The 57,671-nt window shown below is 36.5% G+C and carries 48 protein-coding genes and 1 other RNA gene (2 of these 49 running past the window's edge); 33 read left to right on the top strand and 16 right to left on the bottom strand.

Annotation, left to right across the window (positions count from 1 at the left end; all coding sequences use genetic code 11):
• The 5 genes from lon to DK861_RS03735 form a co-directional block, all read left to right on the top strand.
• Positions 1–400, top strand: the 3' portion of a protein-coding gene (gene lon / locus DK861_RS03755; protein ID WP_072063666.1) for an endopeptidase La. It extends 1,961 nt beyond the left edge of the window; 400 of the gene's 2,361 nt are visible here — the last part of the coding sequence; its start codon lies off the left edge, out of view; its stop codon occupies positions 398–400.
• A 214-nt stretch (positions 401–614) separates the two neighbouring features.
• A complete protein-coding gene (gene hupB / locus DK861_RS03750) occupies positions 615–890 on the top strand; it encodes a nucleoid-associated protein HU-beta (RefSeq protein WP_036911695.1) in 276 nt (91 codons plus the stop codon).
• 473 nt (positions 891–1,363) lie between these two features.
• Positions 1,364–3,241, top strand: a complete 1,878-nt coding sequence (gene ppiD / locus DK861_RS03745) for a peptidylprolyl isomerase (RefSeq protein WP_109399289.1) — start codon at positions 1,364–1,366, stop codon at positions 3,239–3,241.
• Positions 3,242–3,532: 291 nt separating this feature from the next.
• A complete protein-coding gene (locus DK861_RS03740) occupies positions 3,533–3,904 on the top strand; it encodes a ComEA family DNA-binding protein (RefSeq protein WP_239452128.1) in 372 nt (123 codons plus the stop codon).
• Between the two features lie 246 nt (positions 3,905–4,150).
• Positions 4,151–4,555 (top strand): thioesterase family protein, encoded by a 405-nt coding sequence (locus DK861_RS03735; protein WP_072063664.1) that lies wholly within the window; start codon positions 4,151–4,153, stop codon positions 4,553–4,555.
• A 147-nt stretch (positions 4,556–4,702) separates the two neighbouring features.
• On the opposite strand, the gene queC is transcribed toward DK861_RS03735, so the two are convergent.
• Positions 4,703–5,401 carry a 7-cyano-7-deazaguanine synthase QueC gene (gene queC, locus DK861_RS03730; RefSeq protein WP_072063663.1) on the bottom strand — a complete coding sequence of 233 codons (699 nt, stop codon included), beginning with the start codon at positions 5,399–5,401 and terminating at the stop codon, positions 4,703–4,705.
• Between the two features lie 158 nt (positions 5,402–5,559).
• Here queC and DK861_RS03725 point away from each other — a divergent pair, with 158 nt between their 5' ends.
• The 5 genes from DK861_RS03725 to amtB all read left to right on the top strand — a co-directional run bounded on the left by DK861_RS03725 (position 5,560) and on the right by amtB (position 11,485).
• Entirely contained in the window at positions 5,560–6,021 is a 462-nt protein-coding gene (locus DK861_RS03725; RefSeq protein ID WP_072063662.1) for an Lrp/AsnC family transcriptional regulator, read from the top strand.
• Between the two features lie 57 nt (positions 6,022–6,078).
• Complete coding sequence (locus DK861_RS03720) at positions 6,079–7,824, top strand: SmdA family multidrug ABC transporter permease/ATP-binding protein (RefSeq protein WP_109399288.1); 1,746 nt, start codon at positions 6,079–6,081, stop codon at positions 7,822–7,824.
• Positions 7,811–9,598: a SmdB family multidrug efflux ABC transporter permease/ATP-binding protein gene (locus DK861_RS03715; protein WP_109399287.1), complete on the top strand. Its 1,788-nt coding sequence runs from the start codon at positions 7,811–7,813 to the stop codon at positions 9,596–9,598. Before DK861_RS03720 ends, DK861_RS03715 begins: the two co-directional genes overlap by 14 nt.
• A gap of 243 nt (positions 9,599–9,841) precedes the next feature.
• Positions 9,842–10,180, top strand: a complete 339-nt coding sequence (gene glnK / locus DK861_RS03710) for a P-II family nitrogen regulator (RefSeq protein WP_072063659.1) — start codon at positions 9,842–9,844, stop codon at positions 10,178–10,180.
• A 12-nt stretch (positions 10,181–10,192) separates the two neighbouring features.
• Positions 10,193–11,485 carry an ammonium transporter AmtB gene (gene amtB, locus DK861_RS03705; protein WP_109399286.1) on the top strand — a complete coding sequence of 431 codons (1,293 nt, stop codon included), beginning with the start codon at positions 10,193–10,195 and terminating at the stop codon, positions 11,483–11,485.
• Positions 11,486–11,527: 42 nt separating this feature from the next.
• Here amtB and tesB read toward each other — a convergent pair whose 3' ends face one another.
• Positions 11,528–12,403 (bottom strand): acyl-CoA thioesterase II, encoded by an 876-nt coding sequence (gene tesB / locus DK861_RS03700; protein WP_109399285.1) that lies wholly within the window; start codon positions 12,401–12,403, stop codon positions 11,528–11,530.
• Between the two features lie 309 nt (positions 12,404–12,712).
• On the opposite strand from tesB, the gene ffs reads away from it, so the two are divergent.
• An RNA gene (gene ffs / locus DK861_RS03695) (signal recognition particle sRNA small type) lies at positions 12,713–12,809 on the top strand.
• 406 nt (positions 12,810–13,215) lie between these two features.
• On the opposite strand, the gene DK861_RS03690 is transcribed toward ffs, so the two are convergent.
• The 4 genes from DK861_RS03690 to DK861_RS03675 all read right to left on the bottom strand — a co-directional run bounded on the left by DK861_RS03690 (position 13,216) and on the right by DK861_RS03675 (position 18,821).
• The gene (locus DK861_RS03690; RefSeq protein ID WP_006535062.1) at positions 13,216–13,419 is read right to left on the bottom strand and encodes an HHA domain-containing protein; all 204 of its coding nucleotides are present in this window, start codon (positions 13,417–13,419) and stop codon (positions 13,216–13,218) included.
• Between the two features lie 45 nt (positions 13,420–13,464).
• A complete protein-coding gene (gene tomB, locus DK861_RS03685; protein ID WP_109399284.1) occupies positions 13,465–13,827 on the bottom strand; it encodes an Hha toxicity modulator TomB in 363 nt (120 codons plus the stop codon).
• 636 nt (positions 13,828–14,463) lie between these two features.
• The gene (locus DK861_RS03680; RefSeq protein WP_109399283.1) at positions 14,464–17,613 is read right to left on the bottom strand and encodes an efflux RND transporter permease subunit; all 3,150 of its coding nucleotides are present in this window, start codon (positions 17,611–17,613) and stop codon (positions 14,464–14,466) included.
• Positions 17,614–17,627: 14 nt separating this feature from the next.
• Positions 17,628–18,821 carry an efflux RND transporter periplasmic adaptor subunit gene (locus DK861_RS03675; protein WP_109399282.1) on the bottom strand — a complete coding sequence of 398 codons (1,194 nt, stop codon included), beginning with the start codon at positions 18,819–18,821 and terminating at the stop codon, positions 17,628–17,630.
• A 124-nt stretch (positions 18,822–18,945) separates the two neighbouring features.
• On the opposite strand from DK861_RS03675, the gene acrR reads away from it, so the two are divergent.
• The 3 genes from acrR to mscK all read left to right on the top strand — a co-directional run bounded on the left by acrR (position 18,946) and on the right by mscK (position 23,521).
• Complete coding sequence (gene acrR / locus DK861_RS03670; protein ID WP_006535057.1) at positions 18,946–19,590, top strand: multidrug efflux transporter transcriptional repressor AcrR; 645 nt, start codon at positions 18,946–18,948, stop codon at positions 19,588–19,590.
• Positions 19,591–19,618: 28 nt separating this feature from the next.
• Entirely contained in the window at positions 19,619–19,972 is a 354-nt protein-coding gene (locus DK861_RS03665; RefSeq protein ID WP_109399281.1) for a DsrE/DsrF/TusD sulfur relay family protein, read from the top strand.
• Between the two features lie 126 nt (positions 19,973–20,098).
• Positions 20,099–23,521: a mechanosensitive channel MscK gene (gene mscK / locus DK861_RS03660; RefSeq protein WP_109399280.1), complete on the top strand. Its 3,423-nt coding sequence runs from the start codon at positions 20,099–20,101 to the stop codon at positions 23,519–23,521.
• Here mscK and rsmS read toward each other — a convergent pair whose 3' ends face one another.
• Positions 23,522–23,686, bottom strand: a complete 165-nt coding sequence (rsmS, locus tag DK861_RS03655; protein ID WP_072063650.1) for a pleiotropic regulatory protein RsmS — start codon at positions 23,684–23,686, stop codon at positions 23,522–23,524.
• 11 nt (positions 23,687–23,697) lie between these two features.
• On the bottom strand, positions 23,698–24,240 hold the full coding sequence (locus DK861_RS03650; protein ID WP_072063649.1) for a primosomal replication protein: 543 nt from the start codon (positions 24,238–24,240) through the stop codon (positions 23,698–23,700).
• Between the two features lie 137 nt (positions 24,241–24,377).
• On the opposite strand from DK861_RS03650, the gene apt reads away from it, so the two are divergent.
• From apt to yjiA, 11 genes are all read left to right on the top strand, one after another.
• Entirely contained in the window at positions 24,378–24,929 is a 552-nt protein-coding gene (gene apt / locus DK861_RS03645; protein ID WP_109399279.1) for an adenine phosphoribosyltransferase, read from the top strand.
• A gap of 254 nt (positions 24,930–25,183) precedes the next feature.
• Entirely contained in the window at positions 25,184–27,157 is a 1,974-nt protein-coding gene (gene dnaX / locus DK861_RS03640) for a DNA polymerase III subunit gamma/tau (protein WP_072063647.1), read from the top strand.
• Between the two features lie 54 nt (positions 27,158–27,211).
• Positions 27,212–27,541 (top strand): YbaB/EbfC family nucleoid-associated protein, encoded by a 330-nt coding sequence (locus DK861_RS03635; RefSeq protein ID WP_023580840.1) that lies wholly within the window; start codon positions 27,212–27,214, stop codon positions 27,539–27,541.
• Positions 27,541–28,146 carry a recombination mediator RecR gene (gene recR, locus DK861_RS03630; RefSeq protein WP_069368552.1) on the top strand — a complete coding sequence of 202 codons (606 nt, stop codon included), beginning with the start codon at positions 27,541–27,543 and terminating at the stop codon, positions 28,144–28,146. Before DK861_RS03635 ends, recR begins: the two co-directional genes overlap by 1 nt.
• A 244-nt stretch (positions 28,147–28,390) precedes the next feature.
• The gene (locus DK861_RS03625) at positions 28,391–29,059 is read left to right on the top strand and encodes a VWA domain-containing protein (protein WP_196543904.1); all 669 of its coding nucleotides are present in this window, start codon (positions 28,391–28,393) and stop codon (positions 29,057–29,059) included.
• Positions 29,059–29,814 carry a PP2C family serine/threonine-protein phosphatase gene (locus tag DK861_RS03620; protein WP_109399278.1) on the top strand — a complete coding sequence of 252 codons (756 nt, stop codon included), beginning with the start codon at positions 29,059–29,061 and terminating at the stop codon, positions 29,812–29,814. Before DK861_RS03625 ends, DK861_RS03620 begins: the two co-directional genes overlap by 1 nt.
• Positions 29,808–31,283: a DNA-binding protein gene (locus DK861_RS03615; RefSeq protein ID WP_109399277.1), complete on the top strand. Its 1,476-nt coding sequence runs from the start codon at positions 29,808–29,810 to the stop codon at positions 31,281–31,283. The genes DK861_RS03620 and DK861_RS03615 overlap by 7 nt, the downstream gene beginning before the upstream one ends.
• A 15-nt stretch (positions 31,284–31,298) precedes the next feature.
• Complete coding sequence (locus DK861_RS03610; protein ID WP_109399276.1) at positions 31,299–33,806, top strand: TonB family protein; 2,508 nt, start codon at positions 31,299–31,301, stop codon at positions 33,804–33,806.
• A 338-nt stretch (positions 33,807–34,144) separates the two neighbouring features.
• Positions 34,145–36,295: a carbon starvation CstA family protein gene (locus DK861_RS03605; RefSeq protein WP_006535035.1), complete on the top strand. Its 2,151-nt coding sequence runs from the start codon at positions 34,145–34,147 to the stop codon at positions 36,293–36,295.
• 60 nt (positions 36,296–36,355) lie between these two features.
• Positions 36,356–36,562 carry a YbdD/YjiX family protein gene (locus tag DK861_RS03600; RefSeq protein WP_004245057.1) on the top strand — a complete coding sequence of 69 codons (207 nt, stop codon included), beginning with the start codon at positions 36,356–36,358 and terminating at the stop codon, positions 36,560–36,562.
• 22 nt (positions 36,563–36,584) lie between these two features.
• A complete protein-coding gene (gene yjiA / locus DK861_RS03595) occupies positions 36,585–37,565 on the top strand; it encodes a GTPase (RefSeq protein ID WP_109399275.1) in 981 nt (326 codons plus the stop codon).
• Between the two features lie 185 nt (positions 37,566–37,750).
• Here yjiA and DK861_RS03590 read toward each other — a convergent pair whose 3' ends face one another.
• The 3 genes from DK861_RS03590 to pepT all read right to left on the bottom strand — a co-directional run bounded on the left by DK861_RS03590 (position 37,751) and on the right by pepT (position 42,369).
• Positions 37,751–39,073 (bottom strand): L-serine ammonia-lyase, iron-sulfur-dependent, subunit alpha, encoded by a 1,323-nt coding sequence (locus DK861_RS03590; RefSeq protein WP_109399274.1) that lies wholly within the window; start codon positions 39,071–39,073, stop codon positions 37,751–37,753.
• 678 nt (positions 39,074–39,751) lie between these two features.
• Entirely contained in the window at positions 39,752–41,119 is a 1,368-nt protein-coding gene (gene dcuC / locus DK861_RS03585) for a C4-dicarboxylate transporter DcuC (RefSeq protein ID WP_109399273.1), read from the bottom strand.
• Positions 41,116–42,369 carry a peptidase T gene (gene pepT, locus DK861_RS03580; protein ID WP_109399272.1) on the bottom strand — a complete coding sequence of 418 codons (1,254 nt, stop codon included), beginning with the start codon at positions 42,367–42,369 and terminating at the stop codon, positions 41,116–41,118. Before pepT ends, dcuC begins: the two co-directional genes overlap by 4 nt.
• A 439-nt stretch (positions 42,370–42,808) precedes the next feature.
• Between pepT and DK861_RS03575 the strand changes: the two genes are divergently transcribed.
• Positions 42,809–43,903, top strand: a complete 1,095-nt coding sequence (locus DK861_RS03575; RefSeq protein WP_109399271.1) for a hypothetical protein — start codon at positions 42,809–42,811, stop codon at positions 43,901–43,903.
• 244 nt (positions 43,904–44,147) lie between these two features.
• Here DK861_RS03575 and DK861_RS03570 read toward each other — a convergent pair whose 3' ends face one another.
• A complete protein-coding gene (locus DK861_RS03570; RefSeq protein ID WP_109399270.1) occupies positions 44,148–45,488 on the bottom strand; it encodes an MATE family efflux transporter in 1,341 nt (446 codons plus the stop codon).
• Positions 45,489–45,689: 201 nt separating this feature from the next.
• Here DK861_RS03570 and DK861_RS03565 point away from each other — a divergent pair, with 201 nt between their 5' ends.
• Positions 45,690–46,589 (top strand): diaminopimelate dehydrogenase, encoded by a 900-nt coding sequence (locus tag DK861_RS03565; RefSeq protein ID WP_109399269.1) that lies wholly within the window; start codon positions 45,690–45,692, stop codon positions 46,587–46,589.
• Positions 46,590–46,675: 86 nt separating this feature from the next.
• Here the strand turns inward: DK861_RS03565 and DK861_RS03560 are convergent, their stop codons facing one another.
• Complete coding sequence (locus DK861_RS03560) at positions 46,676–47,503, bottom strand: phosphoenolpyruvate hydrolase family protein (RefSeq protein ID WP_099659953.1); 828 nt, start codon at positions 47,501–47,503, stop codon at positions 46,676–46,678.
• 16 nt (positions 47,504–47,519) lie between these two features.
• Positions 47,520–48,731 carry a Tm-1-like ATP-binding domain-containing protein gene (locus DK861_RS03555; RefSeq protein WP_109399268.1) on the bottom strand — a complete coding sequence of 404 codons (1,212 nt, stop codon included), beginning with the start codon at positions 48,729–48,731 and terminating at the stop codon, positions 47,520–47,522.
• 232 nt (positions 48,732–48,963) lie between these two features.
• Between DK861_RS03555 and DK861_RS03550 the strand changes: the two genes are divergently transcribed.
• From DK861_RS03550 to DK861_RS03535, 4 genes are all read left to right on the top strand, one after another.
• Positions 48,964–49,596 carry a TetR/AcrR family transcriptional regulator gene (locus tag DK861_RS03550; protein ID WP_072063633.1) on the top strand — a complete coding sequence of 211 codons (633 nt, stop codon included), beginning with the start codon at positions 48,964–48,966 and terminating at the stop codon, positions 49,594–49,596.
• A gap of 64 nt (positions 49,597–49,660) precedes the next feature.
• Positions 49,661–50,293, top strand: a complete 633-nt coding sequence (locus DK861_RS03545; protein WP_006535016.1) for a PAS domain-containing protein — start codon at positions 49,661–49,663, stop codon at positions 50,291–50,293.
• A gap of 224 nt (positions 50,294–50,517) precedes the next feature.
• Positions 50,518–52,212: a hypothetical protein gene (locus DK861_RS03540; RefSeq protein ID WP_109399267.1), complete on the top strand. Its 1,695-nt coding sequence runs from the start codon at positions 50,518–50,520 to the stop codon at positions 52,210–52,212.
• A gap of 74 nt (positions 52,213–52,286) precedes the next feature.
• Positions 52,287–55,367, top strand: a complete 3,081-nt coding sequence (locus DK861_RS03535) for a hypothetical protein (protein ID WP_109399266.1) — start codon at positions 52,287–52,289, stop codon at positions 55,365–55,367.
• Between the two features lie 23 nt (positions 55,368–55,390).
• On the opposite strand, the gene DK861_RS03530 is transcribed toward DK861_RS03535, so the two are convergent.
• Complete coding sequence (locus DK861_RS03530) at positions 55,391–55,801, bottom strand: GNAT family N-acetyltransferase (protein WP_109399265.1); 411 nt, start codon at positions 55,799–55,801, stop codon at positions 55,391–55,393.
• A 113-nt stretch (positions 55,802–55,914) separates the two neighbouring features.
• On the opposite strand from DK861_RS03530, the gene DK861_RS03525 reads away from it, so the two are divergent.
• On the top strand, positions 55,915–56,952 hold the full coding sequence (locus tag DK861_RS03525) for an AbrB family transcriptional regulator (protein WP_109399416.1): 1,038 nt from the start codon (positions 55,915–55,917) through the stop codon (positions 56,950–56,952).
• 115 nt (positions 56,953–57,067) lie between these two features.
• Here the strand turns inward: DK861_RS03525 and DK861_RS03520 are convergent, their stop codons facing one another.
• On the bottom strand, positions 57,068–57,418 hold the full coding sequence (locus DK861_RS03520; RefSeq protein ID WP_072063629.1) for a YacC family pilotin-like protein: 351 nt from the start codon (positions 57,416–57,418) through the stop codon (positions 57,068–57,070).
• A gap of 213 nt (positions 57,419–57,631) precedes the next feature.
• On the opposite strand from DK861_RS03520, the gene cueO reads away from it, so the two are divergent.
• Positions 57,632–57,671 carry the 5' portion of a multicopper oxidase CueO gene (cueO, locus tag DK861_RS03515; RefSeq protein WP_109399264.1) on the top strand. 1,541 nt of this gene lie beyond the right edge of the window, so 40 of the gene's 1,581 nt are visible here — the first part of the coding sequence; it begins with the start codon at positions 57,632–57,634; the stop codon falls past the right edge of the window.

Raw genomic sequence — 57,671 nt, 5'->3', positions numbered from 1 at the left:
TAATAGCGATTTCTATGAAAAACGTGATATGCACGTACACGTTCCTGAAGGGGCAACACCAAAAGATGGTCCAAGTGCTGGTATCGCAATGTGTACTGCGTTGGTATCAAGCCTAACAGGTAATCCTGTACGTTCTGATGTTGCAATGACGGGCGAAATTACGTTACGCGGACAAGTATTGCCAATTGGCGGACTAAAAGAAAAGTTACTTGCTGCACATCGCGGTGGAATTAAGACAGTTCTTATCCCTGATGAAAATAAACGTGATTTAGAAGAAATTCCTGAAAATATTGTTGCTGATCTGGATATTCATCCGGTGAAAACAATAGAGGAAGTTTTAACGCTAGCCCTGCAAAACTCACCGTTTGGCATGGAAGTTGTTACTGATAAATCACACTAAAGAGTGATATTAGTCATAAATTATAGCTAAAAAAAAGGCTGGATAAGTAATAAAAGCTTGCCAGCCTTTTTTTGTGTCGCTAATTTAATGGCGATTTTAATTAAAAATGCTGTTTTATCGGTCTTGCTATATCTAAAAAGGCTTGATATAACGACGTTTGCAAAATTTGCCATTAATGGTGAAAAATAACGCATAAAATTATGGGGATGAAAGCGTGAATAAAACTCAACTGATCGACAAAATTGCTGCAAATGCAGATATCTCAAAAGCGGCAGCAGGTCGTGTTGTAGATGCTCTGGTTGCTTCTATCACTGAATCTTTACAAAAAGGTGATGATGTAGCATTAGTAGGTTTCGGTACTTTTACTGTACGTGATCGTGCAGCTCGTACTGGCCGTAACCCACAAACTGGTAAAGAAATTCAAATTGAAGCTGCAAAAGTTCCTGCATTCCGTGCTGGTAAAGGCTTAAAAGACGCAGTTAATCAATAATAGTTGAATGAACTTTCTGCCAAAGAGTTATTAACTTAACGTTATGGGTAAACAGAAAACAACTCAATTAAAAAATGAAGCGCATCTTTTGGAGATGCGCTTTTCTTTTTTGATTATAAATCACGATTAAACCTTGTATTCTCTGGCGATAAAACGTGAAACTGAAGTGGTCATTTGATAGAATGCCCCGTTGTTCTATAACTAAAATAGACAACAATGAATGATTCAGTGATGAGTTAACTGCTATCGTAATCAATGAATCAAATAATGCTGTTTAGTTTTTTCTTAGTTATAGAAAGTGCGTGTTAAGACTGTGCATTAATATGGGACTGGCTGTTTTTAATGATTGTCGTGTGTCGCGACATTTTGATATTTAGCCAGCATGAGCATATTATCTTTTCGCTGTGCTCAAAATAGTCGTGTAGCACCCATAAAAATAATTTTTATTTCACCAAACGGAGCCTCGTCTCGTTATGATGGACAACATTCGTTCCACTGCTAATAATCCATTTATAAAAATATTATTAGCTGTGATCATCCTCTCCTTCGTCCTAACTGGTGTGGGCGGATATCTCTTTAGTTCAGGCGTCAATGATGCAGCTGAAGTTAACGGGTATAAAATTAGCCGTTCTCAATTAGAGCAAGCTTATCAACAACGTCGAGCTCAATTACAACAAGATATGGGTGAAAATTTTGCTGCTCTTGCTTCCTCAGAAGAAGGTCAGAAACTTATTCGCCAACAAGCGCTTGATTTATTGATCAACCAAGCATTACTTGATCAATTTGCACAAAAGCTGGGTATCTCAGCCGGTGATCAGCAAATTAGAGATGCTATTTTTGCACTTCCTTACTTTCAAACTAACGGCAAATTTGACAATAAAAAATATGTCGATTTATTGAAAGGCAATAATATTGATGCGGATGCCTTCGCAGAAGGCATTCGTCAAAACCTAATTAACCAGCAATTAAAATTTTCTATCCAAGGCACTGATTTTGCCTTAGATAGCGAAGTTAAAGAATTTGCTGGATTAATGCTACAAAGCCGTAATGTACGCTTAGCATCATTAGACATTCAGCCATTCCTCGAAAAAGAAACGGCATCTGATGAAGAAGTGAAAGCGTTCTATGAGCAAAATAACCGAATGTTCATCGCGCCAGAGCAATTTAAAATTAGCTATATCCAATTAAATGCTCAAAAAGATTTTAATAATATCAACATTACTGATGAAGAAGCGAAAGCTTATTACGATAGTAATATTGATGAGTTCACTACGGCAGGGCAGAAACAGTACAGTATCTTAGTATTAGCTGATGAAGCTTCGGCTAAAGAAGCAGAAGACGAGCTGAAAAAAGGCGCTGATTTTGTTTCGTTAGTGAAAGAAAAATCTATTGATAGTTTCTCTAAAAAACAAAATGGTTCTTTAGGTTGGATAACTATCGGGCAAGAGTTACCCGAGCTGGCTAATGCAAGTTTGACAGAAAAAGGCCAAATCTCTGAACCTGTTAAAATCAGTAATGGCTACGCAATTTTCCGTCTTGATGATGTCAAACCCTCTGTTGTAAAACCATTTGATGACGTGAAAACAGATTTATTGGCAAAAATGCGTGAAAACAAAGCGATTGATGATTTCTTCGCATTACAACAAAAGGTGAGCCAAGCTGCATCTAATGACAACGACACATTAGCTCCCGCCGCTAAAGCGGGCAACGTGACGGTGGTTAATACTGATTGGTTTGATGAAAATAACGTTCCTGCACCATTAAATAATGAAAAACTCACCCAGTTAATTTTTGGGGGTTCATTGGTGGATGAAAATGGCCCAACTGGCATGAATTCAGACATGGTGACGTTAGGTAATGACAGTGCATTTATCGTGCGTGTAGAAGGTTATAAGCCTTCAGCAAGCCAACCATTAGACAAAGTGCGTGATCAGGTCGTTATGCTGGTTAAACAGCAAAAAGCATCACAAGCCATGAATGCGGAAGCCCAAAAACTTTTAGCTGCATTGAAAGAAGGTAAAGGCGAAGAAGCACTGAAAGCTGCTAATGTTTCGTTTGGTAGTGAAGAAAGCATCGTTCACTCATCTGCAACAGATGTCGTACAAACTGCTATTTTCTCTATGCCAAAACCTGCTGAAGGTAAAAAAGAGTATGGTATGACTAATGTACCTGGTACTAAAGTTGTCCTTATTCAATTAGATAGCGTAACAGATGGTAAACCAACATCTGAACAACTTGAGTTTATGACTAATCTCTATCGTGCTCAGATGGGCGAAGAAGCGTTACAACTCATGTTACGTGACTTAAGAGATAACGCTAAAATTGAAATCTTTGATAAAGATTATCAATAATCGAATTTGAGTTATTACATTGAAAACCCAGCATAAAGCTGGGTTTTTTTATACCGATTCACTTTGGTAACTTAAACCAATAACTCCGTCTCTCAAAAAAAATCATATTTGAGAGCAAGCTAGACAACTTTTTGTAATGCTTCTTTTTTTCATTTTTATTTTTCCTACTCTCTCGTAGTTTTATTTTTATACAATTGCTTGGTTATCAATATGTTGTCATTATTTTCCTGCATTCAGAACCCTTTGTTTGCGATTAAATTTAAAATTATTGAATAAAAGGAAATTATGATTATGAAGATGGATAAAAAAATGTTGTCAGGTTTTATGACTTCTATCTGCCTAGCTTTAGGATTAGGGCTTTCTCCTCTCTCTTATGCAGAAGAAACACCTGCCTCAACCCCAATGATTTCTATTGAAACTCACTCATCTGTTGAGCGTGATGCTAAGGAAAATAAAGCCAGTACAGAAGGTAAAGTTAATTTAAATACGGCAACAGTAGATGAATTAATGGGATTAAAAGGGATCGGAAAAGCAAAAGCGCAAGCCATTATTGATTATCGCGAACAGCTAGGGCGCTTTACCACTATTGATGAACTTGAAAAAGTCTTTGGAATTGGTATGAAGTTAGTTGATCAAAATCGTGATTTTATTGTTATTAATTAATGTATTCATTTTTATACGATATTGAGTATAAGTAATAGCAGAAACGTGAATATTGATTAAAAACTCCGTGTTTCTCTTTGATTTTTTTGATAAGAGAAACACGTTTTCTTAGTGTTTTCTTGGTTAAAAGAAAATGAAATAAACCTATATCAGAAATTACTAAATTTATTTTTTTGGCTATATTTATGGTATTGCAAAAAAATCTATAAGAACTTTATTAGAATAATCAAGAGGTAATAAATTGATATGAGTACATTAATTAAAGTTTATGGTTTTCATTTAGATGTTTTTGAACATGTGAATAATGCACGTTACCTTGAATTTTTAGAGCAAGCTCGATGGGATTGGATTGAGCAACATTTAGATTTTGATTGGTTTAAGCGCAATGGCTTGGCATTAGTGGTTGCTAATATCAATATTAATTACCGCTTACCTGCAAGTTTAGGTGATGAGTTACTCATTGATTGTGATATTGCTGAAGTGGGGGTTAAAAGTGGTGTGCTTTCTCAAAAGATTGTCAGAAAAAAAGATGGTGCACTTATTTCTGATGCATTAATTACTTTTGTTCTTGTTGATATCAATACAAAAAAAGCGCTGACATTAACAGAACAGTTAAGAGAGAAGCTTGAATATGTACGTCAATCATCCTAATACATAGAGAGTATTAAAAATTTATCACTAAATATGCCTAGGCTAATCTAAGATGATTTAATGCAGTGATAATGTTTGATGAATTATCACTGCATAAGTGAATAGAATGGCAGATAGCAGTGATAATAAGTAAGGTAATTATGATAATTATTTAAGACCTACTTTCTGTTTCATTGTTTGCATAATGAGTGTTTTATCAGCTAAGTAAGTGTTTAATCCGCGTTGCCTTAAATGACAAGCCGCACATTCACCACAGCCATCACCTTGAATACCGTTATAACAAGTTAACGTTTTATGACGAACGAAATCTAACTTTTTATAGTAATCAGCAAGCGCCCACGTTTCGGCTTTATCTAGCCACATTAATGGTGTGATAAATTTAATATCACGTGCAATACCTAAGTTGACAGCATGATTCAGTGCTTTTACAAATTCATCGCGACAATCAGGGTAACCCGAGAAATCTGTCTCACAAACGCCAGTGATAACACTCTCAGCGCCAATTTGATAAGCATAAATTGCTGCTAAAGTAAGGAATAGAATATTTCTACCCGGTACAAAGGTACTAGGAATATCACTTTCTTCACTTTCTTTGAAATCAGGAACAGGAATATTGTCGCGAGTTAAGCTACTAATAGCGAGTTCATTGAGTAAACTTACATCTAAAACTTTATGCGCAGTTGCCCCCAGTAATTGACTTACTTTTTGTGCTACCTCAATTTCTTCTTTATGGCGTTGCCCATAATTAAACGTAATGCAATGTACTTCATCGTACTTTTCCAATGCTTGAATAAGGCAGGTTGTCGAATCTTGCCCACCACTAAAGACAACGACCGTTTTTTTCATCAGAATACTCCTGAATATTGAAATTTTATAAGGATTAGTACGCATAAAAGTACAGATATTATGGCAATTTATTACCGATTTATCATTAGATGATTACTCTTATAGTAAGGGGCAGATTATCATTATTTTTTGTAGGGGCATATTTTGAAGGAGTATCTATGTTAGATAAGATTGACCGTAAACTATTAGCGCTGTTACAGGAAGATTCAAGCCTCTCACTGAATACTTTGTCTGAGGCTGTTAACCTAACTTCAACGCCTTGCTGGAAACGATTGAAAAGACTAGAGGATGAAGGGTATATTCGTAAGCGCGTTGCTCTGCTTGATAGTGAAAAAATCGGGCTAGGTCTAACAGTTATTGTTATGATTAGAACACAGCAGCATAATAGCGAATGGTACGAACAGTTTGTTTCATTTGTTAAGCAAATGCCAGAAGTACTGACATTCTATCGAATGGCGGGTGAGTGTGATTATCTAATGCATGTTGAAGTAGTCGACATGAAAAGTTACGACCTATTTTATAAGCGTATGGTAAATGGCGTACCGGGTCTTATTGATGTGACTTCTAACTTCGCAATGGAAAAAATTAAATACACAACGGCAATGCCGATACCTGAATAAGGTTCATCTTTACCAACTGGCACTTTTATTTTTTTGTATAACCTTAGGATTTAAGGCGTGGCTCTATTTTCACAGCTCAGTTGGTATTTTCTCAGTGAATGGCGTCGTTATGTCGGTGCTATTTTCTTATTGATGGTTATCGCAGTATTACAGGTGATCCCGCCAAAGATTGTTGGGATCATTGTAGATGGTGTTGATAACCATAGTCTGACGTTTAGCCAAGTGATGAATTGGATTGGTGTGATGGTATTAATTGCCCTCGCAGTTTATCTTTTACGTTATTTTTGGCGTCTTTGGTTATTTGGTGCATCTTATCAATTAGCAATAAAACTGCGGATGCAAATTTATCAACAACTTAATCAACAATCTTCCTCATTTTATCATCGCTATCGTACAGGCGATTTAATTGCACGGACCACTAATGATGTTGATAAAGTGGTTTTCGCAGCTGGTGAAGGTGTACTAACCTTAGTGGATTCTATGGTTATGGGGCTTGCGGTACTCGTCATGATGAGTATCCAGTTAAGTTGGGAACTGACACTGATTTCATTATTACCGATGCCACTCATGGCGATTTTGATTAAGCGTTATGGTGATAAGCTACATAGTCGCTTTAAAACCGCACAAGCACTTTTCTCTTCACTTAATAATCAAGCACAGGAAAGTTTGAGTAGTATTCGTATGATCAAATCATTCGGACTAGAGCAACAGCATGCATCCCGTTTTGATGATGTGGCAAAAGAAACTGGACGCCAAAATATGCGTGTTGCAAGAATTGATGCGCTCTTTGATCCTACTATTTTTATGGCTATTGGGTTTGCTAATTTACTCGCGGTTGCTGGTGGGAGTTATTTGGTACTCAATGACAAAATGACATTAGGTGAATTAACCAGTTTTGTTATGTATTTAGGTCAAATGATTTGGCCAATGCTGGCTTTAGCATGGATGTTCAATATTGTTGAGCGTGGCAGTGCAGCCTATAGCCGAATCAATAGCTTATTGAATGAAAAACTCGATATGATTGATGGTGATTTATCACCAAAACAAGGTCGAGGGATATTGTCTGTTGATATCGACCGCTTTCAGTATCCTGAACAAAAAACGGATGTGCTTAAGAATATTCATTTCACCTTATCTCCCGGTGATATGTTGGGAATTTGCGGAATGACTGGAAGTGGAAAAAGTACACTACTCACCGTTATTCAACGACTTTACGATGTAACTGAAGGTGAAATTTGTTTTCAATCTATACCCATTTATCAATTGAAGCTTGATGAATGGCGAGCACGATTGGCTGTTGTTAATCAAACCCCCTTCCTATTTTCAGATACTATCGCAGGAAATATTGCATTAGGGCGCCCTAATGCAACTAAAGACGAAATTGAAGCAGTCGCTAAACTGGCCAATATTCATGACGATATTCTGCGTTTACCTGAAGGGTATCAAACACAGGTAGGCGAAAAAGGTGTGATGTTATCCGGTGGACAAAAACAGCGTATTTCTATTGCGCGAGCGCTACTCTTAGATGCGGAAATTTTGTTATTAGATGACGCATTATCTGCCGTTGATGGACAAACTGAATATCAAATTTTACAAAATTTGTCGAAATGGCGAAAAGATAGAACGTTGATTATCAGTGCTCATCGTTTATCTGCATTGGTTGGTGCTACGAATATTTTAGTTTTAAAACAAGGTGAGATTATAGAGCAGGGTACACATCAGCAGTTAATTTCAATACCAGGTTGGTATCAAGATATGTACCATTATCAGCAATTAGAGGCCGCGCTGGATGACGATGAATAAAAATAAATCCGTTAAAGCGCTACTGCCTGCATTAAAGCGTCTTTTGACTTATGGTAAAGCTTATCGTAAACCTATGACATGGGGTGTCATTATGTTGTGGGTAGCCGCTGTTGCAGAAGTGGGGGGCCCATTAATTGTAGGTTATTTTATTGATGCAAAAGTTGCCACGAATAATGTGGAATTAATGTCATCATTAGGCCTAGCATTGGCTTTTATTCTTTTGCAAGTAATTGCTGCCACACTTCACTATTATCAAGCCATTGTGTTTAATCATGCTGCTGTTGGGGTGGTACAACAATTACGTACTGATGTAATGAGTGCGGCACTAAAACAGCCATTAAGTGCTTTTGATAATCAGCCCGTGGGGCAGTTAATCTCTCGTGTAACGAATGATACCGAAACAATTAAAGATTTGTTTGTTAATGTCTTACCGACATTATTTCGAGCGATTGCGTTAGTGGTTGTTATGTTAATTGCCATGTTCTTATTAGAGTGGCAAATGGCATTGGTAGCGATGACTATCTTCCCAGCAGTTATTGGTGTGATGATGCTTTATCAGCGACTGAGCACGCCGATTGTACGCAATGTACGTCATTTTCTTGCCAATATAAATGATGGTTTCCACGAAGTTATCAATGGAATGTCAGTTATTCAACAATTTAGGCAACAAGCTCGATTTGGTGAAAGAATGTCAGATGACAGCTGGCAGCATTACCAAGCGCGTATGAAAGCGTTAAAACTTGATGGTCTGTTATTACGCCCTTTATTAAGCATGCTCTCTGCGTTAGTTCTGTGTGGCTTATTGATGCTATTTGGCTATCAAGGTAGTGCGGTTATTGGAGTTGGGGTGATTTATGCATTCATTAGTTATTTAGGTCGATTAAATGAACCCTTGATCACATTGACATCACAGCAATCGATTCTACAACAGGCGGTTGTCTCTGGTGAGCGTGTTTTTGAACTGATGGATGCACCTTTACAGCATTACGGTTCATCAACTCATTCTATTACTCAAGGTAATATCGAGATTAGCTCTCTTTGGTTTGCATATCGTAATGAACAATGGGTATTAAAAGATATCAATTTAACTATTCCTGCTCGTCATTTTGTCGCATTTGTTGGGCACACAGGAAGTGGTAAAAGTACTTTAGCCAGTTTATTAATGGGTAATTATCCTTGGCAAAAAGGGAGTATTTCTTTAGATAAGCAACCATTAGAAGCGTATTCTCATGCTGCATTGCGTAGTGGTATTGCAATGGTACAGCAAGATCCCGTTTTATTATCGGGTTCACTGCATGACAACATTACGTTAGGGCGTGATTGTGATGAGTCACATTTATGGCAGGTATTAGAAACAGTTCAACTCGATCAATGGGTTAAAACGTTACCAGATGGGCTGCAAACAAAACTTGGTGAACAAGGTAGTCGCTTATCTGCTGGTCAAAAACAGCTACTTGCTTTGGCGCGTGTATTATTAATACCTCCTCGTATTCTTATTCTGGACGAGGCAACAGCAAATATTGATTCAGGAACAGAACAAGCCATACAGAAAGCGTTAAAAGTAGTTAGGGAAAAAACAACATTGATTGTTATTGCTCATCGACTTTCCACTATTATTGAAGCCAATGAAATTGTGGTACTTCATCGTGGTGCAATTGTCGAGCAGGGCGATCATGCTAAGTTACTCTCGCAAAAAGGCCGATACTATAATATGTATCAACTACAGCAGGTCAGAGAATCTTTACAAGAACAATCTCCTCTTGAAGTAGAATAATAACCTTAAATAAAAAAATATAATTTTAGAGGGCACATCATCTTAATGTATGTGCCCTTTTTGATTTCCCAATTATCTTGCTTTTATCAAAATAGCTATCGTATTTTTGCACCAATTCGGTGAGCTTTTTCATTTTTATTATTCAAAAAGTTTATTTTTTCTTAAATATCAATCAATTAAATAATGGCATGTCTTTTGCTTTTCTATTTAGGGGATGTTCTTTCAAATATCGACGAGGTTTATATGAAATATATCATTGCCATTATTAAACCATTTAAATTAGAAGAAGTGCGAGAGTTGCTCTCTGAGTTAGGTATAAAGGGGATGACAATCAGTGAAGTAAAGGGATATGGGCGACAAAAAGGACATGCGGAGTTGTATAGAGGGGCTGAGTATGAAGTTAATTTTCTCCCCAAAGTAAAAATAGAACTCGCGATTTGTGATGAGCAACTTGAGTCAGTTATGCAAGTGATTATGCAAGCGACTGATACAGGAAAGGTAGGAGATGGAAAAATTTTTGTTTTTGAATTATTGCAGGCAGTCCGTATTCGTACTGGTGAGTCTGGTGATGAAGCACTTTAAAGGAGATATTCGATGAGACGCTTACTTTCTTTACTATTAATGTTAGTGCTTACATACTTTTCTTCATCTGCATTTGCAACTGAAACAGGGGGGGGTGATAAAGCTGATAATAGTTTTATGTTGATATGTACTGCTTTAGTCTTTTTTATGACGATGCCCGGTATTGCTCTGTTTTATGGCGGGTTATTGAGAGGAAAAAATGTACTTTCTTTGATCACTCAAGTGATGATGATCTTCAGTATCGTTGTTATTCTTTGGGTTACATTTGGCTATAGTTTGGCATTTACCGCCGGTAATAAAATTTGGGGTGGGTGGTCACTTACTTTTTTGAATAACGTATCACTAGATTCACTCTCTGGTTCAATTAATCAGTATGTACATATTGCTTTTCAAGGATCTTTTGCTGTTATCACTGTTGCATTAATTGTTGGGGCACTAGGAGAGCGTGTTCGCTTTTCTGCACTGCTCATTTTTACGATTATTTGGTTCACACTTTCTTATATTCCTATTGCACATATGGTATGGGGAGAAGGTGGTTGGTTAATCGATGATGGGGCATTAGATTTTGCTGGGGGAACCGTTGTCCATATTAATGCGGCTATTGCGGCACTTGTTGGTGCTTACTTACTTGGCAAACGACGTGATAGTCAGCATACAGCGCTTAAACCTCATAATTTACCAATGGTCTTTACTGGTACAGCGGTGCTCTATATCGGTTGGTTTGGTTTTAATGCAGGCTCTGCTGGCAGTGCAAATGCAATCGCAGCTTTAGCATTTTTAAATACAGTAATTGCAACGGCAGGAGCCGTGCTTTCTTGGACTGCATCAGAATGGATCACCAGAGGCAAACCTTCTATGTTAGGTAGTTGTTCTGGTTGTATTGCAGGATTAGTTGCGATTACACCTGCAGCTGGCACGGTCGGAGTGATGGGTGCTTTATTTATCGGTGTAATGGGTGGGATCATTGGGCTTTGGGGCGTCGTTGTTTTAAAACGCTGGTTAAAGGCAGATGATGTTTGTGATGTTTTTGGTATTCATGGTACTTGTGGTATTGCTGGTTGTTTATTAACAGGGGTATTTACGGCTTCATTTTTAGGGGGGGTGGGATATAGCGATGGTATGACACTCAGTAAACAAGTTTTAATTCAATTAATGAGTGTTGTGATCACAGTGATTTGGTCTGGTGTTGTCGCTTATATAGGTTTTAAAATCGCAGATAAGCTGGTGGGCTTGCGAGTTTCAGAAGAGGAAGAGCATGATGGGTTAGATTTAACAACTCATGGTGAAAGAGCTTATCAACAATAATTGTCTATTCCCCCTCAATTGAGGGGGGAATATGCCAAGGTATTATTTTGAATGTTTAGCTCGTTTTTGACGAATAACCCCTTCTTGAACAGAAGATGCAACGAGTTGACCTTTTTTATTAAAGAATTTACCTCTAACAAATCCTCTGCCCCCTGATGCGGAAGGACTTTCAATCACATAAAGTAACCAATCATCCACACGGAATGGGCGATGAAACCACATAGAATGGTCAATCGTAGCGACCTGCAGACTTGTATCCATAAAACCTAATCCATAAGGTTGGAGAGCAGTTGGTAAAAAGTCAAAATCAGAAACATAACCAAGTAAATATTGATGCAAGAAAGGATCGGTTGGTATTTCACCTCGACTACGATACCAAACATAGCGTTCAGCAGGCGCTTTAGCGTAGCCAAACGGGCTAAAGTATTGCACAGGGCGCGCTTCAAACGGTGTTTCTCGAAGTGCTAAAGATTTAATCGGCTCGGGTAATTTGGGTGCTAAGTTCTTTAAAATCTCATCTTGTGAGATAAGCTCATTTGGAAAAGGAACATCAGGCATTGTATCTTGATGTTCAAAGCCTTCTTCAAATTCTTGAAAAGAAACGGTCATATAAAAGATAGGTTTACCGTGCTGAATAGCACTGACCCTACGAGTACTAAATGATCCACCATCACGAATAAATTCCACATCATAAACAATAGGCTTATGGCTATCACCAGGACGTAGAAAGTAGCTATGAAATGAGTTGATATAGCGGTTATCAGCTATTGTCTGTTTTGCAGCATATAGTGCTTGTCCTACAACTTGCCCACCGAAAACTTGCGGTAATCCTAAATCCTCGCTTTGGCCTCTAAATAGGCCTTCTTCTATTTTTTCAAGTGCCATCAAATTGATGAGATCTTTCAATGCTTGACTCATAGTGTACCTGTATCATTAGAACTGGTGATTTTTTATAAAATTGATTATATACAATCCTAGGAATATAAAAAAATAATCTCCCTTTTTATCTTGTAGCAATCTAATGATAAATGAACAGAGTTGATGAGATTATTGTTTGAGTGCGCTTTGATAAATTTATGGCAGGTAAAAGAGCCTTAGAGTCAATTGAATAATCAGTGAGCACGAATTTGGGTAATTAGTAATCACTTAGTCTCGCTTTCCTTGCTATTTGGATCAGTTTAAAACATAATGCGTGACGTCTTAGCAATAAGACAATCTATGGGGTCTTGTTGGTTCTCCCGCAACGCTAACTTGTTAACTCGGTCAGGTCCGGAAGGAAGCAGCCATGGCAGGTGTCGCGTGTGCCGGGATGTCGCTGGCAAGGCCCCACCCAATTTTTAGCCCTTCATGATTTTTAATCTCTCATCATTTCGAATCTCTTATCACTATTATCTTCTTAGATTTATTTTTCCTTATAATTTTACTCTCTATATGTGTTTTTTGAGTTCTGTTTTCTTTGAATTTGAGAGTTAATATTATTGAATAGAAAACAGTACGCTCAATGCATTAATTTATTATGAGAAAATTTACGGTAGTGTTTATAAATGAGAGGAATATTTGGGTAAAGAAATGCAGTCATGCCGTAATAAGTTAACGGCATGATGGTGTGTAATTATTCTACTGATAAGAAAACGTGAATAAAACGATATCTAAATTAAGAACTAATAACCCTACTACTATAAAAAATAAAAATAGCAAAAATAAAACTAAGGTAATTAAATAGAACTAGATTATCTTACAAATTTCCAAACAGATGCAGGGATTTTATCATATAGCTTGTTCATTGTGAGTTCTGCTAAACGGTGGTCTGCTGCTGAATAAAACAGTTCCAGTTCATCATCAGAGAGTTCATATTTGTTTTTTTCAATTACACGTTCTAATGTTTCGATTGAAGTACATTTTCTTAAACGCATTAGATAGTCTGTCTTAGTCATGTTGTCTTTTCTCTATAATTAAAATAAAACTAAAGATAATTAAAATTACTTAATATAACTTTTTGGGTTTTTGGCAATAAGAGTTAGAAGTGACTGATTTAACTCTTTCCAATTATTGATATCTGAGTAAGAAATTGATGTATTACCAAATAAACGATAAGTCTCTTCAAGATACTCTTCTATAAGTGTATTAATTACATGTTTATCTGGGTACTTAATCTTAAATTTCCAACTAAAGTCCATGATGTGTTCAATTAGGATATTAAGGTCAACGCTTTTTGTGCTACTCAGATCGTTGTGCCAAACCGTGCTGCCTTTATCTAATGAGTCTAAAGCTTGCTGTAATAGCTCTTCGCACAAAAACGACAATTCGGCTAAATCTACTTTTTCTGGTGAATATTCGTCCATAACATATCGCAATTGAATTAATAGAAAATATTCATTAATAAAGATAAATACTTAAAGTTGAGCTTATTAATGAGATACATCACATAATTCATTAATGGATTAATAAAAAACATAAACTTGAAAATAGGTGTTTATATTTACTCGTATGCTAAAAGGGTTTAATAATTATATTTATTATTTCTAACAAAGTAATAGCATATCGAAAGACAATACTAAATTGTATACGGAATTATACACGAATGAGTTTAAAACTTATACAATAAGTATTTCTTTGCTTAATATAGCACTATTATTACATAAGTCACTATCTGAACAACATAATTTTGTCTATTTTCGTAAAAATTAAGAAATCCCAATTGAAGAATATTCTCTTAACATAATGATTATATTGGTTTTTATTATATTTTCAAATGCTTAAGCGTGTAAATGAGGTATAAATATCGTTGTTATTTATAAATAACAGAACTACCTCATTTTGACAAAAAGTCACATATAAGAAAAAAAATAAAATGAATTTATTGATTAAAGAGATATTACCTAGAAATAATATAATGAAACAATTTTTCATTTTAAACAATACATCAATAGCTAAATAAAAAGGCCGCTTTCGCGACCTTTTTGGCATTATCACTTAAATTAGTGTGAATGATTTGGATGTTCTAAATCTTCATTTTTCTTCGCAAACCGTCTACGGATCACGACGAAGAAGATAGGAACGAAGTAGATAGCAAGGGAAGTCGCGGCAATCATACCACCGAATACACCTGTACCTACTGAGTTCTGAGCACCAGAACCTGCGCCGTTACTTAATACCAGAGGAATAACCCCTAACATAAAGGCCAGTGAAGTCATTAGAATTGGACGTAGACGCATTCTAACAGAGTCTAACGTTGCTTCTATGAGTCCTTTACCTTCTTTCTCCATCAAGTCTTTGGCGAATTCAACAATCAAGATTGCGTTTTTCGCCGATAACCCAATAGTTGTTAAGAGCCCAACCTTAAAGTAAACGTCGTTTTCCAGGCCTCTTAGTGATGTTAATGCAAGAGCACCAATAACACCTAGTGGAACGACTAACATGACAGAGAATGGTACTGACCAGCTTTCATAAAGAGCAGCAAGACAAAGGAATACAACTATCAAGGAAATGGTATACAGCGCAGGCGCTTGGTTACCAGATAAACGTTCTTGATATGACATTCCTGTCCACTCATAACCGATACCGCTTGGTAGTTTACTTGCGAGATCTTCCATCATAAGCATTGCATCACCACTACTTTGACCTGGTGTTGCACTACCTTGAATTTGAACTGCTGGTAAACCGTTATAACGCTCTAAACGAGGAGAGCCATATAACCAAGGATCTTTACTTGTATCAATGAACGATGAGAATGGAACCATCTGACCGACATTGTTACGAACATAAAGATTACCAATATCTTGTGGCAACATACGGAATTGTGATTCAGCTTGAACGTAAACTTTCTTAACACGACCACGGTCGATAAAGTCGTTTACATAGCTACCACCAAACATCGTACCTAATGTTGAATAGATATCACTAATTGCAACACCTTGAGCTTGTGCTTTCTCTAGATCGATATAGAGGCGATACTGTGAAGTATCTTCCTGACCGTTAGGACGCACGCCCATTAACATTTGAGGTTGTTGCGCTGCCATTCCGAGTAATTGATTTCTCGCTTCCATGAGTTTTTCGTGACCAAGGTTAGCTTTATCTATTAACTCGAATTCGAAACCACCCGCAGAGCCTAACTCAACAATCGCTGGAATATTAAATGAATAAACAAAGGCTTCCTTAATTTGGGATAGTGCCATGTTGGCACGTCCTACAATCGCCGGAACTTTGTCTTCATCCGCTTTACGTTCATCCCAATCATTCAATACAACGAAGACCAGACCCATATTTTGTCCTTGGCCACCGAAGCCGAAGCCACTTACGGTAAAGACAGATTTAACGAGCTCTTTCTCATCGGTATTGAAGTAGTCGTTTACTCTTTCTAGTACGTCTTGAGTCTGTTCTTGTGTTGAGCCAGCAGGTAACTGAACCATTGTCAGCAATACCCCTTGGTCTTCTTCTGGTAAGAACGATGCGGGTAAGCGAATAAACATTAACGCCATACCTGCGACTAATAAAACGTAAATTAATAAGTAACGACCAGTACCACGAAGTGTACGGGATACACTGTCAGTATAGTGATGGCTGCTTTTTTCAAAGGTACGGTTAAACCAACCAAAGAAGCCTGTTTGCACGCCATGACTGCCTTTTGGTATTGGTTTTAACATTGTTGCACAAAGTGCAGGTGTTAAAATCAATGCAACGAAAACAGACAGGATCATTGCTGATACGATGGTGATAGAGAACTGGCGATAAATCGCACCTGTTGAACCACCAAAGAATGCCATTGGAATAAATACCGCAGAAAGCACAAGGGCGATACCGACCAGCGCACTTTGGATTTGTCCCATAGATTTACGTGTTGCTTCTTTAGGCGATAAACCTTCTTCTTGCATAACACGTTCGACGTTTTCTACCACAACGATGGCGTCATCCACCAGAAGCCCGATGGCAAGGACCATCGCAAACATCGTCAAGGTATTTATCGAATAACCGAATGCCGAGAGTATGGCAAAGGTACCTAATAATACAACTGGTACTGCAATTGTTGGAATTAACGTAGCACGGAAGTTCTGTAAGAACAGATACATCACTACGAATACCAGCATGATTGCTTCAATAAGCGTTTTTACCACTTCGAAAATAGAGATCTTAACGAATGGCGTTGTATCATAAGGATAAACGACCTCTAATCCCGCAGGGAAGAATGGCTCCATTTCAGCTAATGCTGCACGTACCGCGGTTGCAGTATCTAATGCGTTAGCACCTGTTGCTAATTTAATACCGATACCAGAAGCAGGTAAGCCATTAAAGCGGGCAATAGTACTGTAGTTTTCTGCTCCCATTTCAACTATACCGAGATCTTTTAGCTTAACCTGAGAACCGTCGGTATTAACCTTCATCAGGATATCGCCAAATTGCTCTGCGGTATTGAGTCGAGTTTGAGCAATAATAGATACGTTTAAACGCTGACCAGGAACAGGAGGTGTGCCCCCTAATTGACCTGCTGCCACTTGGTTATTCTGTGCTCTAATCGCACCAATAACATCAAGTGTGGTCATGTTGTATTTCACCAGTTTATCGGGATCTAACCAAATACGCATCGCGTATTGAGTACCAAATAACTGGGTTTCACCCACACCGGTTACACGGCTTAATGGGTCTTTAATCGTTGCACCCACATAGTCTGCGATATCATCTTGTGACATTGAACCGTCAGCGGAGATGAAACCTGCAACCATCAAGAATGAACTTGAGGATTTATCAACACTAATCCCTTGCTGTTGCACTTCCTGAGGTAATAGCGGCATAGCAAGTTGCAATTTATTTTGCACCTGTACTTGCGCGATATCAGGATCAGTACCTGCTTCAAAGGTCAGAGTGATATTCATCATACCCGCTGAGTCACTGGTCGCAGACATATACACCATGTTATCGATACCATTCATATTCTGTTCGATAACTTGGGTAACTGTATTTTGCACAGTGGTGGCGTCAGCACCAGGATAAACCGCAGAGATAGAAATCGCTGGCGGTGCAATCGTTGGATACTGGGCTACAGGCAGTTTGATGAGTGCCAGAAGACCTGCGAGCATGGTAATTATCGCAATTACCCACGCAAATATCGGTCTATCTATAAAAAACTTAGGCATGGATCACCGACTCCTTATTGAGGATTCTTAGCTGGCTCAGTTTGTTCAGGTGATGGCTTCGCATCTAAATTCTCTTCTTGAGGCGTTACTGTCATTTTGGGTTTTGCTTTTTGCAATCCAGAAACGATAACGCGTTCACCAGCCTGAACACCACTATTAACGAGCCATTTATTACCAACAGCTTGTGACACATCGATGGTACGAACTTCAACAACATTGTCTTTATTAACAACCATTGCTGTCGCTTCACCACGAGCAGTACGGATCACAGCTTGCTGTGGGATCAAAATTGCATTTTGACGAATACCATTTTCTAATTTAGTGCGAACAAACATACCTGGTAATAATTCCCCATTTGGGTTAGGTACGATAGCACGCATCGTAATTGAGCCTGTTGTTTCATCAACAGTCACATCAGAAAATTCTAAATGACCTTTCTGTGCGTAAGCTTGCCCATTAGTTAATGTTAAATGAACAACAGGTTTGCCTTGCTCTTGACGAATAACGCCACTTTCAATTTCATTTTTAAGTTTCAGGTAATCTTCACTCGACTGCGTCACATTGACGTAAATCGGATCGATTTGCTGAACAGTTGTCAGAGCCACTTGCTGACCTGGAGCGACCAGTGCGCCTTCAGTCACAGTAGATTTACCTGAACGACCTGAAATAGGTGCTGTTACTTTTGTGTATTCAAGATTAATCTTTGCAGTTGTTACAGCGGCTTCGCCTGCTTTAACAGCAGCTACAGCTTGTGCATATTGAGATGTTGCTGTATCAAAATCTTGTTTACTGACGTAGTTTGTACCTAGCAGAGGCTTATAACGTTCCACAGTGAGACGCGCTATTTCAGCATTTGCTTTCGCTTTCGCTAATTCAGCTTTCGCACTATTTAAAGTTGCTTCAAAAATAGCTGGATCGATTTGATACAAAGATGTACCCGCTTCTACATAGCTACCTTCAGTATAATTGCGCTTTAAAATAATGCCGCCAACTTGAGGGCGAACTTCAGCAATACGGAAAGCTGATGTACGACCTGGTAAATCAGTAGTGATTGTCAGAGCTTCTGCTCCTAAAGTCACAACACCGACAGCCGGTGCAGGAGGTGGACCTCCAGCAGACTGTTTAGCTTTGTCGTCACATCCAGCAAGAACCAAGCTGCCTGATAGCACTAACAGAGCCAGAGGCAAAACCCCTCTGTTTTTTCGCATAAGAAAACCTCTATTCAAACGTTGTTTCCCGGGATAAAAATAATTAAGTTGATGATTGATTGCGATGTATAGTACAAACATACATGAATGTATGTAAATTAACTTCAGTCAAAATCGAGGATTAATGGCACGAAAAACTAAACGGCAGGCACAAGAAACAAAACAGCAGATTATTGATGCTGCACTTAGGTTGTTTACTGTGCAAGGCGTTTCTGCCACATCACTTTCAGATATTGCATCCGCGGCAGGAGTTACCCGAGGTGCAATATATTGGCACTTTAAAAATAAAGTGGATTTATTTACTGAAGCGTGCAAACTCACCGACTTAAAAATAGAATCTTTAGAATTAGAGTATCAAACAAAATATCCAGATGATCCACTATTTGTATTAAGAGAATTGCTTATTTACATATTGACATCCATTGTCGAAGATCCTAAACATAATTCACTTTTAGAAATATATTTCCATAAATGCGAATTTGTCGGTGAAATGACGCCAATTGTTGAAATTCGCAGAGAATTGTGTGCAGCGGATTATTCTAGAATAGAACAATCTTTATTTCGTTGTGTTGAGAAAAAACAGCTTCCTGCCAATCTTAATTTAAGAAGAGCTGCCATTATGTTAAGAGCTATGATGACGGGTCTTGCCGAAAATTGGTTATTTTCACCAGAAAGTTTCTCTATCAAAGATGAAAGTCAATATTTGGTTGATAGCTTTATTGATATGATAAAGCACAGCGCCAATATGAGAATATCAGCGTCATCTTAATTTATTATTAGACTTGAGGAAGAGGTTTATGAGTAAGATATTAGTTATTGCTAATGGTGCGGCTTATGGCAATGAATCATTATTTAACGCACTGCGTTTATCAATAACATTGAAAGAACAGCATCCAGAAACTGAATTAAATATTTTTTTAATGTCAGACGCAGTGACTGGGGCTTTAGCGCGTCAACAACCTAAAGAAGGTTATAACTTACAGCAAATGCTGGAAATTTTAACAGCACAAAATGTGCCTGTTAAACTATGCAAAACCTGTACAGACACTCGTGGTATCAGTGAGCTACCACTTGTTGATGGTGCAGAATTAGGCACGTTAGTGGATTTAGCTCAGTGGACACTAGATGCTGATAAAGTCCTGACTTTCTGATCATCATTTCGTTTTCTCGGGCGAGAAACAGGCCAAGCAACTTGTGCTGTTTACAATGCCAATTTAAAGCAATTGGATTATAATGATAAACAGTTTTTCAATATTAATTGAACAAGTTGCTTAACTATGCGCACTCAAACTTTTTTTTCTCAGTTCGATAATCGAATAGTGACGACTATTTTCGCCACGATTATTATGTTTGTTTTTTTGAGTTTCTCCATTAACTCAGTTTTAGCTGCAGTACCCAGTAATTTACCCACTCAAGAAAGTATTCAAAACCAGCTTAATTTATTAAACAAACGTAGCGAGTTAAGTGCAGAAGATAAATTAACGATTGCTGACTTAGAACAATCTCTTTTATTACTTGATAATATTCAACAGCTAGAAAAAAAATTAGCAAGCTATGATAAAACCGTAGAGCAATTACCTGAAAAGCTGCGTAATGCACAATATCAACTTAATCAGTTAAAACAGAAAGTCGCTAATAAAGAAGTAGGCGACTATCAAAAGTCACTAGAAGCATTACCTTTAGCAACATTAGAATCACAATTAGAGACTGTCTTACAATCATTACAAAAAGCGCAAGACGATTTAGCGAATTACAGCAATGAACTTATTGTGTTACAAACACAACCAGAAAGAGCACAATCTGTTTTATTTAATAACTCAGAAAGACTGCAACAAATAAGAATATCATTGAATAAAAGTAGTGCAGATAAAGCACAAATGCGACCTTCAGCAGTACAATTATTGCAATTAGAACAATATTATCTTCAACAACAGAATAATTATCAAAAACGCACCTTACAATTTAATGTGCAGCTACAAAGCCTATTACAGCTCCAACGTGATTATAGTTCTGCTTACATCGACCTTTCCCAAGAACATGCTCAACTCATTCAAGAAGAGATTAGTGATAAGCGTTTAGATAGTTCAGAAGAAACGGCGAAAGAAGCGCAAAGTACAGGACTTGAAAATCAGGAAATTAATAGCAATCCTTTTTATTTAGCACAAACAGAAATCAATAAACATCTTAGTGATAAGTTGATTGTTACAACACAAAATAATAATGAGTTAAATCGCCATAGTTTAATGGTCAAAAATCGTTTAGACAGAGCTATTCAATCTGAACGAAATTTAAAAGAACAAATTGATGTTCTCAAAGGAAGCTTATTGCTTTCTCGTATCTTATTTGAAGAGCAAGTTGATTTACCGGATGGTATTTTTATTAATAACCTGCCCGATAAAATTGCGGACTTACGCTTAGAGCAGTTTGAAATAAACAAACAACGCGATCAAATAATACAGCCCAGTGTTTATATTGATCAGTTGATGCATGAATATCAAGTTGCTCATCCTGAAGCATCCGATCCTAATGCACAAAAAGAGTTACGTAGTGCATTAGAATTACTTGTTGATGCTAGACGTGAATTACTTGATAAGCTCAACAACCAATTGGGTAATCAAATCTCAGGTTCGATTAACCTACAAATGGATCAACAACAATTGCGTAGTGTGGTCAGCTCACTCGAAAACACATTGGCTCAGCAAATTTTCTGGGTAAGCAGCAATAAGCCTATTAATCTTAATTGGTTTTCAGCATTCCCCTCGCAGGCTGTTGCTGAGTTTCAAGGTGTTAAACTCAATTGGTCAAATGAAAATCTGCTGATCGGGGCTAAGAAATCACTTCCTGTTCTTATTGCGTTAATTTTGTTCGGTTCAATACTGATTTGGCAACGTAAAAAACTTGATATTCAGTTTGAAAAACTGAACGGGGATATAAATAAACTTAATAAAGATTCTCAGTTGCATACACCGCTTGCTCTGGGAATTGTTTTTCTTAAAACTTTACCTCTGTCTTGTTTTGTTTTAGCGATAGGATATTGGCTAATAAATAGCTTTAATGTACAACAAGAGTTTATCTGGTCCTTCGCTTGGCAATTTGCGGTATTTTGGCTGATGTTCGAATGGTCTTATCGCTTAATGTCTGACAATGGTGTTGCAGTAAAACATTTTAAAATTCCTGTAGAGCGAGTCCAACAAAACCGTAAACGTTTATTACGGCTTTCTTTTCCTATGTTGCCGATTATTTTACTTTCTGCTTATGGCATTAATAATCCATTATTGCTGGTGGGCGATGTGATTGGGCAGTTGGTTGCGATTATTTCACTGTTTTGCATTAGTTTATGTGCATTGCCGTTTTGCCGCGAAATGTGGCAAGAAAAGGGGAATCATGTTGTTAGAACGGTTGTGATCACCCTATTAACATTCTCGCCTTTAATTTTAATGGGATTAGTCATTTTTGGTTATTACTATACGGCGTTGCGTTTAGCCAATCGCTGGATTGATAGCTTATATCTGCTTATGTTGTGGTTTATTGCTTATCACGCCAGTTTGCGCGGATTAACTGTTGCGGCGAGAAGGCTTGCATATCGTCGAGCGCTTGAACGTAGGCAAGCTATGTTAAAAGAGAAAAAAGAAGGTGAAGATAACAGCCTTGAACCGATTCAAGAGCCGCCAATGGATATGGATCTAATCAATCAGCAATCATTAAGACTGACAACGATGATCTTATTTATCATCTTTGCTTCTAGTTTCTATGGAATTTGGTCTGATTTTATTACTGTGTTTACCTATTTAGATGGAATAACGCTCTGGAATTACACATTACCGACAGAACTCGGTAATGTGGTTAAGGCCGTGACTGTTGCTGATCTCTTATTGTCTGTTTCTATCATGGCAATCTCTTGGTTTATGACGCGAAATTTACCGGGTTTATTAGAGGTATTAATTTTATCGCGTATCAAACTGCAACAAGGCGCTTCTTACGCTATTACGACTATTTTAACCTACGTTATTATTGCTATTGGAACCATTGTCTCTCTGGGAATATTAGGTGTGGCATGGGAGAAATTACAATGGTTAGCGGCGGCTTTAACGGTAGGGTTAGGGTTTGGTTTACAAGAGATCTTTGCAAACTTTGTGTCTGGCTTAATTATTTTGTTCGAAAGACCTGTCAGAATTGGTGATACGGTTACTATTGGTACTTATTCTGGTACGGTTAGCCGAATTCGAATTAGAGCAACGACAGTGACTGACTTTGATCGCAAAGAAGTGATTATTCCAAATAAAGCGTTTGTAACTGAACGGCTTATTAACTGGACATTATCTGATACTGTCACACGCATTATTATTCAGGTGGGGGTGGCATATGGCTCTGATCTCGATAAGGTCAAAGCGATCTTAATGAAGGCCGCTAAAGATAATGTCAGAGTGATGACTGAACCAGAACCCGTGGTGCTATTTACTGAATTTGGGGCAAGTACCCTGAATCATGAATTGCGTTTTTATGTCAGAACATTAGGTGATAGAAGTATTGCAATAGATGAAGTTAACCGCGCTATTGATAAGCTATGTAATGAAAATAATATCAATATTGCGTTTAACCAACTTGATGTCTATTTGCATAATAAACAAGGTGATGAAGTACAAGAGATAAAACGTCCTCTTGATGGCTCAACACCTGACGCTAATACGCCTTTCGCTTAATTAAAGGGATGAATGAGTAGATTGTGTCGCTAATTTTTTTTCATAATCTTGGCGCACAATCTCGAGGGCTTCCAATGCTGTTTTAGGATCAATATGGTGGCTTTCAAGTAAATAGATAAGATCGACAGCCAATTGAACAGACTCTGGCGCTTCGTTTAAACTCATAATCACTTCCTTTAAAATTTATCTTCTTGTTTCTCAATGTTTTTTTCGATAGAAAACAAGGCGTTTTTGCAGCGCGCAAGGCGATTTTCAAGAGCGGCAATCTCTTTTTGTAACTCTTGTTGCTTCATAAAGCTCTGTGCTTGCATTAATGAAAGTTCTCTATCTTGGATCATGGCCTGTAATCGACGTTCATAATCCTGATGTTGGGCAAGTTTTTGGTATAAATCGACACTTTTTTTTCGTTGAGTAAGCTGGTTCTCTTGCTTTCTTAGTGTTTGTGTCGATAATTCACGAGTTAATGCTTCTATTTGTTGTAGGATTTGTGTAGCCAGAAATTTAACCTGCTGGCTTCGTTGTGCTTCAACACAAGCGATTAACTGGGTAAAATTATCGCGGATCTGTTGCATATAGCCGTCAAGAGAATCACTTCGGCGGTGGAACAGTGCTGTGTCGAAGCAAGGTGCTGCAATTTTTTTGTTTGCAATAGGCGCCATTGTTTCGGCTAGATTGTCTATCTGTTTTTTAAACAAGCTTAAAGGATCGGGTTTAGTCATCTGGTTCTTGTCCCTGTTTTGATAAAAACATGAATTGACTTTAAGCAACAAAAAAGAGTTGTTAACTGGCTTTCTGTTGCATTTTAACGGCATATTGCATAGATTCTATCGTTTCGTTTTTTATTATGGCACTGATTATGACTGCTAACGCGCAACAACTGCAATTTATTAAAGACAGTATTGAAACCATTCCTGATTATCCAAAAGAAGGGATATTATTCCGTGATATCACTACATTATTAGATAATCCTGCTGCATATCAGGCAACCATTGATTTATTGGTAGAACACTATCAAGGTCAGGGTATCACTAAAGTCGTGGGTACCGAAGCTCGCGGTTTCTTATTTGGTGCTCCGGTTGCTTTACGCCTCGGTGTTGGTTTTGTTCCTGTTCGTAAAAAAGGTAAATTGCCTCGCGAAACGCTCAGTGAAACTTATGATTTGGAATATGGCACAGATACTTTAGAGATCCACAAAGATAGCATTACGGATCAAGACAAAGTATTAATGGTTGATGATTTACTGGCAACCGGTGGCACCATTGAAGCAACTGCTCGTCTTATTCGCCGTTTAGGCGGGACTGTGACAGAAGCTGCATTCATTATCTGCTTACCTGATTTAGGCGGTATCCAACGCTTAGAAAAACAAGGTATTCACAGCTTTACGCTGGTTGATTTTCCAGGACATTAATTTCTTCACTGTTTAGAAAAGGGCTAATGAAGTTCTTATCGTAAACACAAGTAAGAGTGCGGGTGCTTATATATCGTTTATAAGTTTTTCTATTTTTATAAATGTATATTGCCCGCACAATTGTTACCTCTTACTTTATCTTTTATTTCAGCTGGTTCTTTCATTAATATCTCATTTGTTTCTTACAGATCTCGCTCAATAGGTCGCCCCTGTGTTAGCATAGAGATAAATCTTGTTCAAATTTAGCGGAATCAATGAGCTATCAGGTACTTGCCCGTAAGTGGCGCCCACAAACTTTTAACGATGTTGTCGGCCAACGTCATGTGTTGACTGCTTTAGCTAATGGTCTTGATCATCAGCGACTTCATCACGCCTACCTTTTTTCTGGCACTCGAGGTGTCGGAAAAACCACTATTGCCCGATTATTTGCCAAAGGGCTTAATTGTGAAACAGGTATTACGAGTAAACCTTGTGGTCAATGCGCAAATTGCCTTGAAATAGAACAAGGGCGTTTCGTTGATTTAATTGAAATCGATGCTGCATCTCGAACCAAGGTAGAAGATACCCGTGAACTGCTGGATAATGTGCAATATGCGCCAGCTCGTGGCCGTTTTAAGGTCTACTTGATTGACGAAGTTCACATGCTTTCTCGTCACAGCTTTAATGCGTTACTAAAAACATTAGAAGAGCCGCCTGAGCACGTTAAATTCTTATTAGCGACGACAGATCCACAAAAATTACCTGTCACGATTTTATCGCGTTGCTTGCAATTTCATCTGCGAGCATTAGATATTGACCAAATAGCAACACAACTCGAAAAAGTACTTTTAGCAGAACATATTGAAAATGATGTAAGAGCACGTCAACTTATTGCACGCGCTGCTGATGGCAGTATGCGAGATGCATTAAGTTTAACAGACCAAGCCATTGCAAGTGGCGAAGGTGTCGTCAGTACGGAAGTGGTTAGCCAAATGCTTGGCACTATTGATGACGCTCAACCTTTAGCATTGATTGAAGCGTTGGTAAAAGCGGATGGTCAACAGGTCATGTCGCTGGTGAATGAAGTCGCTTCAAGAGGGACTGACTGGGAAAATTTCCTAGTGGAAACCCTCTCATTATTACATCAAATTGCCATGTTGCAGTTATTACCTAGTGAAGAAAATCCTCAAGAGCAATTTACTCAAGAGCGTCTACGTTTATTGGCTAAATCTGTTTCTCCACAAGATTTACAACTCTATTATCAAACTTTATTAGTCGGGCGAAAAGAACTGGCTTATGCACCAGATAGACGCATGGGGGTCGAAATGACTCTGCTACGTGCGCTTGCTTTTCATCCTAAAACAGTGATTGATGAAATACCTTCAGCGCCATTAGCACAAACTCTACCTTCAGCATCATTACCTACGAATAGAATGTCTGAACATTATGCTCCGCAAACTGTACAGACTCACTCGCCTCAAATGGCTCACCAATCTTCTTCGCCTATAGAAAAGAGTGCGTCATTAGGTAACAGCCCAGCAGCACAACTTTTAAGAGCAAGGCAGGCAATCAAGGGGACGGAACAACAAACCCCGCCAAAAAAGTCTGAACCGGCGACGCCTAATCGGGCTAAGCCGGCTGCTAGTGCATTAGAGCGGCTAGCAGCCGTGAGTGAAAAACGCCAGCAAGTTGTGAAGCGTCAGACTAATGCGCCTGAAAAAAAGAAAAAAGAAGAGTATCAGTGGCGTCCGCAAAACCCTGAAATCATGTCAACGGAACAGGTTGTTTCTTCACCCAAAGAGATCAAAGAGGTTCTCGAATATGAAAAAACACCTGAATTAGCAGCGAAAATTGCTAAAGAGTCGCAAGAAAGAGATGCTTGGGCGGCTGAAATTGACAAAATGCCACTACCTAAATTAGTGCAACAACTGGCCTTAAATGCGTATAAAGAGACAGTAAGCGAAGAAAACGTTATTTTGCATTTACGAACTAAACAGAAACATTTAAATTCAGCAAATGCGTTACGTACGCTGACTAATGCGTTAAGTGAATTGCATGGAAAAGCAATTTCACTCACAATTATAGAAGATGATAATCCAGCGGTAAAAACGCCGTTGGAGTGGCGACAAGCCATTTATGATGAAAAATTGGCGTTATCGCGTCAATCGATTATTACGGATAAAACGATTCAAACATTACAGCAATATTTTGATGCTGAATTGGATGAAGAGAGTATCCGACCTGTTTAATCGCAACATGTTGTATGACTTCATACTGTGTGGCTTTTACAAAGAGAGACAATTATGTTCGGAAAAGGTGGTTTGGGTAATCTGATGAAGCAAGCCCAACAAATGCAAGAAAAAATGCAACAAATGCAAGAAGAGATCGCAAACTTAGAAGTGACAGGTGAATCTGGCGCTGGCTTAGTTAAGATCACTATCAATGGTGCTCATAATTGCCGTCGTGTTGAAATCGATCCTAGCCTGCTAGAAGATGACAAAGAGATGCTAGAAGATTTGATTGCTGCTGCCTTTAATGATGCTGCACGTCGTATTGATGAAACACAAAAAGAAAGAATGGCTTCTGTTTCTAACGGTATGCAATTGCCACCAGGCTTTAAGATGCCATTCTAATGCAAACCAGCCCACTTCTTGAATCATTAATGGAAGCGTTGCGTTGTTTACCCGGTGTCGGGCCTAAATCAGCGCAACGAATGGCTTTCCAACTACTTCAACGCGATAGAAGCGGTGGTATGCGACTTGCACAAGCTCTCACACGCGCAATGTCTGAAATTGGTCATTGCTGTGATTGCCGAACTTTTACTGAAGAAGAGCGTTGTACCATCTGTGCCAATGTTCGCCGTCAGCAAAATGGGCAAATTTGTGTTGTCGAAAGTCCTGCGGATATTCATGCTATCGAGCAGACAGGGCAGTTTGCGGGCCGATACTTTGTTTTAATGGGGCATTTATCTCCTTTAGATGGTATTGGGCCTATGGATATTGGTTTAGATAGACTGGAAGAGCGCTTAAGCCAAGAAACTATTTCAGAAGTGATCTTGGCGACAAACCCGACTGTTGAAGGTGAAGCAACAGCCAATTACATTGCTGAGATTTGTGCTCAGTATGATATTGCTGCCAGCCGAATTGCCCATGGGGTTCCTGTGGGAGGTGAGCTTGAAATGGTCGACGGTACAACGCTTTCACACTCTATTGCTGGACGCCAAAAAATCCACTATTAACATCATAAATAGTTTATTAAAAAAGCACCTCTTTACTTAATGTATGAGGTGCTTTTTTTTATCTTAAACTTCGAAAAAATGTACCGTTTTAACTAAAAATTAGTCCATTAAGCTGTAAGACGGTTTTTTTTAAGAAATATCTTTTATCTTCACTTTATTGCTTTTTTCTTTCTGATGAATTTTGCGTCTTTATGTTACATTAACCATTATCATGAAAAATAATAACTGAATGATGGAGCATCTTATGATCCCTGACGTAGCCTTGGTTGATAATAGTGAACAAAGAACCCCTCTTATCTTAGTGCTAGATAGCTCTGGTAGTATGTATGGGCAACCTATCCAACAACTAAATGAAGGCCTTAAGTTACTTGAACAAGAACTAAAAAATGACGTTATTGCTGCAAAGCGTGTACGTATTTTAGTGATTGAGTATGGCGGATATGACCAATGCACTATTCATGGTGATTGGAAAGATGCTATGGATTTTACGGCGCCTGTATTAGAGGCAAATGGCACAACGCCGATGGGGCAAGCTATCACGCTGGCACTTGAAGAAATAGAAGCGGAAAAACAGCGTTTTAAACAAGCCGGTGTTGCTTATACTCGTCCTTGGCTATTCTTAATGTCTGATGGTGTACCAACCGATCAATGGGAACAGGCTGCACAGCTTTGTCGTCAAGCAGAAGAAAGCCAAAAAACAGCAGTATTTCCTATCATGGTTGATGGTGCATCAGCAGAGGTAATGGGCAGTTTTAGCCGTAATGGTGTTAATGGGGTGAAAATGCTTAAAGGTTTACAATTTAAAGAGTTGTTCTTGTGGCTAAGCGCCAGCATGCAAGTGGTGTCTCAATCAACACCGGGTGGCACGGCACAATTACCTTCTACGGATTCTTGGGCGAGTGTACCTGTTTGATGAACGATTGGTTAGCATATGGGGCATCGGTGACAGGAATTGCCCATCAAGAACGTCAAATTCCCTGTCAAGATGCTTATTTTATTCGCCGTAAAGGTGAATATCTTATCGCCGCTGTTTGTGATGGTGCAGGCTCCTCTCGTTATAGTGAACAAGGCGCTCAGCTTGTCGCTCGGTTATTTACGCTACGCATTACAGAGTGGCCAAACATTGATTTGTTAACCGAAAAACAGATAACACAAGGGGCTAAACAGCTTATTGAAGATATTCGACTGCAATTGGCTGAATATGCAGAAATAAAACAGTGTGCGCTTAATGAATATGCATCAACACTGGTTGCATGTTGGGTTGGTGATGATTGTGGTTATTTATTCCATTTAGGTGATGGCATTGCTGTAGTGGAATACTGCGATGGTACAAGTTATGTATCACAGCCTGAAAATGGGGAATATGCAAATCAAACTTGGTTTGTGACGTCAGAAAATTGGGATGCACATTTACGCGTAATTCCTCTAAACAAACCAGTAAAACAAGTTATTTTGATGTCTGATGGTGTACAGCCTTTTGCCATGAATAAAGCGTGTGATGCACTTTATGAACCGTTTATCACCCCTGTGATCCGTTATTTAAAAACAGTTTCAGAAGATAGCGGAAGTGAGGCATTAGCAGGGACTTTAGCTGATCCTCGAACGCATTCAATCACAGGCGATGATAAAACCTTAGTTATTTGCATCAGGGATGAAGAGTTGTGGTAAAAGCAAGAAAGAAAGGGATAACTCAATCAGTATCTAGGCAATTACAAGATGAAAACGGTAAGATTTATCAAATAGGTGATTTGATAAAAAGCGGTGGTGCAGGTAGCGTTAGCCATATTAATAATGTCCCTTCCCAAGTCTCAAAAGTTTATCATGACAAAATTGATAAAGCCTATTATCTGAAAAAAATCACGGCAATGCAGAAGTTAGAACCTGCATTAAAGCCTGTTTCTGTTAACGGTACGCCTATTATCCAACTCGCATGGCCTCAAGCACGTTTATATAATAGCCAAAAGCAATTTGTTGGCTTTGTGATGCCGGAACTTGATGTCAAAAATACGATTGAGTTGGAATACATTCTTCAAGAACGCCAAGCCAAAGCTCATGGTTTACCTACTGGGATGGGCGCGAAAGTCAGTCTCGCATATAACCTTTGCTCATTGATTGACGCTTTACATCAGCAAGGGCACCGTATTATCGATATGAAACCGTTGAATTTGCGGTTTTATAAATCAAGCTTATATATGTCTCTTCTCGATTGTGATGGATTTAGTATACAAGGAGAAAATACACGTTATCCTGCAGGGCAATTTACCGTTGAATATTTAGCGCCAGAATTTCAAGCCAAGCAAACTATTCCAGAAGCAGAAGAAGAGTGGCAAGATCGATTTGCTTTAGCTGTAATTATTTTTCAGTTGCTTAATTTTGGTATCCACCCTTTTAGTGGTCGCCCTAAAAATGACACTGTACCTACGGATATTCCAAGACGTATTGCTGGGCGCTTTTATGGTTATGGCATAAAAGCACATAATTTAATTTCACCCAGTGTAGCGAGTGGGCATAAACAATTACCTGATACATTAAGAACACTCTTTGATAAAGCATTTTCAGGAGCTCCTTCATTAAGACCCAGTGCTAAAACATGGGCTACGGCACTGTATGAATACGCACAACCTGAAAAACAGCAAATGTTGGTTTGCCAGAAAGATAAAAACCACCAGCATTTTGCGGGTAAAGCCTGTGCAGCATGTGCAAGGCAAGCTCAGTTACAGCAAGTTGCAACAACTCAAAAACAAAATCAAACGCAACAAGAACAGGTACGCCAAACAAGAGTACAAAATACTATTGCTAGACAAGCGACAATACGTACAGCTCCGTCTAAACCGATGCAACCTCCTGCAATTTTTGTTGCTATAAAACAAGCTATAAGCAAAGTACCTAAAGTTATTTTACATACCGCTATTGCTATGACAGTCCCAGTAGTTTTGGGTTTATTACTGATGAACTTTATTCCACAAGGAGTCAGCGGTAGTTTAGGCTCTAGTTGGGTCGCTGATTTAATCAAAGCGGATTATATTGAACAAATACTAATAACGATGTTGAGTGTGATGTTTTTAATGGTTTCAGCCATTATTTTGTTAGTTATTTTTGTTTTCCCTTCAATGCATATTTTGAAAAGAAAGCCATAGTTTAGGGGAAATAACATGAAAAAAAGAATAAAGCTGATCCTGATTATTATTGGCGTTATAACATTACTGTTCCCTTTTTGGTTGCCAGCCTTCTTGGTTTCCACTTTTAGCTTAATTGATGGTTTTAATAGTAAAATTCTCCCCTCATCGGTTCGCTTTGATGAACGTAATTTCTTACTGGGATTATGGCTAGGTTCTCTTATTATGACGATTGTAATGTTATTGCAATCGTGGAGAGCTAAAAATATTTATTATTTATTCGGTGGGGGACTCGTGCTTTTAATGGCGCTGGGTGTGTCATTTTCGGTGATCCCAAAGAATGAATTAGAAGATCGTCGTCGTTTTGTTTTACAAAATATTGAGCAGTCAGAATGGCAAAATTATCATTATTTTGTTGTTAATAGTGAAGATGATATTCGTAAAGTTATTCGGTCTAATCAAGCTAAAGCATTGGCATCGCTTAGCGCGATTGAAAAAACACGAATAGCTTTACCAGGATTAGATTATTTTAGTGATGATGTGGTTGCTGCGACAAAAGCGAAAGACGCTTATTTAGTTCATACAAAAGGCACACCAGAACGTACGGACGCTTTAAAAACACTCAATTTTTATGGCGACTGGCTATTAAATCAACCTGAGATTATGGTTGCTCAGGCGTTAGCTTCCCTTTCAAGTAGTCATGATGCTCAATTAACGCAATCAGGTATTAATGTTATTGCTGTTGCACCCTTATCACCTGAGGCATGGCAAGTTTTAGCACTGACTTATATTGCTCATCGTTCTCCCGATGCTCAAGTTGAAAAAGCGATGTTAGCGTTAATGGTAGCGGATACACTGACACAGGCTAAACAAGCTCGTCATGATGTTTCAGCACAACAATTATTGAAAAAAGCAATTTCAGAGCTTACTGAAAATCAGCGTCAGATTTATCAGATATTACAAGCGCGTGTTATTGAAGATCGTTATTATCGACAAAATAGCTCCCCTCCTGAAGATGTCACAACGTTGGCAAATCAACGATTACCAGTGAATAACGCAATAAATAATGATTTAACCACTTATCTTGAAATGCATTCAATGATGGAAAAACAGTATCCCGGAGAAGTGATAGTTGAATCACCTAATGAAGTAAAAAACTTAACTGAGATCCGTTATCCAACAATCAGAAGATATATCCCTCGTGCAGAGGTTATTTTATCCATTGATGTCGATCCTCAAGGGCGCATTTCAGGGCTTTGGGTGCAAAACAGTAGTGGTGTTGATGCTTTTGATGATCAAGCCGTGAGCGCAGCTCGTCATTGGCGTTTTATGCCTAATAAAGACGGATATCGCCAACGTGTAACAGTGCGTTTTGAAAGCACTCGCCTTGGTTGGAAAGAGTATGCTGTTAAGTTGCAATCAACATTGATCAAACTGGTTAAAGCTTACGCAAGACAAGAAGCAAAAGGGATAACACTTACCGAAAATATTTATTCAGAATTGAAAAAACAAGCGCCAGAATTAGACGATGAAAGAGAACTAACTCGCTCTAGCTATGATCCTTATGCTTCTTATTACCCTAGACTATCGCAAAAACAGCAAGAAAAGCGGGCAGCGTTACAAGCAATCTTAAAGGAGTTACAGGCATTGCCTAATAGCGAGAATAATCATGAAAATTGGGATAACAGTATTCGCTTTTTAAATGAAAAGCTCGCTCTTCATCAAGATAATGCCGATATCGTGAGAACAGTGGCGCGTTTTGAATTGCAATATTACAACATAGGAACAAATAATTTAGCAAGATCGCCTAATATTTATCCTCAAGAAAAAAGATATTGGCAAACCTTATTACTTAATGCACGTACACATTTTGAACAGGCTATTGCATTAGATCCTGATCGTGAAGATGTCTGGTTAGGTTGGGGAATAACATGGCTCGATGAAGATCCTGAAATTGCAGCGGGTGCATTTGCTAAAGCCTCACAGCAGAAGTCAACAGAAAGTATTGGTTCTCTTATGCAACTGTTAGAAATGCGTATGGTGATGGATACACTTGAAGGCGTGCGTTTAGAGCGTTATCAGACCTTGCGCGCAAGAATGGATATGCGTTACTTACCTGAAGATATCGAAATTAAGCCTGAAGATGATTATCTCAGTGTTGATTTAACTCAGATTCAATTAGCTCAACGTGCAATACCCGCATCAGATCCGAATAGCAAAGTTGTTCGCTTACCATTGAATACCGATAAAATTGAGCAATCAAATCGGACATTTAGTATTGATTTCTCATCAGCCAATATCAATGGTGGTGATCAGGTATTACCGAAAGTGAAGGCACCTAGCACAGCACCTAAAACAGGGGATATGATCTTGCAACTTGATGTTGATCCTCAAGGTGTTCCTACCGTGGTTTTATTGAAATCTGGTAGTGGTGACATGAGCATAGATAATGCTGTTATTGATGCTGCATATCAATGGCGTTTTAATGGTTCACCAGTTCGAAAAGGTAGTGTGCTTTTGATATCAGTTCAATTTAGCCAATAATTACCATTTAATTAAATAATTGTTATAAAAAACCTCCTTTTTTGTTGTTGAAAAGGGGGTTTTCTTCTTTTTAGTGATTTTCTAACTTATTGAAAGTCATAAATTTGTTATCTTGATCACAAAAAAATCACCATTTAAAAATAGTAGAACCACTTAACTCAGAAAACAGACCGCTTAATTCTTTATACAACCGCTAAGAGATTTAATCACACCATTCCAATGTAAGAATTCTTATTATGTCGCTGCGGGTAGTTATCTTTTAGATTCGCTCAAATAATTTTCTGCTGTCCCGCATTACTCTTTGGCTGTTCGGTCTTGCCTGAAAAAAAAGGTGTCTCATGAACAAAAATGCATTTTTAAAGCACGTACCTTGGGTGATCCTCGGGATTATCGGTGCTTTTTGTCTTTCAGTAGTTGCACTTCGCCGTGGTGAACACGTCAGTGCACTATGGATAGTTGTTGCTTCTGTTGCTGTCTACTTAGTTGCTTATCGTTACTATAGTCTTTACATCGCTCAAAAAGTGATGAAGTTAGATCCAACTCGAGCTACACCTTCTGTTGTTAACAATGACGGTTTGAACTACGTTCCAACTAACCGTTATGTTTTATTTGGTCACCACTTTGCTGCTATCGCAGGTGCGGGTCCTTTAGTTGGACCCGTTCTTGCTGCTCAAATGGGGTACTTACCGGGTACACTTTGGCTATTAGCTGGGGTTGTGCTTGCTGGTGCAGTACAAGACTTTATGGTGTTGTTTATTTCAACGCGCCGTAATGGTAACTCACTTGGTGAGATGATAAAGAAAGAGATGGGTCCAGTTCCGGGTACTATCGCTTTATTCGGCTGTTTCCTTATCATGATCATCATTCTTGCTGTGCTTGCACTTATCGTTGTTAAGGCATTAGCAGAAAGCCCATGGGGTGTATTTACTGTTTGTTCAACAGTACCTATTGCCCTGTTTATGGGTATCTACATGCGTTATATCCGTCCAGGTCGTGTCGGTGAAGTATCTGTTATTGGTATTGTCTTACTGATCGCAGCGATTTGGTTTGGTGGTGTTATTGCTCACGACCCATTCTGGGGCCCAGCGTTAACCTTTAAAGATACAACAATTACTTTTGGTCTTATTGGTTATGCTTTCGTGTCTGCATTATTACCAGTATGGTTAATTCTTGCGCCACGTGACTATTTAGCAACTTTCCTGAAAATTGGTGTTATCGTTGGTTTAGCTGTGGGTATTGTGATTTTAAACCCTGAACTGAAAATGCCAGCAGTTACTCAATACATCGATGGTACTGGGCCATTATGGAAAGGGGCTTTATTCCCATTCTTATTTATTACTATCGCTTGTGGTGCCGTTTCTGGTTTCCACGCCCTGATTGCTTCAGGTACAACACCTAAGCTTATCGCAAATGAAATGGATGCGCGTTTTATTGGTTATGGTGCAATGTTAATGGAATCATTCGTTGCGATCATGGCGCTAGTCGCTGCATCTATCATTGAACCAGGCCTGTATTTTGCAATGAATACCCCACCATCAGGTTTAGGCATTACAATGCCGAATCTACATGAATTAGGTGGTGAAAATACAGCTGTTATCATGGGGCAGTTAAAAGAAGTTACCGTACATGCAGCTGCAACAGTCAGTTCATGGGGCTTTGTTATCTCTCCAGAAGAAATCTTACAAACAGCGAAAGATATCGGTGAACCTTCCGTATTAAACCGTGCTGGTGGTGCGCCTACTTTAGCGGTTGGTATCGCGATGGTGTTCCATAAAATCATTCCTGCTGCGGATATGGGCTTCTGGTATCACTTTGGGATCTTGTTTGAAGCGCTCTTTATTTTAACCGCGTTAGACGCAGGTACACGTTCTGGTCGCTTCATGCTTCAAGACTTATTAGGTAACTTTATTCCTTACTTGAAGAAAACAAACTCGTTCATTCCGGGTGTGATTGGTACAGCGGGTTGTGTCGGCTTATGGGGATATCTGTTATACCAAGGTGTTGTTGACCCATTAGGCGGCGTTAAGAGCTTGTGGCCACTGTTTGGTATTTCAAACCAAATGTTAGCGGCGGTTGCTCTGGTATTAGGTACTGTTATCTTAATTAAGATGAAACGTACTAAATATATTTGGGTGACAGTTGTTCCGGCAGTATGGTTATTAATTTGTACAACATGGGCATTAGGTCTGAAACTCTTCAGCGATGATCCACAAATGGAAGGTTTCTTCTACTTAGCAAATGAATACAAAGCTAAGATCTTAGCGGGTGGTGCGGACTTAACTGCGGTTGAAATTAACAATATGAATCATATTGTAATTAATAACTACACCAATGCTGGTTTAAGTATTCTATTCTTGTTAGTTGTTTACAGCATCATTTTCTACGGTTTCCGTACCGCAATGAAAGCGCGTAAAAATCCAGAAGAAACAGCACAAGAAACACCGTATGTTCCTATGCCAAAAGATGTAAAAGTGTCCTCAGGTCACTAATTTAGGTAGATAGGTTAAACCCCCGCGCTGGCTTGCCAGTGCGGGGCTTAGGAGAAACTTATGTTTGGTAATTTAGGGCAAGCTGGTAAATATCTAGGACAAGCAGCACGTATGCTAATAGGTATTCCTGATTACGATAATTATGTGCAGCATATGAAAGATAACCATCCAGATAAGCCTGTTATGACCTATAACGAGTTTTTCCGTGAACGTCAGGAAGCCCGTTATGGCGGTGGTGATGGTAAAGGCGGTTTTCGCTGTTGCTAATGATCCGTAAAGGAGATAAATGATGGAACCTATTGCAGTGACAATACTGACCGGTTTTTTAGGTTCAGGTAAAACAACACTTTTACGCCATATGCTTAATGAAGAGCATGGATATAAAATTGCCGTTATTGAAAATGAATTTGGTGAAGTACCTATCGATGATGAAATCATTGGTGATAGAGCCACTCAAATTAAAACACTGACCAATGGTTGTATTTGTTGTAGTAAATCGAATGAATTAGAAAACACGCTATTAGACTTATGTGACAGTCTAGATCGCGGTGAAATTGAGTTTGATAGATTAGTTATTGAATGTACTGGCATGGCTGATCCTGGTCCTATTAGCCAAACTTTCTTTTCTCATGAGATCATCTGCCAGCGCTACTTATTAGATGGCATTATCACACTTGTTGATAATGTTCATGCTCAGCAACAACTGGATCAATTTACGATTGCACAATCACAAATTGGTTATGCTGACCGGATTCTGTTAACAAAAACAGATATCACTCCAGCCTCTCCTGAATTAATGGCACGGTTAAGACGTATTAATGCCAGAGCACCTGTGCATACCGTTATTCATGGACAAGTTGATTTAGGACTCCTGTTTAACGTAAAGGGTTTTATGTTGAACGATAATCTCGATGTAAAACAGCCCCTGTTTCGTTATCAGGCAGAAAAGCAAGATGATATCAATTCGATTGTGTTAACTTTTGACTATCCCGTTGAGTTACAAGAAGTTTCAGACGTAATGGAAAAATTATTATTAAGCTTTGCTGATAATCTTTTACGTTATAAAGGGATATTAAATATTAAAGATCAACCTAATCGCTTGTTATTCCAAGGTGTACAACGCCTTTATAGTGCGGATTGGGATAGACCGTGGCATGAAGATGAAACTCGTCAAAGCACATTGGTCTTTATTGGTATTCAATTACCAGAAGATGAGATAAGAGCTAGTTTTGATGCATTAATGCCAAGTACGCAAGAAAATGCACATTAACCCAATACCCTGTAGTGAGTGTTAGAGAGTAGTACGAAGTAAGTAGTAGAAGTAACCGTAGTATAGTCGTAAATAGCAGTAACGAATATTGATAAGCTCCTGACTTGAGGAGGATCCTGTTCCTAGGATCTTATGTTTCACCCCATAATAACCAACATTATGGGGTGTTTTTTTAAATGCTCAAATTAGCCATTAGCAACGGCTTTATATTCCATGATCTCAATAATTTGAACATCAGTATGTTGCATTGCACGGCTTGCTAGTGCACATAGATTTTCAATTGTAGAATCAACATCATGAGCGACAATACCATCATTACCTGTCACATAGGTGTTGTCTAGCGCCATTAACACAGCTTTATAAGCTGCGCTTGCTCCGGTTGAGACTTTCATCGCACAGCTATTAGAAGCGCCATCACAGATCACACCGCTGATATCACCAATCATGCTACTAATCGCCATAGCCATGGATTCATAGCGTTCATCCATTAGCCATGCAATTGCACCAGCCGCGCCCATTGATGCTGTTGTTGCCGCGCATAATGCAGATAGTGCTGGGAATTTATGGTGAATATAAATGGCCAGTAAATGAGAAAGCATTAATGCTCTTGCCATTTTTTCTTCGCCAACTTGTAAATATTCAGCAACTACGACAACAGGCATCGTTGCGGCAATCCCTTGGTTACCAGAGCCAGAGTTACTCATTGCGGGTAAAACTGCACCCCCCATACGTGCATCAGATGCAGCAGATGTACGGATCATGATTTCTGATAATAAATCTTTTGCTAATAAACCACGCTGTTGTTGGCGTTGCAAAGTTTGCCCAATATGTAAACCATAAGTATTGTTCAAACCTTCTTTTGATAATGCATCATTTAAGTGCGCTGACTCAAGAATAAAAGAAATTTCTTCTACAGGTATTTGGGTCACAAACTGGTAAATTTCTTGAGTATTGGTTTGGGTTAACGTTTCTTTTATTTCGCAAGGCGATGCCGATTGTTCTGCACCATCACAAGTGTTATCAAGAACAACTTTACCATTATGAATGATTTTAACGATATTGGTGTGATTGCCCGAAATAATGACTGTTGCACTGTTTTCGCCATCTTCAACAGTCACTTCGCTATATAGAACTTCTTTGCACGCTTTTTTAATCGAAACATTTACAATGCCAGCAGCTAATAGTGCTTTACTTTGCTCAATGTGTTCTGGTGTTGCATTCTTTAATACTTCAAGACCTGCTTTACAATCACCACCTACAGCACCTAAGCTTGCGGCAATAGATAATCCTACCATACCCGTGCCTGGTACGGTTACGCCCATACCATTTTTCATTAAATTAGGAGAGACTTCTGCACTAATGCGGGTTATAGCATGTTGTAAGTAACTTGCAGCTGTTGCAGCTGCTAATGCAAGCGAAATAGGTTCTGTACAACCTAAAGCGGGTTTTACTTGTTGTTTAACTGCCGCTATTAATATTTTCCAACGAGCAGATAATTGTTCTTTCATGGCATGCATCCAATAAACAGTATGAGAATTCAAAGGGATATTCTATTTTTAATATCAACATCATACGGAATTTATTGGAGAAAGTTTTTTCTGAATTTACTATCACTATAAAAAATTTTAGAAAATATTACCCTTTACAGCTTCTATGTTGGTATTTTTTTCCATATAAAGTAATGGCAATCATTTTGACTTATTAATGTAATTTATCAGCAAAAGAGAAGATGCGTTTGTATCCAAAGATATAAATAAGAGGGGATGAAAAATGCAGGTGAATAAGATAATTTAAGACATTAATGGTGAAGTAAAATAAAAAGGCAATAGAATGAATACACAATTCTATTGCTAGTATAATTATCATACTTAATGTGGGCTAACTCAAAATAGTTAAAATAAATGGCAATGAGTGAGTGGGTTTAATATCATGTCATCATTTTAACGAAATAAATAATAGGCGTTTTATTTTCTGGTGTATAAGAATAACACCTTATTATTTTGTTAATATTTTCATTGGCTTATTTGTTTTATTTCTATTTTAAAAGTGAGTGTTAAATATATTTTCAATAAAATATAACTAATTTTTTATTTATAAAAATAACAATAAAATATCTCTTCCTATTTTTAATATGTTTATTATTTGAAAATAACCTGAAGCAACAAATATTGCTTCAGGTATATTTATCAATAATAGAAGATAGCAATAATAGCACTGTGGAATACAAAACCGACCATAAGCGGTATTGCAGTCCTTTTTACAACATCAAACGGTTGTAATTTTGCGCCACTAGATACAGCAATAATAACACCTGCCACTGGAGACATACCTCGGCCCATATGTGACGCTTGTTGCATTGGTAAGATCATCGCAATGGGGTTTACACCCATGCTATGGGCAATTTGGGGGATCAGTTCAACGAATGCAAGGAAAGGAGCATTACCTGAACCCATAATAATCGCGGCAGCTAATGTTACGATAGCGAAGACCAATGCCATTGCAAATGGTGGTAGGCCAACAGATTCTGCCATAACGATCAGGCTGTCTATTGCACCACTGACTTTAATACCATGGGCAAAAACACCTGCTGCGACTAATAATCCAACAACATTACTAAATGCAGAACCCATTCCTTTTAAGAAATGCTGAAAGCCCGCACATACTGACTTAAAATCACGTAAACGTAATGTTTCAATCAGCATACAAATCGCCATTGAAATCAATACAATTGTGACGACATCAAGGTGAATACCTTTAACAAATAGGCTCGATGAACTTACTGCCATAATGATAGGTAACATTGGCAGTAAGGCATAAAAGCCGGGTACATTTTTATCACTCTTTACTTCTTCAGACAGTTTGCCTAATTGAGGTACAAATCCGGCTTTGCGGTCACAATGGCGCTGCCAGAAGATATGTGTAATACCAACCGCTAATACGGTAGCAATCGCCGCAGGTCCTTGGTAATAAAGCACATATTCTACAACCCCTAAGTCAACTGCTTTTGCGCCACGAATAGCATCAATTGCCGTTGGGGTGTAAGCAACGCCTAATGAAGTTGCAATCACACCGGCAGCAGATGCGGGAGATAAACCAAGTCCTATCATAATTGGGAACATCGTACCCATTAATAGAACGGCCAACCCTGTTGCTGAAGGAATAGCAAGTTGCAAAATACTCGCGAGTAAAAAAGAGAAGAATAGCAACACGTAAGGTGATCGCATATTTTTCAATGGGCGAGTTGCAACACGTACAACGGCCTCATTGGCGCCAATATGATCCATATAATGCGCAAATCCCATTAATGCCATGATCATTAAACCCAGATCAGCAGCACGACTACTAAAGAGATCACGCATGACTTCAAAAGGATCTAGCCAGCCAATACCCGTTGTTTTGACATTTTTAGGAAGAATATCTCCCCAACCAAACATCATGGTTAGCGCCATTAAGGCTAAACCAGCAACGAATAAAACAGGCTCGGCTTTATATCCTTTCAAGATCATTCTAGCGACAATAACAACGACAATTAAGACCGCAAGAATTTGGATCATGCTTTAGCTCCAGGTGCAAAGCGTTCAGCAGTAATTTTCACAACAGATTTTAAAACATCACTGGCAGCGTAAAGCGATTTAACAGGTAGATATTCATAAATAGAGTGGAAGTTATGAGCACCAGTAAAGATATTTGGACAAGGTAAGCCATTTTGAGAAAGGGCTGCGCCATCATAACCACCACGCATTGGAATTGGGCGAGGAGTAATGCCATTCGCTTCATAAGCCGCTACAGCAATATCGATAGGGTAGCGATTATCACCTTGTAGGCTATTAAACACGTTGGCATAACGGTCAGCGAGTTTACAAGTAACAGAGCCTTCGCCCCATAAACCTTCGCAATAATCTGAAAGTTGTTTTAAAAATGCCATGCGATGCGCATAACCTGCTTCGGTAAAATCACGTACATCCATTTTTAATACGGTACGCGCACTATTACCAGCTAACTGTTTAACCCAATAATAACCTTCACGGCCTTCGGTATATTCAGGTGCTTCACCGCCCGGTAACATTGCAACAAACTTGTGCGCCATTAACAGTGAATTTTTTAATTTACCTTTTGCTGACATTGGGTGAGCAGATGCGCCAGTAAAGGTGATTTCAACATCACCTGCATTCCAGTTTTCATACACTAATTCACCAATACCACAGCAATCTAAGGTATAGGCAAAATCAGCACCAAATTCTTTAGTATCAAAGACTTTTGCACCACGCAAACCTTGTTCTTCATCAGGAACAAAACCAATTTTAACTGTTCCGTGTTTAATTTCGGGGTGCTGTTTAAAGTACTGCAACATATCCATAATAGAAGCGATAGCGGCTTTATCGTCAGCACCTAATAAGCTAGTACCATCGGTTACGATAATATCGTCACCAATATAGTTTTCTAATTCAGGGAATTCACTCTGACGTAAAAAGATCTCAAGTTCTTTATTTAAGCAAAGATCGCCACCTTTATAAGGTAGAATTTGTGCTTTAGTATCATTAGTTTGTTCAGCACTCGTGTCTAAATGACCAAAAAAGGCAACGGTTGGAACTTCATAATCAAGATTTGAAGGAAGTGTTGCGGTAACAATGGCGGTATCTCGAATTTTAATATCTTCAACACCTAACGCTTTTAACTCTTCAACCAATTGTAGTGCAAGCACTCGCTGACCTTCTGACGAAGGCATAATGCCAGCAGCGCCATTTTCCCTATTAGTGGTGGTGTTAACTTTTGTATAAGAAATAAACCGTTCAACGAGATTCATAACAAGACTCCATTGTGTTTGATTTTTTTGTATTCTCTCTATTAAAGCTTAGTTGTCTCATTTATTGGAAAGGGCAACACCTACTTTTACCATAAAAAAAACAATATGGAATTATAGAAAAAGTATTATTTTTACAATAAAAATTTAATGTTGATGATTATTTAATTTTTGGTTTTTTATTTATTAAAAAAAATCATGCTTTGTATTGGGAGGAGTGTTTTTGTTACTTTGTTGTTTCTATTTTTAATAAAGATAATCATAAAAAATCAATTTATCTATAGTTATATCTTTATCATAATTAATATATGTTATTTAAAATGATTAGGATGTTTTCTTAAAATTAAAGACATTTATTAAAAAAATAGAAAATAAAAGTGACAGATGAAAAAAAAAGCGAGGGTAAAATATCATTTATAAATAACTTAAAGTAAATATTTAAATGATGGATATTATCAATGAAGTCAGTAAAAAAACACGCTTTAATACTAATAAAGTAGGCTCTATAAATGAAATAATGAAATCATCTATTTCTAAATTATCTATTATAGTAAAAAATTCAATAAAGGAATTCATTTATCAGAGTAGTTATGAAAATAAAATTAGATTTGATAAAAAGACTACATTTTTAAAATCTAAACAGTTAATCATTCGAAATAAAGAAGAAAGTAATGTAATTAATGAAGAAATAGATGCTAATATTACGAATAATAAAAAAAATCGTTTAAAACAAAAACAGAAAAGTTCGAATAACATTGAACTTCCAAATGGAGATTTAATTACAATTGACGAGGCTATTAATAATATTCATTTAAGTAAACAAGATAGTATATTGGAGAGTAAATTATTACTAATTGATCATATTACATATATACAGTTCAAATCATCAGTAAATAATAGCATGAAGTCATCGAGTGAATTTGATGGTGATGAAAATATATCTAATTCAGATAGTAAAAATGAATCTGATTATGTAGGCTTTGATGGTGATGAAAATATATCTAATTCAGATGGTAAAAATGAATCTGATTATGTAGGCTTTGATGGTGATGAAAATATATCTAATTCAGATGGTAAAAATGAATCTGATTATGTAAGCTTTGATGGTGATGAAAATATATCTAATTTGAAATATAATAGTATGAATGATGGTTATTTAATAATGACTAAGTCAAAAAGTACCAGTGAAAATGTGGGTGATAAAATTGATACTAATGTCATTAAAAATGAAATTCTTTCTGAAAAAGAAGATTTTAAGTCTTTCTTGCTTGAAATCACAAAAAATATTTCATTGTTAGATAGGTTATCCGATGGGGAGAATAATTATGGGTATGTGTTTCTTGCTAAAGTTGCTAATTATTTAGAAGATTATAATAGATATAAAGAGCGGGAAAAAATAGATTATTTTAATAAAGAGAATTATTTAAAAAAAATGGAAACCTCAGATTATTTTTTTAATTTAAATGAAAAAATTAATAATATTATTTATTTGCAATATTTAAAAAAGAACAAAGTACTCATGAAAATGGTGTTGTAGAAAAAATTACCATCACAGCTAACAATACTTTAAATAAAGTTGAAAAGTTAAAATAGGCAGAGAGGCCGAAAAAATCTTTTGATGCGAATAATAAATTAAATAAAAATAATATGTTAAATGTATAGTGTTGTTCATAATAAATGGCAGATAAATGAGAAAAGGATTTAGTACAATCTATGATAGAGAAGGTTTAAGTAGAGATCTCTTGTTAAAGCCTGATAATGATTTATCAGGCTTTTTAAGATTAAATATCCAAACGTTTAGCTTGCCATTTACGAGAGCGCCAACGCCATGCGTTAGTTAATCCACGTAGCCATTCATCACAAAGGAAACCAATCCAGATACCAATTAATCCCATTTCCATCTTAATACCAAGGAAATAACCGACAGGGATCGCAATACCCCACATAAAGCAAATTGCTGTCATCAGCGGGAATTTAGCATCGCCTGCGGCACGTAAGGCATTTACCATAACGATATTAAAAGTACGCCCTGGCTCTAAGAAGACAGACAAAATAAATAGAGGAATTAATTGATCAATAATGCGTTGATCTTCTGTAATGGAATACAAAATAGGATCACGCATAAACCAATAAACAATAACCACTCCGATGGTAAATATCACACCCGTTTTTAAGCTTTTCCAGCCTCTAGTAAAAGCATCATCAAAGCGTTTAGCACCAACTAAGTGACCTACTAATATTTCATTACCAATACTAATCGCAATACCAAAAAGCATTAAAAATAATGACAGTTGGAAATAGAGAGTCTGTGCTGCAAGCGGGACTTCTCCCATTAATCCAATAAAAGCTGATGCAGTCATATAATGTAAAATCCAAACCAAGTTTTCTCCCGCAGCGGGTAAACCGATATGTAGGATTTTCCCTAACATATTTTTAGACCACACGACGAGTTGTTTGGCTTCGAATTTAATACGCAAACCGTAGAACAGTAATCCACATAGTAAGATAACCGCAATAATACGACCGACAACGGTAGACCAAGCAACGCCGACTAATCCGTATTGTGGTAAGCCAAAAAAGCCATAAAGCACAATCATATTACCAATAACAGTAATAATATTGGCGATCAATGTGACATACATGGCAGCTTTAGACTTGCCATAAACTCTCAGACAAGCTGCAAGAATAATTGAAATAGCCTCAGGAATAAGGCAAATACCAATAATATGTAGGTAGTTGTAGCCATCTTGCACTAAATGCTCAGGCGTATTCATAATATGTAGAATATTGTAGCCAAAGAAAAGAATGATTAAAGCACTACTAATGCCAAGTAACGCATTAAAAGCGATAGAAATATGAATTGCTTGGCTGGCTTTTTCTTTTTTACCTGCGCCTAAGTATTGGGCAATAACGACGCTACATCCCACACTAATAAAGCTAAAAATGGTGATAAAAAGATCAAAAACTTGGTTACCAACGCCCATGGCGGCTAAGTAAGCGGTGGAAACGTGGCTTACCATGTAGGTATTAATTAATAGTGTGGCTAAATGTAGAAAGATATCTATAAATATTGGCCAACTAAGGGAAAAAAGCGAACGATCCGCTACATCAGACTGATGCATTGAAAACCTTCTTAAAAAACAGAGTGAAATCGATATTATTAATAAAACGCGTAGGAAGATAAGAGATTCTACAAGGTTTATTTATAAGGTAATAGTACAAATAATGTTTATCTGGCAAAAAAGATATTTATATGGTTTATTCATTGATAACTAATCACTATTATCATTAAGAGATGATTAACGTTAAAGTCAGGGGAATTAATGAATACTAAAATAAAAGTGGCCATTGTTGGCTATGGCAATATTGGTCGATTTGCATTAGAAGCGGTTCAAGCTGCTCAAGATTTTGAATTAATGGGTGTTGTTCGTCGTGATATCAATAATGTTCCAGAAGAACTGCAAAATATTACCGTGACTAACGATATTAAAACATTAGGTAATGTTGATGTTGCTCTCTTATGTTCACCGACTCGTGCAATTAAAGAATTAGCTAAATCTATTTTAAGCTTCGGCATTAATACAGTAGATAGTTTTGATGTTCACAGTGAAATTGTGTCATTAAAAACAGAATTAGATGAAGTAGCTAAAAAACACGATCGTGTAGCGGTTATTTCAGCCGGCTGGGATCCGGGTTCTGATTCTATTATTCGTACATTAATGTTAGCCATGGCACCAAAAGGGATCACTTATACTAATTTTGGGCCCGGTATGAGCATGGGGCACAGTGTTGCGGCTAAAGCGATTGATGGTGTAAAAGAGGCGCTTTCAATGACTATTCCATTAGGGACTGGTGTTCATCGTCGTATGGTTTACGTGGAATTAGAAGCTGGAGCAAATTTTAATCAAGTAGAGCAAGCGATTAAAGCAGATAGCTATTTCTCTTCTGATGAAACCCATGTGAAGCAAGTCGATTGTGTCGATAGCTTAAAAGATGTTGGACATGGTGTTCATATGACTCATAAAGGTGTTTCAGGTAAAACGCATAATCAATTATTTGAATATTCAATGCGTATTAACAATCCTGCATTGACCTCTCAATTTATGGTCTCAGCGGCAAGAGCTAGCATGAAGCAACGTGCGGGTGCATATACGGTTATTGAGATCCCACCTGTTGATTTCTTAGCGGGTGATTTAAATACATTAATTGCAAAATTGGTCTAATTTTCATTAGTACTTTCTGCATAAAATATTGCCCACATAATGTGGGCAATATAGGTTAACGCTTAGGCAAACTTGATGATTTTGAATTAGCGTTTAATACTTTTAAATTCTTTGGTTGTTGCGGTTAATGCCACTTCTGTTGGTAAACGTTCCATTGAACTTGCACCATAGAAGCCGTGACAATCAGGGCAATTATCTAAGATATATTGTGCATCTTCTGGCGTTGCAATTGGACCACCATGACAAAGCACAATGACATCAGAACGTACAGCTTTTGCCGCTTTGGCCCAGTCATTAATTAAAGGAACACAGTCTGCTAATGTTAATGCTGTTTCAGCACCAATATTACCACCCGTAGTTAATCCCATATGTGGCACAATAATATCGGCACCCGCTTCAGTCATTGCAATGGCATCTTCACGACTAAACACATAAGGTGTGGTTAGTAGATCTTTTTCGTGAGCTTTGCGGATCATATCTACTTCAAGCCCATAACCCATACCTGTTTCTTCTAGATTTGCGCGGAAATTGCCATCAATTAAGCCAACAGTTGGGAAATTCTGTACGCCAGCAAAGCCTGTTGCTTTAACTTCATCTAAGAATTTATCAAAGTTACAGAAAGGATCTGTACCATTAACGCCAGCAAGTACAGGTGTATGTTTAACAACAGGTAATACTTCTTTTGCCATATCCATAACGATCTCATTAGCGTTACCATAAGCTAATAAACCCGCTAAAGAACCACGGCCAGCCATACGATAACGACCAGAGTTATAAATAACGATAAGGTCAATACCACCGGCTTCTTCACACTTAGCTGAGAGCCCTGTACCTGCACCACCGCCAATAATTGGTTCGTGGCGTGCAATCATTTCATTGAATTTTTTTAGTAATGTTTCACGTGAATGAGTCATTCTTCTTTCTCCGTGGTTAACAAATAAGTTCCTGGTGTAAATCATAAATTTGCTGAGTAAATTCAGCAGAGTTTATGTGATAAGGACTGATGACTAGTTGACGAGTCTCTGTCTCTTTAAATGTTGTTATAAATGCATCAAAAAACGCTTGGTTTGCTTTTGGATCCCAAAAAGGACCCCCTTCAATATCCAGAGCTGAAAAACCGCCCTGTGGTAATACAAACCGCAAAGGTCCTTCACACTGATTCATTTTTTCAGCGATCCAAATACCTAATTGACGGTTTTCCCCTGGTGTTGTACGCATTAAGGTGACTTGCGCATTGTGGTGATAAAATTGACGCCCTCTATATTTCTCAGGAACACTAGACGGGCGACCAAAATTCACCATATCTAATGCACCGCAAGAACCTATATAAGGGGTTTTGGTACGGGCGATTGCACCAAAACGGTCTTCATCACAAGCAAGTACACCGTCAAACAAGTAATCACAGACTTCGGTTGTTGTCAGATCGAGCACGCTATGAAGTAAGTGACCATCTGCCAGTTTTTCCATGGCTTTGCCGCCACTTCCTGTTGCGTGAAAAACAAGGCAGTCATAATTATTTTCGAGTTTTTGTGTAAGCTGTTGTACACAAGGCGTCGTTACACCAAACATTGTTAATGCAACAGCCGGTTTATCAACAACTTGTTCTTCTTGGTAAAAATAAACAGCGCCGGCGATTTGATTTGCTGCATTTCTTAAAACTTTTCGGGAAATGCGATTTAAGCCGGATACATCTGTGACGGAGTACATCATTGAGATATCACTTGCACCGATATAGCCTGAAATATCGCCAGACGCCATCGTTGATACCATCAATTTAGGTACACCAATTGGCAGAGATTGCATTGCTGGTGTAATCAGTGCCGTTCCCCCTGATCCGCCTAGTCCAAGGATGGCTAAGACATCATCACAGTGAGTTAAATAGTGTTCAAATGCGATTGACATCGCTTCTATTGCTTTCCCTCTATCACCACAAAATACCGCTTCTGGACCATTTGGGTGAAAGCGTGCAACTTCTAGGGCGGTGACATCAGCTTCTCTTGCTAATGCCGTGGGTTTGGTTGTCAAGTCAACGGTTTTAACAGGAAGGCCTGCTTTTTTAATTAAATCACTGACATAAAAAATCTCAGCACTTTTAGTATCAAGCGTTGTGGCAATATAAATAGAACCAGCATACTGTTTCATAAGCCTTCCCATACCTTTTATGATTATCGACGAATAGATTATAATCATAATGAGACTCGAGTTTCATTTATCATAGCACCGTTTTGAGACTCTTGTCTCATTATTTTTGTTTTTTGTACATTAGAGGTCGATAAGATGTGATTAATCACCTAAAGTAAACGTCAAATATTGTGAATATTTAGCTTAAGATAAGCTTGGCACATAAAAGTGTAGAAATAACGAAGGATCTTCTATGAGTTACAGTGATGAAACGGATGCAATGTCCGGTACACGAAAAAGAACCCATCAATTATTGGTGACAACGGCGTTGGGACTTTTTGAGCAAGGAATGCTACCGACTGTGTCGGAATTAGCCGCACATGCAGGTGTTTCGAGGGCAACTGCATATCGTTATTTTCCCACACAAAGTGATTTAATTAGTGCCACTGTTGATGCAAGTTTAGCGCCGATCATTGCATGGACCCCCACTCCTGAAGATAATACGCAACAACGCATTACTGAGTTGCTCAATCTTGCCTATCCACAAATGTTTAAACATGAAGGTGCATTGCGTGGTGCATTGCAAGTCTCATTACAACAATGGGCAAAAGAGAGACAATCAAGTGAATATGCAGAAAAACGATTTATTCGCGGTCATCGTAAAGAGATTTTACTCAAAGTTATTGAACCATTAAAATCACACTATCCTCAAGAAATGTGGGATAAGGTGATTAAATCGTTCTCTTTAATTTACGGGTCTGAAGTCTTTTTGGTAATGAAAGATATCTGGAAAATGGATGATCAACAGGTCATTGATATGACTCAATGGATGGCAAAAGCTATTCTAAATCAGGCAAAATCTGATTATCCCGCAGATAACGATTAATTATTTGAATAAATCAGTTAAAATTGTATAAATCATTTACGTTTTAGCTATTGCAGGGATCGTTATGTCACACAAAACAGAAGACCAAGAGTGGCTGGTAGAACAACTACAATTTATTGCACAAGGCATTGGTAAAACATTATCGCCTTTTTGTGAAGTTGTACTTCATGATCTAACTGATAGTGAAAATACCATTATGGTCATTGAAAATAATCTATCAGGTCGAAAAGTAGGGGATAGAGCAACAGAATTGGGAATGGCGCGTATTGAATCGTCCGATTTTCCTCAGATTGTGGCAAATTACCCGAATCAATTTCCTGACGGTAGAACCGCAAAAAGTACCTCTATTGGTATAAAAGACAAACAAGGCAATTACGTTGCTGCGTTATGTCTAAATATTGATATTTCAATGATCAAAGGATTACAAATGGTGCTTAACCAATTTGCAACCCTTGAAGAAGGCAATGACATTATTGAAACCTTTAGTTCAGTGACAGAGGATTCGCTGAAAAAACGTATTGACGAATTTTCTGCAACTTATTCGGTCACACCAAGAGCACTGAAACCTCATCAACGTCGTGAGTTATTGCTTTGTTTACAAGATGAAGGTTATCTTTCACTGCGTAAAGCAATGGAAATTACCGCACAATACCTCGGTGTTTCAAGAGCGACGGTGTATAACGATTTAAAAGAATGATTAAGAAATAAATTAATTTTAAATTCCAGCGGAATATAAATTAGTACACTAAAAAAAAGATATCACTTGTTGATATCTTTTTTTTACTTCTATGCTTAATTGTAAATTATATATACTTCTTTTATTAAATAGAGTTGATTGATTGCTATTGTATGATTTTTATAAACTTAAAAAAATAAGAGGAATAGACTATCTATAATTATTCTTAAATGAGGTGTTAAAAAATGATAATTCCTAAAATAAAAAAAACAATTAATAATAATATCAGTAATATAAATACTAAATTCAATGAGAAATGGATTAATTTAAAAAATTTAGAATCCATTAAAAATACAGACTTAACTATTAATAATAATAAAAATAAGGATCATACTTCCTCTGCATTGTCTATGTCGAATTATATAAAAGAATGTGAAAATATGCCAAATGAGACTAGGAAGAGTATATTAGTTTCTAAATATAATAATTTTGATATAGTATCAAATGATCTTAATAATAAAGAAGTTTCAAAAAAAGGAAATGATTTATCTAATACAAAAAATTATTTGATTCCTTTTGATAATTTGGTTGTTTTTGATGATTTGGTTGACAATTTGATGAGTTTGACTAATGGAAATGACATTTTAAATGAAAAAGTTAGTATTGATCAACATACTGATAGTATTGATCAAGGTACTATAAAAAATAAATCCAATGAAAAAAAAGAAAAAACAAATAAACTCCCTGATTGGATTACTAAATCAGGAAAAGAAGAGCTAAATACAAATCAAAAACTTTACTTTAAAACAGAAAAGACAAGAAGTTTTAAAAACTTATTAAAACCCTTAATCTATCCATTTGAATTTATAAACAGATCATTATTGCCTATAAAAATAAATTTTAAAAATAAAAATGTAAATGCAGCATTAAGTGAATTTAAATTTAATAATGTAGTAAATAGTAATGATGCTTTTGATAAATTCTCTAGTAAATTAAATAAGCTAAATGAAACATTTACTGATAATGTTAATCAGATTATATCTAAAAAAATAAATAACAATAAAAAAATAGATATTATGATTAAATATCATACTTTAGAAAAAGCTTTGGAGTGTAAGCTTATTAATGATATTAAACTAATAGAAAATGAATTAAAAGCCGATTTAGCTAAGAATAAATTCCAAGAAAATTATTCTGATTTACCTGATGAAATAGTGAATAAATTAAATATTATTGTTAATTCAAGTGTAGATGAATTATTTTATTCTAATACAATTGATGATTTAAAAAATTTAATAAAAGAAAAAGTTAATAATTATGATAAAAATGTAAGAATTGGCGGGTTTATTGATAATATTGTTGATTCTATTTTTAATAAAAAAAGCAAATTAGTAATGAATGAAAATTTAGATGATGCTAAAAAAGAATTATCTTTAAATATAACAAAAGAGTTATTTAACTACTTATCAAAAGATAAAAATTTTATTGGTGAAGAAGAGTCTATCACTAAGATAGACAATCTAATAAAAATGGTAAGCAAAGATATTTATAAAAATATGGGGGAGCCAACGAAGAAAATAATAAATTCTCTCAATAATGGCTTTTATGAAAATATAAAGAAAAATGATAATGGAAAGAATCTTCTTTCTCGGATTTTTAAAAATTCAAGTAATAACATTAATTATAAATGGGCGCAAGATGCTATTGTTTTATTAATTAGCTATGAAACTTTTGAAAATAAACAAAATGTAACAACTAATTACCTGAATGACGGTGTAGTGATAGAGGGAGGGAATGGTACCATTAAGACACAGAACACAGTTTTAGAAGATAAACTAAAAGGTATTTTTAGTCGACTCGGGTTAAGTATTAATGATTTAGATAAATCGAAAGATGAAGTGCTTAGAAAATACTTTTCAAATTATTTTGAACATATATGATTCTTTTGTTAAATCATTTCTTATTTTTATAGTTAATAATAAGATTATATATGATTTATATAGGTGAGTAATCTATGTTTGTTAAACAAAATATATTTGAACCAAATCTTTTGTTTTTAAATAAACAACATTCCTTTCCAAAAAAGGAATGTTATATTTTTACAAAAAATATAAATGCGATAAAAAATACACCTGTTGCGCCTTCTTTTGCTAAGAGATTTATTCATGGGGTAATTTCTCTATTCCATAAGTTAGAGATTTTCTTTCTTATAAAGGATATAAAAAATAATAAACTGTCTGGTGCCGTTGATATAAATAAATATAGTAATATTTTTAATGAAATAGATAATAAAATAAATAAAATTAAAGAGGAGATTAAAATTGAAAATAATGAGGGTGAAATAGATAAAAAAAACACTGAAATATATAATTTAATAAAAGATAAGGAAGGAATAAAATATAAAAATTTAAATGCTATAAATAAAATAATTTCTCATACAAATGATAAGTTTGATTTTTACAGTTTCTGTGATTATTTAACTGAAGTAAAAAGAGCTAAAGATTTTTTCTCAGAACTAGATGATATAAAGAATGAAGACTCTAATAATAAATTAATTGTAGAGTATTTAAATGAAATTATGAAGCTTAGAATAAGCTCAATAGATGATGAAAGTATAAAAAATATTTTAAAATTAATATTTTTAAAATTTAAATTTGAAAATATTCATTTAAATAAAAAGTATGACTTTATGAGTAACTTTTCAACGGAAAAAGAAAGGGATAATTTTATAAAATCAATGAATTTTTTACTTATAAGTATTGAAGAAGTTCAATTGTTTGATAAGTTTGATAATAATATGAAAAATAAAATAGAAAATAAATTATCTACTATTATGATGATAGCACTTGATAAAAATATGGGTAGTGAATATTTCTTTGATAGCTTAATGCAAGAATGGATAGGGAAATATATTAGTGATAACCATAATGTGATAAAAAGAAATACGATAGTAGATACAGTTACGCAGCAAATAGATACAGTTACGCAGCAAATAGATACGGTTACGCAGCAAATAGATACAGATATAATTAATGATGTAGAGAAAGAAACAATAACAAATTTATCCAAATATGAACCTAAAGAAGAGGAAAGGGAAATAGTTAATGAAATAGCTGGGGAAATAGTTAATGAAATAGCTGGGGAAATAGTTAATGAAATAGCTGGGGAAAGTGAAAATGAAGATTTGAATACATTATTTAATTATGATTTTTTTTTAAAAATGGATGAAGAATTAGAAAAGGAAATCGACGAGGGGGTAGAAATAGACGAGGGAGTAGAAGAGGAAATAGACGAGGAAGTAGAAGTAGACGAGGAAGTAGACGAGGAAGTAGAAGAGGAAATAAAAAATAGAATCAGAGAAAAGGCAGAGGAAGAAGCAGATAAACTAATTAGAGAAATAAAAGTAAATGCAGAAAAGGAATCAAAGTTAATAATTGATAACTTAGAAAGTAAATCTAATAAAGAAGATATTATTAATATATTAAGTGAATATTACAATGATTCGGAAAATAAACTTTCAAATATTATTTCATCTATGGATGAAATAATGAAAAAACACAATGAAATTAATTTGATAGATGCGGGAGTTAAGGAGGTTTCATCTGATGATGATAAGAAAGTAAACACGGATTTTAATATTCATGCAAATGAAGCACAAGAAATAATGGCCTCTATTCATGATATTTTAGCTTCTATAAACCAGTTAAAAGAGAGAGGTAATGCAGAAGCTGATGAAAGTGATTCTTATCATGAAATAAAAGATCTTTTAATTAAATTAAAAGAAAATATAAATATAAAAAATGAAATTGATGAAAACTATGAAATGCCAATAAAAAATAATATAAAAGAGCTAATGAATGAATTTGAAATTTCCATTTCAAAGATGGAGGAATTACTTTTAGATGATGATCTAATTAAATTAGACAACATATCGAAAAGTGAGAATGTTTTAAAAAATAATATCTCTGAGTTAAATGAATTAGAACCGATGAAAGAAAAGATTAATGAATCTGTTCCAGAAGAACCAATGTCAATAATTTTTGACGAAAGTTATTCTGAAATAGATGATTTAGTTTCATCATTGATGGAAAAAATAAATAAAGAAATTAATAGAGAAGTGTTAGATAAAAAAGATACCTATAGTTATAGTATTAGTTCAGGCTTTGAATTTGTAACTAAAGCAAGAGAGAAAATGGAAGAAAATAGAAAATCAAGAAGTACGAGAAATAATCTTATAAAAAATGAAGTATTAGAAAAAATTATAAATAATTTTATGAAAAACAGTATTGGCAAAGAGGATGAATTTCACTTTTTGAAAAGTGAAATTGAAAGGGTTAAAAAAATAAATAAAAAGAATAAAGAGTCATTAGACAATGAAAGAAAAATATCGATAATAGAAAGTAAAATAGAGAACGCTCAGGATTTAAAATTCAATGAAAACAAATCAAAAGATAAAATAGCTTCAATTGATGGATCCTCAATAAATTTAAATATAGGTGAAAACTCAAATGAAGTTAATATCGATAATGGAGGGGATTTTCAATCTAATATTATTTTTGAAAGTAATCTGGATGACATCTACTTTGATGATTATAAAAATATGAAACATTTTAAAATAGAAAGTCCCTTTATAATTTTTGAGTTTAATAAAAGTGAAAATAATAATGCAAAAATTAAATTTAACTATTCTAATAGTAAGGTTTTCTATTCTGGGTTAAATTTAAAAAGTAAAGAAATAAAATGTAATAATTTTTTAATTAAAAACTATATAAATAGTGAAGTTGGAAAAAATATAAATGAGTTTATTAATGCTAAAATAACGAAAAGTGAAAAACTAGTAGATAAAAAAACATCCGATAACTTTAATATGGCAATAAATAGCATAGTAATTGAGATTAATAAAGATCTAAAAAATAAGAGTAATGAAAAAAATAAGAGTAATGAAAAAAATAAGAGTAATGAAAAAAATAAGCATAATGAAAAAAATAAGCGTAATGAAAAAAATAAGCGTAATGAAAAAAATAAGCGTGATGAAAAAAATAAGAGTAATGAAAAAAATAAGAGCAAGGAAAAAATAAGAGCAAGGAAAAAATAAGAGTAAGGAAAAATAAAAAATAATTATAAATCTTTCCTTAAGTGATATTTTTTATCGCTAATTGGGTAGTTTTCTAGCATGGCAAATATTTCAAACCCCTGCTTTTGATAAAAAGGCAGGGCTTGAAAGCTAAAGGTATCCACTTCTGCATATTTGGCGCTTTTCTCTTTTGCGGCAAGTTCCATTGCTTGCAGTAATTCTGTTCCTATATCTTTTCCACGATAGGCTTTATCTACCCACAAATAACGAATGCGTAGCCAATTTCCTAAAATATCTCCTGTGATCCCACCTATTTTTTTACCGCTCTCTTCCTTAAAAACGGCAAGTGGTGTGTATTGTTCCATCTGAATATAGTGAAGATTGTGGGTTAGCAATCCTTCATAAATCTCATTGATCTCATTCGATGTTGGGTTTGTGGTGATCTTTAACGACATATTTGGCTCTTAATATTAAGAAAAATAATAATTACATTATCACTATTTGGTTATTAAATATTTATACAAGTGCTAGGATGGAAACAATAATTAAAAAAGCTGGATATCACAACATGTCGTTTTTAAAAACTTTACCAGGTATTTTATTTTGTGCATTAATTGGTGGTGTACTAACCCTTTCTGGTTTACCTATGGCTCTGATGTTTGGACCGATCCTTGTTGTTATTATTGCTTATCGCTTTAAATGGGAGCTTGTGGTTCCTAAACATACATTAACGTTTATTCAACTCACTTTAGGCACTTCGGTTGGTTTAATGTTTAACCAAGTTCATTTAGGTAGTGCTGATAATTTAATTATTCTATTACTCACTCTTGTTGTTTGCTTAGCCATTCAATTTTTTGTGAGCTATTTTTGGTTCCAGCGCCATATTGGCTGGACAAAAGAAGAATCAATGTTAGGTGCTGTGCCGGGGGCTATGGCGGCTATTTTAGCATTAACTGATCATACGAAAACACCACCGCAAAAAATTGTTATTTCTCATACCATTCGTTTAATGGTATTGATTATTCTGGCGGGTTTTATTGTGGGGGCTGATAAAGCTAATATGCCAGAATTTTCTATACCTGAAATGACCGTTATTTCACTGTTGTGGTTATTATTGATTGTTATTTTAGGGTTAGGTTCAGGGCTTTTATTGCAGAAAATCCGATTTCCGGCACCCTTTATGTTGACTTCATTAGGTAGTGCAATATTGGTTCAATCATTTGTTAGCGAATCTATTGCTTTCCCCATGTTACTTAATGAATTGAGCATGGTGTTAATTGGTATGAATATTGGTGCTCATTTTGTTGTTTTCCCGCTTTCATCATTAATTAAAAATGCTTTTTCCTCTGTGCAAGTCGTTATTATTAATGTGATTTTAACCGTGATTGTGGCGTATGGAGCGGCTTATTTGACAGGTGTCCCTTGGGCTACATTAGTACTGGCTTGGGCGCCGGGAAGTATGGAAGCGATGACATTTGCGGCGATAACCATGAATGTGGATGCGGCTTTTGTTATGTCGAATCATATTTTTCGAATGCTAATTATTCAAAGTATTCCATCAGTTGTTTTGTATTGGAACGAATATAGACAGAAGAAAAATAATTAGCATAAAGAAAGGTAAAAAAATCTTTTGATAACCTCTCTATCAGTCATTTTATATCTCGACGGTATTTAAAGAGGTTATCCCGCTTTATTTATCCAATAGTGAGTTAACACAAGTATTAATAATTTAATAAACTTAGCGATTTATTGGCTAATAGCTGACATTTTTTACTGTGTGTTACTTTAATGCCTTTTAAATCATTGTAACTATCTTCATTCAATTGACTCATTGGCAACGTCGAGTAATTACTGACATCCCATTGTTGTGAGCGAGAAAAGACCATTAACGCTCTTTCAATTTTGGGTTTTGATATCTGCTCATAACCACAATCTTTATTTAGGAAAAAGTAGATGGCGGTTAAATCTGCCAAGTCTTCTGCTTGCGTGTAGGTTAACGCTTTTGCACTCGAAGAAAAGAGCATAGTAAAAGAAAGCGCTAGTGTGCAGAACAAGGCGAACATTTTTTTCATTAGGTGTGCGTTCCTCAGTGTGATGATTTCGCAAGTTTTGTTATTTGATTTAATAAAGTTAAAAGTTTTGCAAAGACCTGATGTTTTGTTGGGTTTTAAATTGACCTTCCAGTAAGGGGAAACTTTAGCATTGGTAATAGTTTACAAATATTCTTAATACATTTTATTTCAATAGATAAAAAAATAACTCATTTTTATTCAAAGGAATACATTATGCAACGTCGAGATTTTTTAAAATTAGGCGCCACATTAA

Origin of the sequence: Proteus sp. TJ1640, from assembly GCF_003144445.1 — a bacterium.
Lineage (GTDB): Bacteria > Pseudomonadota > Gammaproteobacteria > Enterobacterales > Enterobacteriaceae > Proteus > Proteus penneri.
Note: the sequence above shows the minus strand (reverse complement) of the source record. Positions and strands in the feature narration are given on the sequence as shown.

What these genes read in the sequence shown, in the direction of transcription:
- ppiD (WP_109399289.1), top strand. Translation starts at nt 1,364, where the DNA reads ATGATGGACAACATTCGTTCCACTGCTAATAATCCATTTATAAAAATA.
- DK861_RS03740 (WP_239452128.1), top strand. Translation starts at nt 3,533, where the DNA reads ATGAAGATGGATAAAAAAATGTTGTCAGGTTTTATGACTTCTATCTGC.
- DK861_RS03735 (WP_072063664.1), top strand. Translation starts at nt 4,151, where the DNA reads ATGAGTACATTAATTAAAGTTTATGGTTTTCATTTAGATGTTTTTGAA.
- queC (WP_072063663.1), bottom strand. Translation starts at nt 5,401, where the DNA reads ATGAAAAAAACGGTCGTTGTCTTTAGTGGTGGGCAAGATTCGACAACC.
- DK861_RS03725 (WP_072063662.1), top strand. Translation starts at nt 5,560, where the DNA reads ATGTTAGATAAGATTGACCGTAAACTATTAGCGCTGTTACAGGAAGAT.
- DK861_RS03715 (WP_109399287.1), top strand. Translation starts at nt 7,811, where the DNA reads ATGACGATGAATAAAAATAAATCCGTTAAAGCGCTACTGCCTGCATTA.
- glnK (WP_072063659.1), top strand. Translation starts at nt 9,842, where the DNA reads ATGAAATATATCATTGCCATTATTAAACCATTTAAATTAGAAGAAGTG.
- amtB (WP_109399286.1), top strand. Translation starts at nt 10,193, where the DNA reads ATGAGACGCTTACTTTCTTTACTATTAATGTTAGTGCTTACATACTTT.
- tesB (WP_109399285.1), bottom strand. Translation starts at nt 12,403, where the DNA reads ATGAGTCAAGCATTGAAAGATCTCATCAATTTGATGGCACTTGAAAAA.
- DK861_RS03690 (WP_006535062.1), bottom strand. Translation starts at nt 13,419, where the DNA reads ATGACTAAGACAGACTATCTAATGCGTTTAAGAAAATGTACTTCAATC.
- tomB (WP_109399284.1), bottom strand. Translation starts at nt 13,827, where the DNA reads ATGGACGAATATTCACCAGAAAAAGTAGATTTAGCCGAATTGTCGTTT.
- DK861_RS03680 (WP_109399283.1), bottom strand. Translation starts at nt 17,613, where the DNA reads ATGCCTAAGTTTTTTATAGATAGACCGATATTTGCGTGGGTAATTGCG.
- DK861_RS03675 (WP_109399282.1), bottom strand. Translation starts at nt 18,821, where the DNA reads ATGCGAAAAAACAGAGGGGTTTTGCCTCTGGCTCTGTTAGTGCTATCA.
- acrR (WP_006535057.1), top strand. Translation starts at nt 18,946, where the DNA reads ATGGCACGAAAAACTAAACGGCAGGCACAAGAAACAAAACAGCAGATT.
- DK861_RS03665 (WP_109399281.1), top strand. Translation starts at nt 19,619, where the DNA reads ATGAGTAAGATATTAGTTATTGCTAATGGTGCGGCTTATGGCAATGAA.
- mscK (WP_109399280.1), top strand. Translation starts at nt 20,099, where the DNA reads ATGCGCACTCAAACTTTTTTTTCTCAGTTCGATAATCGAATAGTGACG.
- rsmS (WP_072063650.1), bottom strand. Translation starts at nt 23,686, where the DNA reads ATGAGTTTAAACGAAGCGCCAGAGTCTGTTCAATTGGCTGTCGATCTT.
- DK861_RS03650 (WP_072063649.1), bottom strand. Translation starts at nt 24,240, where the DNA reads ATGACTAAACCCGATCCTTTAAGCTTGTTTAAAAAACAGATAGACAAT.
- apt (WP_109399279.1), top strand. Translation starts at nt 24,378, where the DNA reads ATGACTGCTAACGCGCAACAACTGCAATTTATTAAAGACAGTATTGAA.
- dnaX (WP_072063647.1), top strand. Translation starts at nt 25,184, where the DNA reads ATGAGCTATCAGGTACTTGCCCGTAAGTGGCGCCCACAAACTTTTAAC.
- DK861_RS03635 (WP_023580840.1), top strand. Translation starts at nt 27,212, where the DNA reads ATGTTCGGAAAAGGTGGTTTGGGTAATCTGATGAAGCAAGCCCAACAA.
- recR (WP_069368552.1), top strand. Translation starts at nt 27,541, where the DNA reads ATGCAAACCAGCCCACTTCTTGAATCATTAATGGAAGCGTTGCGTTGT.
- DK861_RS03625 (WP_196543904.1), top strand. Translation starts at nt 28,391, where the DNA reads ATGATCCCTGACGTAGCCTTGGTTGATAATAGTGAACAAAGAACCCCT.
- DK861_RS03620 (WP_109399278.1), top strand. Translation starts at nt 29,059, where the DNA reads ATGAACGATTGGTTAGCATATGGGGCATCGGTGACAGGAATTGCCCAT.
- DK861_RS03610 (WP_109399276.1), top strand. Translation starts at nt 31,299, where the DNA reads ATGAAAAAAAGAATAAAGCTGATCCTGATTATTATTGGCGTTATAACA.
- DK861_RS03605 (WP_006535035.1), top strand. Translation starts at nt 34,145, where the DNA reads ATGAACAAAAATGCATTTTTAAAGCACGTACCTTGGGTGATCCTCGGG.
- DK861_RS03600 (WP_004245057.1), top strand. Translation starts at nt 36,356, where the DNA reads ATGTTTGGTAATTTAGGGCAAGCTGGTAAATATCTAGGACAAGCAGCA.
- yjiA (WP_109399275.1), top strand. Translation starts at nt 36,585, where the DNA reads ATGGAACCTATTGCAGTGACAATACTGACCGGTTTTTTAGGTTCAGGT.
- DK861_RS03590 (WP_109399274.1), bottom strand. Translation starts at nt 39,073, where the DNA reads ATGAAAGAACAATTATCTGCTCGTTGGAAAATATTAATAGCGGCAGTT.
- dcuC (WP_109399273.1), bottom strand. Translation starts at nt 41,119, where the DNA reads ATGATCCAAATTCTTGCGGTCTTAATTGTCGTTGTTATTGTCGCTAGA.
- pepT (WP_109399272.1), bottom strand. Translation starts at nt 42,369, where the DNA reads ATGAATCTCGTTGAACGGTTTATTTCTTATACAAAAGTTAACACCACC.
- DK861_RS03575 (WP_109399271.1), top strand. Translation starts at nt 42,809, where the DNA reads ATGATGGATATTATCAATGAAGTCAGTAAAAAAACACGCTTTAATACT.
- DK861_RS03570 (WP_109399270.1), bottom strand. Translation starts at nt 45,488, where the DNA reads ATGCATCAGTCTGATGTAGCGGATCGTTCGCTTTTTTCCCTTAGTTGG.
- DK861_RS03565 (WP_109399269.1), top strand. Translation starts at nt 45,690, where the DNA reads ATGAATACTAAAATAAAAGTGGCCATTGTTGGCTATGGCAATATTGGT.
- DK861_RS03560 (WP_099659953.1), bottom strand. Translation starts at nt 47,503, where the DNA reads ATGACTCATTCACGTGAAACATTACTAAAAAAATTCAATGAAATGATT.
- DK861_RS03555 (WP_109399268.1), bottom strand. Translation starts at nt 48,731, where the DNA reads ATGAAACAGTATGCTGGTTCTATTTATATTGCCACAACGCTTGATACT.
- DK861_RS03550 (WP_072063633.1), top strand. Translation starts at nt 48,964, where the DNA reads ATGAGTTACAGTGATGAAACGGATGCAATGTCCGGTACACGAAAAAGA.
- DK861_RS03545 (WP_006535016.1), top strand. Translation starts at nt 49,661, where the DNA reads ATGTCACACAAAACAGAAGACCAAGAGTGGCTGGTAGAACAACTACAA.
- DK861_RS03540 (WP_109399267.1), top strand. Translation starts at nt 50,518, where the DNA reads ATGATAATTCCTAAAATAAAAAAAACAATTAATAATAATATCAGTAAT.
- DK861_RS03535 (WP_109399266.1), top strand. Translation starts at nt 52,287, where the DNA reads ATGTTTGTTAAACAAAATATATTTGAACCAAATCTTTTGTTTTTAAAT.
- DK861_RS03530 (WP_109399265.1), bottom strand. Translation starts at nt 55,801, where the DNA reads ATGTCGTTAAAGATCACCACAAACCCAACATCGAATGAGATCAATGAG.
- DK861_RS03525 (WP_109399416.1), top strand. Translation starts at nt 55,915, where the DNA reads ATGTCGTTTTTAAAAACTTTACCAGGTATTTTATTTTGTGCATTAATT.
- DK861_RS03520 (WP_072063629.1), bottom strand. Translation starts at nt 57,418, where the DNA reads ATGAAAAAAATGTTCGCCTTGTTCTGCACACTAGCGCTTTCTTTTACT.